This is a genomic window from Klebsiella sp. G-Nf4, from assembly GCF_002810615.1.
GTDB lineage: Bacteria > Pseudomonadota > Gammaproteobacteria > Enterobacterales > Enterobacteriaceae > Klebsiella > Klebsiella variicola.
Window position 1 is genome coordinate 286,572 of the sequence record NZ_PION01000006.1, and the last position, 48,389, is coordinate 334,960.

The 48,389-nt window shown below is 57.1% G+C and carries 43 protein-coding genes, 2 rRNA genes and 1 riboswitch (1 of these 46 only partly in view); of the genes, 21 read left to right on the forward strand and 24 right to left on the reverse strand.

Annotated features, from left to right (window positions below):
- Positions 1-898 carry the 5' portion of a replicative DNA helicase gene (gene dnaB, locus CWM57_RS14830; protein ID WP_008807299.1) on the reverse strand. The gene continues 518 nt to the left of window position 1, outside the view, so 898 of the gene's 1,416 nt are visible here — the first part of the coding sequence; its start codon is at positions 896-898; its stop codon lies beyond the left edge, outside the window.
- 169 nt (positions 899-1,067) lie between these two features.
- On the opposite strand from dnaB, the gene CWM57_RS14835 reads away from it, so the two are divergent.
- Entirely contained in the window at positions 1,068-2,051 is a 984-nt protein-coding gene (locus tag CWM57_RS14835) for a quinone oxidoreductase (RefSeq protein ID WP_100676112.1), read from the forward strand.
- 181 nt (positions 2,052-2,232) lie between these two features.
- On the opposite strand, the gene pspG is transcribed toward CWM57_RS14835, so the two are convergent.
- The 3 genes from pspG to CWM57_RS14850 all read right to left on the reverse strand — a co-directional run bounded on the left by pspG (position 2,233) and on the right by CWM57_RS14850 (position 4,201).
- Complete coding sequence (pspG, locus tag CWM57_RS14840; protein WP_012543188.1) at positions 2,233-2,475, reverse strand: envelope stress response protein PspG; 243 nt, start codon at positions 2,473-2,475, stop codon at positions 2,233-2,235.
- 139 nt (positions 2,476-2,614) lie between these two features.
- Positions 2,615-3,613 (reverse strand): tRNA dihydrouridine(20/20a) synthase DusA, encoded by a 999-nt coding sequence (dusA, locus tag CWM57_RS14845; RefSeq protein WP_074387356.1) that lies wholly within the window; start codon positions 3,611-3,613, stop codon positions 2,615-2,617.
- Positions 3,614-3,712: 99 nt separating this feature from the next.
- Positions 3,713-4,201, reverse strand: coding sequence for a cupin domain-containing protein (locus CWM57_RS14850; RefSeq protein WP_061156123.1), 489 nt, complete (start codon positions 4,199-4,201; stop codon positions 3,713-3,715).
- Positions 4,202-4,450: 249 nt separating this feature from the next.
- Here CWM57_RS14850 and zur point away from each other — a divergent pair, with 249 nt between their 5' ends.
- Positions 4,451-4,966 (forward strand): zinc uptake transcriptional repressor Zur, encoded by a 516-nt coding sequence (gene zur, locus CWM57_RS14855; protein ID WP_061156124.1) that lies wholly within the window; start codon positions 4,451-4,453, stop codon positions 4,964-4,966.
- Between the two features lie 95 nt (positions 4,967-5,061).
- Here the strand turns inward: zur and CWM57_RS14860 are convergent, their stop codons facing one another.
- From CWM57_RS14860 to CWM57_RS14875, 4 genes are all read right to left on the reverse strand, one after another.
- Entirely contained in the window at positions 5,062-5,271 is a 210-nt protein-coding gene (locus CWM57_RS14860; RefSeq protein WP_004206293.1) for a CsbD family protein, read from the reverse strand.
- A 235-nt stretch (positions 5,272-5,506) separates the two neighbouring features.
- The gene (gene dinF, locus CWM57_RS14865) at positions 5,507-6,823 is read right to left on the reverse strand and encodes an MATE family efflux transporter DinF (RefSeq protein WP_100631200.1); all 1,317 of its coding nucleotides are present in this window, start codon (positions 6,821-6,823) and stop codon (positions 5,507-5,509) included.
- 69 nt (positions 6,824-6,892) lie between these two features.
- A complete protein-coding gene (lexA, locus tag CWM57_RS14870) occupies positions 6,893-7,501 on the reverse strand; it encodes a transcriptional repressor LexA (protein WP_016160103.1) in 609 nt (202 codons plus the stop codon).
- 122 nt (positions 7,502-7,623) lie between these two features.
- A complete protein-coding gene (locus tag CWM57_RS14875; RefSeq protein ID WP_004206290.1) occupies positions 7,624-7,992 on the reverse strand; it encodes a diacylglycerol kinase in 369 nt (122 codons plus the stop codon).
- Positions 7,993-8,120: 128 nt separating this feature from the next.
- Between CWM57_RS14875 and plsB the strand changes: the two genes are divergently transcribed.
- Positions 8,121-10,544, forward strand: a complete 2,424-nt coding sequence (gene plsB, locus CWM57_RS14880) for a glycerol-3-phosphate 1-O-acyltransferase PlsB (protein ID WP_074387358.1) — start codon at positions 8,121-8,123, stop codon at positions 10,542-10,544.
- Positions 10,545-10,600: 56 nt separating this feature from the next.
- Here plsB and ubiA read toward each other — a convergent pair whose 3' ends face one another.
- The 5 genes from ubiA to malK all read right to left on the reverse strand — a co-directional run bounded on the left by ubiA (position 10,601) and on the right by malK (position 15,693).
- On the reverse strand, positions 10,601-11,467 hold the full coding sequence (ubiA, locus tag CWM57_RS14885; protein WP_023287012.1) for a 4-hydroxybenzoate octaprenyltransferase: 867 nt from the start codon (positions 11,465-11,467) through the stop codon (positions 10,601-10,603).
- A gap of 12 nt (positions 11,468-11,479) precedes the next feature.
- Complete coding sequence (gene ubiC / locus CWM57_RS14890) at positions 11,480-11,977, reverse strand: chorismate lyase (RefSeq protein ID WP_008807309.1); 498 nt, start codon at positions 11,975-11,977, stop codon at positions 11,480-11,482.
- Positions 11,978-12,164: 187 nt separating this feature from the next.
- Entirely contained in the window at positions 12,165-13,094 is a 930-nt protein-coding gene (malM, locus tag CWM57_RS14895) for a maltose operon protein MalM (protein ID WP_008807310.1), read from the reverse strand.
- A gap of 114 nt (positions 13,095-13,208) precedes the next feature.
- Positions 13,209-14,498, reverse strand: coding sequence for a maltoporin (locus CWM57_RS14900; RefSeq protein ID WP_074387359.1), 1,290 nt, complete (start codon positions 14,496-14,498; stop codon positions 13,209-13,211).
- A gap of 85 nt (positions 14,499-14,583) precedes the next feature.
- Positions 14,584-15,693 carry a maltose/maltodextrin ABC transporter ATP-binding protein MalK gene (malK, locus tag CWM57_RS14905; RefSeq protein ID WP_061156127.1) on the reverse strand — a complete coding sequence of 370 codons (1,110 nt, stop codon included), beginning with the start codon at positions 15,691-15,693 and terminating at the stop codon, positions 14,584-14,586.
- A gap of 370 nt (positions 15,694-16,063) precedes the next feature.
- Here malK and malE point away from each other — a divergent pair, with 370 nt between their 5' ends.
- The 3 genes from malE (at position 16,064) to malG (ending at position 19,821) form a co-directional block, all read left to right on the forward strand.
- Entirely contained in the window at positions 16,064-17,254 is a 1,191-nt protein-coding gene (gene malE, locus CWM57_RS14915; protein WP_061156128.1) for a maltose/maltodextrin ABC transporter substrate-binding protein MalE, read from the forward strand.
- Between the two features lie 117 nt (positions 17,255-17,371).
- Entirely contained in the window at positions 17,372-18,916 is a 1,545-nt protein-coding gene (malF, locus tag CWM57_RS14920) for a maltose ABC transporter permease MalF (protein WP_100631198.1), read from the forward strand.
- Between the two features lie 14 nt (positions 18,917-18,930).
- The gene (gene malG, locus CWM57_RS14925; protein ID WP_002884725.1) at positions 18,931-19,821 is read left to right on the forward strand and encodes a maltose ABC transporter permease MalG; all 891 of its coding nucleotides are present in this window, start codon (positions 18,931-18,933) and stop codon (positions 19,819-19,821) included.
- 192 nt (positions 19,822-20,013) lie between these two features.
- Here the strand turns inward: malG and psiE are convergent, their stop codons facing one another.
- Positions 20,014-20,424, reverse strand: coding sequence for a phosphate-starvation-inducible protein PsiE (psiE, locus tag CWM57_RS14930; protein ID WP_025713351.1), 411 nt, complete (start codon positions 20,422-20,424; stop codon positions 20,014-20,016).
- A gap of 144 nt (positions 20,425-20,568) precedes the next feature.
- Here psiE and CWM57_RS14935 point away from each other — a divergent pair, with 144 nt between their 5' ends.
- Together CWM57_RS14935 and CWM57_RS14940 are read left to right on the forward strand one after the other, a co-directional pair.
- The gene (locus tag CWM57_RS14935) at positions 20,569-21,078 is read left to right on the forward strand and encodes a GNAT family N-acetyltransferase (RefSeq protein ID WP_100631197.1); all 510 of its coding nucleotides are present in this window, start codon (positions 20,569-20,571) and stop codon (positions 21,076-21,078) included.
- 8 nt (positions 21,079-21,086) lie between these two features.
- Positions 21,087-21,542, forward strand: coding sequence for an acyltransferase (locus tag CWM57_RS14940; RefSeq protein WP_032701144.1), 456 nt, complete (start codon positions 21,087-21,089; stop codon positions 21,540-21,542).
- Between the two features lie 47 nt (positions 21,543-21,589).
- Here CWM57_RS14940 and pgi read toward each other — a convergent pair whose 3' ends face one another.
- The gene (pgi, locus tag CWM57_RS14945; RefSeq protein ID WP_064142939.1) at positions 21,590-23,239 is read right to left on the reverse strand and encodes a glucose-6-phosphate isomerase; all 1,650 of its coding nucleotides are present in this window, start codon (positions 23,237-23,239) and stop codon (positions 21,590-21,592) included.
- 349 nt (positions 23,240-23,588) lie between these two features.
- A riboswitch (Lysine riboswitch) is annotated at positions 23,589-23,824 on the forward strand.
- 179 nt (positions 23,825-24,003) lie between these two features.
- On the opposite strand from pgi, the gene lysC reads away from it, so the two are divergent.
- From lysC to CWM57_RS14970, 3 genes are all read left to right on the forward strand, one after another.
- Complete coding sequence (gene lysC, locus CWM57_RS14960; protein ID WP_074387365.1) at positions 24,004-25,353, forward strand: lysine-sensitive aspartokinase 3; 1,350 nt, start codon at positions 24,004-24,006, stop codon at positions 25,351-25,353.
- A 139-nt stretch (positions 25,354-25,492) separates the two neighbouring features.
- Positions 25,493-26,422 carry a ketopantoate/pantoate/pantothenate transporter PanS gene (panS, locus tag CWM57_RS14965; RefSeq protein WP_100676111.1) on the forward strand — a complete coding sequence of 310 codons (930 nt, stop codon included), beginning with the start codon at positions 25,493-25,495 and terminating at the stop codon, positions 26,420-26,422.
- A 116-nt stretch (positions 26,423-26,538) separates the two neighbouring features.
- A complete protein-coding gene (locus CWM57_RS14970; RefSeq protein WP_012969166.1) occupies positions 26,539-26,811 on the forward strand; it encodes a DUF3811 domain-containing protein in 273 nt (90 codons plus the stop codon).
- Here CWM57_RS14970 and rluF read toward each other — a convergent pair.
- Positions 26,808-27,683, reverse strand: a complete 876-nt coding sequence (gene rluF / locus CWM57_RS14975) for a 23S rRNA pseudouridine(2604) synthase RluF (RefSeq protein WP_100676110.1) — start codon at positions 27,681-27,683, stop codon at positions 26,808-26,810. The genes CWM57_RS14970 and rluF overlap by 4 nt on opposite strands.
- 349 nt (positions 27,684-28,032) lie before the next feature.
- Between rluF and CWM57_RS14980 the strand changes: the two genes are divergently transcribed.
- The 8 genes from CWM57_RS14980 (at position 28,033) to CWM57_RS15015 (ending at position 34,574) form a co-directional block, all read left to right on the forward strand.
- The gene (locus tag CWM57_RS14980; protein WP_002884616.1) at positions 28,033-28,980 is read left to right on the forward strand and encodes a sugar-binding transcriptional regulator; all 948 of its coding nucleotides are present in this window, start codon (positions 28,033-28,035) and stop codon (positions 28,978-28,980) included.
- Positions 28,981-29,050: 70 nt separating this feature from the next.
- Positions 29,051-29,854, forward strand: a complete 804-nt coding sequence (locus CWM57_RS14985; RefSeq protein WP_025713358.1) for an SDR family oxidoreductase — start codon at positions 29,051-29,053, stop codon at positions 29,852-29,854.
- A 9-nt stretch (positions 29,855-29,863) separates the two neighbouring features.
- Positions 29,864-30,271: a mannose/fructose/sorbose PTS transporter subunit IIA gene (locus CWM57_RS14990; RefSeq protein WP_016530854.1), complete on the forward strand. Its 408-nt coding sequence runs from the start codon at positions 29,864-29,866 to the stop codon at positions 30,269-30,271.
- Positions 30,271-30,765, forward strand: a complete 495-nt coding sequence (locus CWM57_RS14995) for a mannose/fructose/sorbose PTS transporter subunit IIB (RefSeq protein ID WP_004151751.1) — start codon at positions 30,271-30,273, stop codon at positions 30,763-30,765. Before CWM57_RS14990 ends, CWM57_RS14995 begins: the two co-directional genes overlap by 1 nt.
- Positions 30,766-30,830: 65 nt before the next feature.
- A complete protein-coding gene (locus CWM57_RS15000; RefSeq protein ID WP_002884608.1) occupies positions 30,831-31,631 on the forward strand; it encodes a PTS mannose/fructose/sorbose transporter subunit IIC in 801 nt (266 codons plus the stop codon).
- Positions 31,632-31,642: 11 nt separating this feature from the next.
- Entirely contained in the window at positions 31,643-32,467 is an 825-nt protein-coding gene (locus tag CWM57_RS15005; RefSeq protein ID WP_002884590.1) for a PTS system mannose/fructose/sorbose family transporter subunit IID, read from the forward strand.
- 72 nt (positions 32,468-32,539) lie between these two features.
- Entirely contained in the window at positions 32,540-33,772 is a 1,233-nt protein-coding gene (gene sorE / locus CWM57_RS15010; protein ID WP_100676109.1) for an L-sorbose 1-phosphate reductase, read from the forward strand.
- Complete coding sequence (locus CWM57_RS15015; RefSeq protein ID WP_061156139.1) at positions 33,765-34,574, forward strand: shikimate 5-dehydrogenase; 810 nt, start codon at positions 33,765-33,767, stop codon at positions 34,572-34,574. Before sorE ends, CWM57_RS15015 begins: the two co-directional genes overlap by 8 nt.
- Positions 34,575-34,662: 88 nt before the next feature.
- Here CWM57_RS15015 and CWM57_RS15020 read toward each other — a convergent pair whose 3' ends face one another.
- Together CWM57_RS15020 and metH are read right to left on the reverse strand one after the other, a co-directional pair.
- Positions 34,663-36,294 carry a Na/Pi cotransporter family protein gene (locus CWM57_RS15020; protein ID WP_100676108.1) on the reverse strand — a complete coding sequence of 544 codons (1,632 nt, stop codon included), beginning with the start codon at positions 36,292-36,294 and terminating at the stop codon, positions 34,663-34,665.
- 130 nt (positions 36,295-36,424) lie between these two features.
- A complete protein-coding gene (metH, locus tag CWM57_RS15025) occupies positions 36,425-40,108 on the reverse strand; it encodes a methionine synthase (RefSeq protein ID WP_074387369.1) in 3,684 nt (1,227 codons plus the stop codon).
- A 194-nt stretch (positions 40,109-40,302) separates the two neighbouring features.
- On the opposite strand from metH, the gene iclR reads away from it, so the two are divergent.
- Positions 40,303-41,133, forward strand: a complete 831-nt coding sequence (gene iclR / locus CWM57_RS15030) for a glyoxylate bypass operon transcriptional repressor IclR (RefSeq protein ID WP_061156434.1) — start codon at positions 40,303-40,305, stop codon at positions 41,131-41,133.
- An 87-nt stretch (positions 41,134-41,220) separates the two neighbouring features.
- Here iclR and aceK read toward each other — a convergent pair whose 3' ends face one another.
- The 4 genes from aceK to metA form a co-directional block, all read right to left on the reverse strand.
- Positions 41,221-42,945 (reverse strand): bifunctional isocitrate dehydrogenase kinase/phosphatase, encoded by a 1,725-nt coding sequence (gene aceK, locus CWM57_RS15035; protein ID WP_074387370.1) that lies wholly within the window; start codon positions 42,943-42,945, stop codon positions 41,221-41,223.
- 102 nt (positions 42,946-43,047) lie between these two features.
- Positions 43,048-44,352, reverse strand: a complete 1,305-nt coding sequence (gene aceA / locus CWM57_RS15040; protein WP_032701149.1) for an isocitrate lyase — start codon at positions 44,350-44,352, stop codon at positions 43,048-43,050.
- Between the two features lie 79 nt (positions 44,353-44,431).
- On the reverse strand, positions 44,432-46,033 hold the full coding sequence (aceB, locus tag CWM57_RS15045; protein ID WP_074387371.1) for a malate synthase A: 1,602 nt from the start codon (positions 46,031-46,033) through the stop codon (positions 44,432-44,434).
- A 260-nt stretch (positions 46,034-46,293) separates the two neighbouring features.
- Positions 46,294-47,223 (reverse strand): homoserine O-acetyltransferase MetA, encoded by a 930-nt coding sequence (gene metA / locus CWM57_RS15050; protein ID WP_074387372.1) that lies wholly within the window; start codon positions 47,221-47,223, stop codon positions 46,294-46,296.
- 156 nt (positions 47,224-47,379) lie between these two features.
- Here metA and CWM57_RS15055 point away from each other — a divergent pair, with 156 nt between their 5' ends.
- Positions 47,380-47,841, forward strand: coding sequence for an acetyltransferase (locus CWM57_RS15055; RefSeq protein WP_061156145.1), 462 nt, complete (start codon positions 47,380-47,382; stop codon positions 47,839-47,841).
- A 220-nt stretch (positions 47,842-48,061) separates the two neighbouring features.
- Here CWM57_RS15055 and rrf read toward each other — a convergent pair.
- Together rrf and CWM57_RS15065 are read right to left on the reverse strand one after the other, a co-directional pair.
- Positions 48,062-48,177, reverse strand: a 5S ribosomal RNA gene (gene rrf / locus CWM57_RS15060).
- Between the two features lie 97 nt (positions 48,178-48,274).
- A 23S ribosomal RNA gene (locus CWM57_RS15065) occupies positions 48,275-48,389 on the reverse strand; the annotation flags it as partial.

Sequence of the window (48,389 nt, forward strand, 5' to 3'; positions counted from 1 at the left end):
TGCCGGAGATCCGCGCCCAGTCTTCGTCGTCCAGTTGACCGGTACGAATGCGGGTCTGATCGACGCGCGACAGCGAGGCCAGAGAACGCATCATGATCTGTTCCGAGGGCATCTCGAGACTGAAGATTAATACCGGCTTATCCTGCAGCATTGCCGCGTTTTCCACGAGGTTCATCGCGAAGGTCGTTTTACCCATCGACGGACGGGCGGCGACGATAATCAGATCCGACGGCTGCAGGCCAGCGGTCTTTTTGTTGAGGTCGTCGTAGCCGGTATTCACCCCGGTGACGCCGTCATGCGGCTGCTGGAACAGCTGTTCGATACGGGCGACGGTGGCATCGAGCACATCGGCGATGTTTTTCGGCCCTTCGTCTTTATTGGCCCGGCTTTCGGCGATTTTGAAAACCCGGGACTCGGCGAGATCGAGCAAATCTTCGCTGGTTCGCCCCTGCGGGTCGAAGCCGGCTTCGGCGATCTCGTTGGCCACCGAAATCATCTCGCGCACCACCGCGCGTTCGCGCACGATGTCAGCATAGGCGCTGATGTTCGCCGCGCTGGGCGTGTTTTTAGACAGTTCAGCCAGGTAGGCGAAGCCGCCGACGCTGTCCAGCTGCCCCTGACGCTCCAGCGACTCCGCAAGGGTGATCAGGTCAATCGGGCTACCTGACTCCTGCAGACGCGCCATCTCGGTAAAGATATGACGATGCGGACGAGTATAGAAATCTTCCGACACCACGCGTTCGGCGACGTCGTCCCAGCGCTCGTTATCCAGCATTAAACCGCCCAACACCGACTGCTCCGCTTCAATCGAGTGCGGCGGGACTTTCAGCCCGGCGAGCTGCGGATCGCGTTCGCGGGTTTCTGTCTGTGGTTTGTTGAAGGGTTTATTTCCTGCCATAGCCTAACATTTCACCGATACGGAAAAGAGCGTGACAGTATAGCGAGAAAGCCATTGCCGCTAAAGAACCCATTAAGCGTGGCAGGCCTGAGGCGGATAAGAAAATCCGTCACCGCCGCCGCAGGCTGTTAAGCTTACTGGATAATCTCAGAACAACACAGGAGCGAACATGGCAACACGCATCGAATTTTCAAAACACGGCGGGCCGGAGGTGCTTCAGGCGGTTGAGTTCACGCCCCGCGATCCCGCAGAGCATGAAATTCAGGTCGAAAATAAAGCCATCGGTATCAACTATATCGACACCTATGTTCGTAGCGGCCTCTATCCGCCGCCGTCGCTGCCGAGCGGTCTGGGCACCGAGGCAGCCGGCATCGTCAGTAAAGTCGGCCACGGGGTGACGCACATTAAGGTAGGCGATCGGGTGGTGTACGCCCAGTCGGCGCTCGGCGCCTACAGCACGGTACACAATGTGCTGGCCGACAAAGCCGCGGTTCTGCCGGACGCCATCTCTTTCGAACAGGCCGCGGCATCGTTCCTGAAAGGATTGACGGTCTGGTATCTGCTGCGCAAAACCTATGAAATTAAGCCTAATGAAGTGTTCCTGTTTCACGCGGCCGCCGGCGGCGTGGGGCTGATTGCCTGTCAGTGGGCGAAAGCGCTGGGCGCGAAACTTATCGGCACCGTCGGCAGCGCGCAGAAAGCGCAGCGTGCCAAAGAGGCTGGTGCCTGGCAGGTGATTAACTATCGCGAAGAGCAAATCGTGGAGCGACTCAAGGCGCTTACCGACGGTAAGAAAGTGGCCGTGGTCTACGACTCGGTGGGGAAAGATACCTGGGAAGCCTCTCTGGACTGCCTGCAGCGACGCGGTCTGATGGTCAGCTTTGGCAACTCCTCCGGCCCGGTGACCGGCGTCAATCTGGGGATCCTGAATCAGAAAGGTTCTCTGTATGTCACCCGACCATCTCTGCAGGGCTATATCACCAACCGGGAAGAGCTGGAGGAAGCCTGCAGTGAACTGTTTTCGCTGATCGCCAGTGGGGTAATTAAAGTGGACGTGCCTGAGGGTCAGACCTATCCGCTGACCGAGGCCCGTCGGGCGCATGAAGTTCTGGAAAGCCGGGTAACTCAGGGGTCGAGTCTGCTGCTGCCGTAAGCGGACAAAGGGACAAAAGTTTAGGGCTTCCACCTGGGAAGCCCTTACTTTTTTTTAGTTCGGCTGTATGTAGGGTACAGCGCGATGAATTCGTTAACGCGCTAATAGTGACAGATTTGCTCAGTAATGCCTACGCGGTTGTCTGCAAAATTGTTCAGGTTGTGACAGACCCCTCAATACCTTAGTAACGCCAACGGTTATTGTCGCGAAAAGCGTTTCCGTTCGGGGATTTCAGCGCCCGAATAATCCACACCACCACCACGGCCAGCAGCAACCACGGCAGTAATTTGATCATCAAGGCAAACAACCCGCCGACGAACATCAGCGCGGTAGCGACCACGATAGCCGCGATAATCCCCAGCAGCGATACGCCGGTCACCAACAGCATGACAAAAAATCCAATGACAAATAGCAGTTCCAGCATGGTTCTCTCCCCAACGAATGAATACTTCACTCTGCAGGTATTACAAAAAGCATGCCAAACATAAGCATTTGACTTTAAAAGAAAACGCCCCGCGTCAGTGCGCGAGGCGTGGTCAATTTCACCAAGTTTTCGTCAGAAATTAACGTTTATCGGCCACCAGCTGCAGAGCATGCTCCAGCACCGCAATATCGGCGCCGGCTTTATGCGCGTTCTCGCTCAGATAGCGACGCCACTGGCGAGCGCCGGGGATCCCCTGAAATAGCCCCAGCATATGGCGGGTGATATGGCCCAGATAGGTGCCATTGCTGAGCTCGCGCTCAATATACGGGTACATGGCTCGCACCACCGCCACCGGATCGGCATCCGCGCCTGCGATGCCGAAAATTTCGCGGTCGACCGAGGCCAGAATGCCCGGGTTCTGGTAGGCCTCACGCCCGACCATTACCCCATCCATATGTTCAAGCTGCAGTCTGGCTTCGTCCAGCGATTTGATCCCGCCGTTGATCGCCATCGTCAGATGGGGGAAGTCGCGCTTCAGCTGCCAGACGCGGGGGTAATCCAGCGGCGGGATCTCGCGGTTCTCTTTTGGGCTCAGGCCGGAGAGCCAGGCTTTGCGGGCGTGAATAATAAACATCTCACACTCGCCCTTGCCGGAGACCGTCTCAATGAAATCGCACAGAAACTCATAGCTATCCTGATCGTCAATCCCGATACGGGTTTTCACCGTGACCGGAATCGACACCACATCGCGCATCGCCTTGATACAGTCGGCCACCAGTGGCGCATTGCCCATCAGGCAGGCGCCAAACATCCCGTTCTGCACGCGATCGGAGGGGCAACCGACGTTGAGATTGATCTCATCGTAGCCGCGCGCTTCAGCCAGCTTCGCGCACTGCGCCAGGGCCTGCGGATCGCTGCCGCCAAGCTGCAGAGCAACCGGGTGCTCTTCTTCGCTATAGGCCAGATAGTCACCTTTGCCGTGAATAATCGCCCCGGTGGTCACCATTTCGGTATACAGCAGCGTATGCCGCGACAGCAGCCGCAGGAAATAGCGGCAGTGTCGGTCAGTCCAGTCGAGCATCGGCGCGATGGAGAAGCGGTGAGCAGGGAAAACAGGTGACGTTGATTCAGGCATCATGGCGAATAAATAAGCATCCGGGTAAAAAGGGGCGCTACTATAGCATAAAGATAAACCACTGGCGCATAGTGCGGCGAGCGTCACCCTCCCCCAGGTCGATTACTTTTTCCGCGGTTTGCCGTCGTGTGGACCAAAGAACTGCGGCGGATGGTCAACCCAGCGATCCTGGCGCGTCGCGGCATAGCCGGGATTAAGCGGGTAATAGATGCGGTTGTATTTTTTGTTGGACTCACCCACCACCAGCAGACGAACCTCCTGCTCGGTGTTATTGAGAAAAGTGTGGCAGATGCCGGTACCCGCGGGAAAACCCACGCTGTCGCCCGGCTCCAGCTTCCAGAGATAGCCGTTTATCCATACCTCCGGATAGCCCTCCAGCACATAGATGAACTCTTCCTCATCGCTCTCGGCGTGCGGGTACGAGGTGCGTCGTCCCGGAGGCAGTCGCTCGTGATGGATCCCCAGCCGGTTGAGCCGTAAACCGCGCCCCAGCGGCGCGCCAATCGAAAAACGCTCCGGGCTGTCGGGATAAGTGGCATCGTCGGGCCCTTCCAGTTCGCGCCAGTGGCGAATGCAATCAGGTCGTTTCATCGTTTTCTCCCGAAAATGAGACACTTCAGATATAGCATACCCTGGGTCAGGCGTGTTGCGATTAAATCGGGCAGGACGGTTTTAGCGATCGACTAAGGCGTGGTCTGTACGAAAGTCAGCGGCCAGCACCCGGAGCTGGCGCAGGTGCCGACAATCTGAAGTATGACCCGTATCACCCGCCGGCTCTCGGTGTTTTCTGAGGAACGTGATAAAGTAACAGATTCAAATTCACGCAACCCGAGGATGCTCATGGATAAGACCCCTTCGCAAGAGATGTTAGCGCATGCTGAAAAGCTATGTGCGCAGCGCGGCGTACGCCTGACCCCACAGCGTCTGGAGGTGTTGCGCCTGATGAGCCTGCAACAAGGGGCGATCAGCGCCTACGACCTGCTGGATCTCCTGCGTGACAAAGAGCCGCAGGCTAAACCACCGACGGTTTACCGTGCGCTGGAGTTTTTACTCGAGCAGGGTTTTGTTCACAAGGTGGAGTCAACCAACAGCTATGTGCTGTGCCATCTCTTTGACCAGCCGACCCATAGCTCAGCCATGTTTATCTGTGACCGCTGTGGCGTGGTGAAGGAAGAAGCGGCGGAAGGGGTGGAAGATATCATGCATACGTTAGCGGCCAGAATGGGCTTTGCCCTGCGCCATAACGTGATTGAAGCCCACGGCCTTTGTGCAGACTGCGTTGAAGTCGAAGCCTGCAGCACACCGGGACACTGCCAGCACGACCATACGATTCAGCTGAAAAAGAAAGCCCGCTGAGCGTCAGCCGCAGCGGGAAACAGGGTTAACGGCGCGTCCTTACGCCATTCAGACAGGCACTAACACAAATGTTTTATTCTTTGAGCCACGGAACGCTACCAGCGGTAGTCGTTCTTATGCTCCCAGTCTGAGACTTCTTTCTCAGCCTGATCCTTCGCATAGCCGTACCGTTCCTGAATTTTACCGACCAGCTGATCGCGCTTACCTTCGATCACGGTCATATCATCATCGGTAAGTTTGCCCCACTGTTCCTTGGCTTTACCTTTCAACTGTTTCCAGTTACCGCCGATTTCGTCTTTATTCATGATAACGTCCTCATCATTCGGTGGGTTTACAGCCCGTTTTGTACCGGACATGGTATTAACTATAGATGAGAATGCTGGCACCGATTCGTTATTCGGAATTTTTAACCATCATACCGATGGGTAAGGCTGAGGCGATTTTCCCGGCTTGCGCTGCGCTGAGCCGGGCTACTGAGCTGCCCCGGTAAGCGGTGCGCAACCGTGGGAATTCATGGATGGCCGTGATGAACGGCAATGACTAGCTAAACCAGGTGCCGTGTCGCCAGTGGCGACGCCAGATCAGCGCCAGCGACAGGCCGCGCAGGGCGAGGAACACCGCCAGCGCCAGCCACAGTCCGTGGTTGCCGAGCACCGGGACCGAAAGCAGCGTCACGGCAAACCCCGCCGCGGCGACCGCCATGCTGTTACGCATCTCCGCGCCGCGCGTCGCGCCGATGAACATGCCGTCCAGCAGGTAGCACCAGACGCCCACCACCGGCAGGATGGTCTGCCAGATCAGATAGCGATCGGCCAGCTGCTGCAGGGAAGGTAGCGAGGTTAACAACGCGATGATGTACTCCCCCGCCAGGCTGTAAATCAGGGCAAATGCCAGCGCCACCATGCCAGACTGGCGGCAGGCCGCCCGCCAGATTTCAAGAAGCTGGCTGCCGTCGCGCGCGCCGTAGGCCTGGCCGGAGTGGGCCTCCACGGCATAGGCAAAGCCATCCAGCGCGTAGGCGGTAAAGGTCAGCATAGTCATCAGTACCGCATTGACCGCCACAATGTCGCTGCCCAGACGCGCGCCGTACACGGTCAGCGCGCCAAAGCACAGCTGCAGCAGCAGGGAACGCAGCATGATGTCCCGATTCAACGCCAGCAGACGGCGCAGATCCCCGCGCCAGGCGTTTTTCAACATGCTCAGCGACACGCCGCGCAGCGTCAGCACCCGCTTCGCCATCATCAGGCCGATAATCAAGGTTGCGTACTCCGCGGTAACCGTGGCCAGCGCCGCCCCCTGGACGTTCATCCGCAGGCCCATCACCAGCCACAGGTCGAGCACAATATTGAGCAGATTGCCGACCACCAGCAGAATCACCGGCGCCCGGGCGTACTGAACCCCCAGCAACCAGCCGAGCAGCACCAGGTTGGCCAGCGAAGCGGGAGCGCTGAGCCAGCGAATTTCAAGGAACCGCCGTGCCTGCTCAAGCACCGCCTCACTGCCGCCGACAATATGCAGAGCGAGATTAATCAGCGGCAGGCGAAACAGGATGATGAGAACCCCGGCGCCCAGCGCCAGGGCCAGCGGCTGCACCAGCGCGCGCGCAAGACGCAGCGGATCTTTGGCACCCCAGGCCTGAGCGGTGAGCCCGGTGGTGCTCATGCGCAAAAACAGCAGCAACATGAAAAGAAAACTGGTGGCCGTCGCCCCGACCGCGACGCCGCCGAGGTATACCGGGCTGTCAAGGTGGCCGATCACCGCCGTATCTACCAGCCCCAGCAGCGGGACGGTGATGTTGGAGAAGATCATCGGGATAGCAAGGCGCCACAGCGCTTTATCGGCAGCGTTGAGCAGCATGATGGGGGACCTGATTGAGGAAAAACGTCGCAGCGTCATGCATCCGATGACGCTGCGCAGGGGCAGGCGCTACAGCCATTCTCCGTTACGGATCACGCCAACGGCCAGACCCTCAATGGTAAAACTCTGCTGGCGCAGATCGACAACGATAGGGGAAAACTCGCTGTTTTCCGGCAACAGCTCGACGACGTTGCCCTGCTTTTTCAGGCGCTTCACCGTCACTTCGTCGTCAATGCGCGCCACGACCACCTGGCCGTTACGCACGTCCTGGGTTTTGTGTACCGCCAGCAGATCGCCATCAAGGATACCGATGTCTTTCATCGACATGCCGCTGACGCGCAGCAGGAAATCCGCGTTGGGTTTAAACATCGACGGGTCGACCTGATAGTGGCCCTCAATGTGCTGCTGCGCCAGCAGCGGCTCGCCAGCGGCGACGCGGCCGATCAGCGGCAGGCCGTGTTCTTCTTCCGTCAGCAGGCGGATACCGCGAGATGCGCCGGAGACGATCTCGATCGCGCCTTTACGCGCCAGCGCTTTCAGGTGTTCTTCCGCCGCGTTTGGGGAACGGAACCCCAAGCGCTGAGCAATTTCCGCACGCGTCGGCGGCATGCCCGTCTGGCTGATATGATCCCGAATGAGATCAAACACCTCTTGCTGCCTGGTCGTTAACGCTTTCATTCCGCCCCCTGGGTGTATATACAGTTATGCTGTGAGTATATACAGCTAACGGTGATTTTGGAACCACATGGCACACAAAAATCGGTAGATTGTTTATATTTTGCGAGGCTTAGCGAAGAACGTTAGTGATAATGGCTCCACAGCAGCGTTCCCCAGGTGATCAGCGCGATGATAATCGCCAGCAGGACCGCTGCCGACCCCATGTCTTTGGCGCGCCCTGAAAGCTCATGATAATCCGAGCCTATACGGTCCACGACCGCCTCAATCGCGCTGTTGAGAATTTCGACTATCATCACTAGCAGGACCGACCCGATCAGCAATACGCGGGTGATGGCGTCGACGTCCAGCCAGCAGGCTATCGCGACGGCCACGATGGCGGCGACGCCTTCCTGACGAAACGCGGCCTCGTTGATCCACGCCGCGCGAAATCCTTTCCAGGAGTAACCTGCCGCCTTAATGATTCGGGTTAACCCGGTGGTATTATTGGCCATCACAAAACCTTTTTACGTAAATGACGTCGATGAGTGTACGCGTTTGCCGCGTGGTAACGGAAATTTTGCCCACTTTCTGTTATTCTTGCCGCGCATTTGCATGATTAACCAGAGGCTTCACATCGTTTATGTCCGGCTGGCAACGAATTTACTATAAATTACTGAATTTACCATTACGGGTGCTGGTAAAAAGCAAGTCTATTCCGGCAGAGCCTGCTCAGGAATTAGGACTCGATACCTCGCGTCCGGTCATGTACGTCCTGCCCTATAACTCCAAGGCGGACCTGCTGACGCTGCGCGCCCAATGCCTGGCGCATGATTTACCCGATCCGCTTGAACCGCTGGAGATCGACGGCGCGCTGCTGCCGCGTTACGTATTCATCCACGGTGGGCCGCGCGTATTTACCTATTACACGCCAAAAGAAGAGTCCATCAAGCTGTTCCACGACTACCTCGATCTGCACCGCAACCATCCGGATCTCGATGTGCAAATGGTGCCGGTCTCGGTGATGTTCGGCCGCTCGCCGGGCCGTGAGAAAGGGGAAGTCAATCCACCGCTGCGGATGCTTAACGGTATCCAGAAATTTTTCGCCGTCTCCTGGCTCGGCCGCGACAGCTTTGTGCGCTTTTCGCCTTCCGTGTCGCTGCGCCGCATGGCGGATGAACACGGCACCGATAAGATCATCGCGCAGAAGCTGGCTCGCGTCGCCCGGATGCACTTTGCCCGCCAGCGCCTGGCCGCCGTCGGCCCGCGTCTGCCGGCCCGTCAGGATCTGTTTAATAAACTGCTGGCCTCGAAAGCGATTGCCCGCGCGGTGGAAGACGAAGCGCGCAGCAAGAAAATTTCTCACGAGAAGGCTCAGCAGAACGCTATCGCGCTGATGGAAGAGATTGCCGCGAACTTCTCGTACGAGATGATCCGCCTGACCGACCGCATTCTCGGCTTCACCTGGAACCGCCTGTACCAGGGGATCAACGTGCATAACGCCGAGCGCGTTCGTCAGCTGGCTCACGACGGCCATGAGATTGTCTATGTCCCCTGCCACCGCAGCCACATGGACTATCTGCTGCTCTCCTACGTTCTGTATCATCAGGGCCTGGTGCCACCGCATATCGCGGCGGGCATCAACCTCAACTTCTGGCCAGCCGGGCCAATCTTCCGCCGCCTGGGCGCGTTCTTTATTCGCCGCACCTTTAAGGGCAACAAGCTCTATTCCACGGTGTTCCGCGAATATCTTGGCGAACTGTTCAGCCGCGGCTATTCCGTCGAGTATTTCGTCGAAGGCGGCCGCTCCCGTACCGGCCGTCTGCTCGATCCGAAGACCGGTACGCTGTCGATGACCATCCAGGCGATGCTGCGTGGCGGTACCCGGCCTATCACTCTGGTGCCTATCTACATCGGCTATGAGCACGTGATGGAAGTAGGAACCTACGCCAAAGAGCTGCGCGGCGCCACCAAAGAGAAAGAGAGCCTGCCGCAGATGGTGCGCGGCTTGAGTAAGCTGCGCAACCTTGGCCAGGGCTATGTCAACTTCGGCGAACCGTTGCCGCTGATGACCTACCTCAACCACCATGTGCCGGAGTGGCGGGAAGCCATCGACCCAATCGAAGCCATCCGCCCTTCCTGGCTGACGCCAACGGTGAATAACATCGCCGCAGACCTGATGGTGCGCATCAACAACGCCGGCGCGGCCAACGCCATGAACCTGTGCTGCACGGCGCTGCTGGCCTCGCGCCAGCGTTCGCTCACCCGTGAGCAGCTGACCCAACAGCTGGAGTGCTACCTCGCACTGCTGCGCAATGTGCCCTATTCGCCAGATGCGACCGCCCCTTCCGCTTCGGCCAGCGAGCTTATCGACCACGCGCTGCAGATGAACAAGTTCGAAGTGGAGAAGGACACCATCGGCGATATCATCATCCTGCCGCGCGAGCAGGCGGTGCTGATGACCTACTATCGCAACAACATCGCCCATATGCTGGTGATTCCGTCGCTGTTAGCCGCCCTGGTGACTCAGCATCGTCAACTCAGCCGCACCGAAGTGCTGCGCCATGTCGAAACGCTGTATCCGTTCCTCAAGGCCGAGCTGTTCCTGCGCTGGGAGAAAGCAGAGCTGGCCGGGGTGGTGGATGCGTTGATTGCCGAGATGCTGCGTCAGGAGCTGATCGTCGTTGATGGCGATGTGATGAGCCTCAATCCGTCGCACTCTCGCTCCCTGCAACTGCTGGCCGCTGGCGCGCGCGAGACGCTGCAGCGCTATGCCATTACCTTCTGGCTGCTGAGCGCCAACCCGTCGATCAACCGCAGTTCGCTGGAAAAAGAGAGTCGTACCGTGGCCCAGCGTCTGTCGGTGCTGCATGGCATTAACGCGCCGGAGTTCTTCGACAAAGCGGTGTTCAGTACCCTGGTGCTGACCCTGCGCGACGAAGGCTACATTAGCGATACCGGCGATGCCGAGCCGGAAGAGACGCTGAAGGTTTATCGGATGCTGGCGGAATTGATTACGTCGGATGTGCGGCTGACGATTGAAAGCGTCACGCAGGACGACGCGTAACGCGGTGTTTTCTGCCCTCACTTCCCCCCGGTATGCCGGGGGGAAGCGGACAGGGGTTACAGGTAGCTCATCGCCAGGCCCAGGAACAGCACCAGCCCGACGTAGTTATTGTTCATAAACGCTTTGAAGCAGTTATCGCGGTCGCGATTGAAGATAAGCTTCTGCTGCCAGCCAAACAGACCCGCCGCGACAAATAACGACCAGTAGTATTCCCAGCCCAGCCCATTCAGCCAGCCCACCGCGCCCATCAGCACCAGTACGGCCACCTGCAGAATACCGATAATCAGACGATCGTTTTCGCCGAACAGGATCGCCGTCGACTTGATGCCGATCTTAACGTCGTCATCACGATCCACCATCGCATACTGCGTATCGTAGGCTACGGCCCACAGAATGTTGGCGAGGAACATCAGCCAGCAGCTCAGCGGCAGCGATTCACTGACGGCCGAGAAGGCCATCGGGATTGACCAGCCAAAGGCCGCCCCCAGCACCACCTGCGGCAGATGAGTGTAGCGCTTCATAAACGGATAGACCCATGCCAGGGCCAGCGCCGCGACCGACAGCAGAATGGTCATGGTGTTGAGGGTGAGCACCAGCAGGAAGGAGAGCAGCACCAGAACGATAAACAGCGTTCGCGCCTCTTTCTCGGTGACATCGCCGCTCGGTAGCGGACGACGGGCGGTACGCTTAACGTGACCATCAAATTTTCGATCGGCATAGTCATTCACCACGCAGCCGGCGGCGCGCATCAGCCAGACGCCGGCGACGAATACCGCCAGGATCCACAGCGGTGGTACGCCCGGCGAGGCTACCCACAGCGCCCACAACGTCGGCCACAGCAGCAGCAAGGCGCCGATCGGTTTGTCAGTGCGCATCAGGCGATGAAACGCCAACAGCTTATTCTGCGACAGACTCCACTCCATTTTTTCTTCCTCTTAGTACAACGGCGACGCAGGCAAAAACAGCTCGGTCAGCAGCAAGGGTTTGCCGCTCAGCCGCAGACGGGAACGACGCCCCCACAGCGCTGCATCGCGACCAATTTCAATAAAATCGCGGGTTAATGTCGACGACGTGAACAGGTATCGGCCCAGCGGGATCTGCCCGAGCTGCTGTAGCGCCAGCTCCGGACCACACAGCGTCGACTCCGGCACCACCGTGCGCCCAGCCAGCCAGGGCTCGCCATCGGCGTTGAGTATAATCTCCCGCAGCCAGTAGCGCGGCTCGTCAGGTAGCAGCGCCGCTTCGTCAGTCAGCGCCTCACGCTCAATATACCCTTCGTTAATCAGGGTCACGGTGACCTGCTTTCCTTGTTGCTCAAAGCGCTGGGTCATTGAGTCCTCCAGCAGCAGCCAGTCACTCAGGGGCGGCGCCAGGGATGGCATAACGGCAAAATAGCGCAGCGCACGCAGTCGCGTAAGCGCAGGATGGGACATGCCTGATTCTCCGGTACATAACGTGAGAGCATTGTATCGCAGAATAGGCGGTTGGTGGCGGGCAAACGTCAATATACGATCATTCACGCAACAGCCATGCAACAGGCTGCCGCGCGTGCAAAAAAAGGTGCATCCCGGAGGATGCACCTAAAGGCTGTGCCTAAACATCAGCATTGTGGGGAGACGATTACCCCTTGCCTTTTACACTGCTGATAAAGGTGGAACGAGCGGATTTCGAGCCGAGGCGCTCAGCTTCGTTCATCAATTTCAGGGCTTTGTCGATGTCACCTTGTTTCACCGCCTGCTTAATACCGTTGTTGAAGTAGGTTTCGGTATCGCTGAGCATCGGTTCGCTTTTGGCTGCCGGCGCCGCAGCGGCTGCGGCGGCTGGCGCGGCTACCGGCGCGGCCGTATTGCCGACGGTCACCGGTCCCGGGCCGGAAGAGCCGAACAGCGGGCCCACCAGCACGCTGGAGGTGCTATTGGTTTTCACTTTCAGCTTCAGCACGCCATCGGTGGTATGTTTAGCGATCGGATCCGGGATATCCGGGGCCGCATTTCCGGCGCCTTTGGCATAGGCTTTCGCCGGATCCAGCAGGGTCGTGGTCTGCTGAAGATCTTTTTCAGTGGTAAATACCAGCACATAGAGCTTCTGCTGGCCCAACGCCGGAGTCAGGCGCATCACGCCGCCCAGGCGATCGGCGGTCATCACGCCCGGCTGCTGATAGGTAAAGTAGTTGCTGGGGAAGAACGCCGCTGGCGTCATATTCTGATCCAGAATCAGCACGTTCGGCGCAAAAATCTGCTTATGTTTGTTCAGTTCGCTGTCGAGCGTCAGGGTCAGCTCGCCGATATTGGCCGGTACGCTCCAGGCGGCGACCGGTCCGACGATCCCCGGGACATCCAGGCGTTGACCGCCGGTGGTTAAATCAACGCTCTGCGTCTTTGATTGATCGGCAGGCGTCCAGATCAGCTGTTGCAGCGCGCTGGCTGGAATAGACGGCGCGGCGCTGGTGTTCTGCGGTACAAAGTTAACATCGGCAAGGCTCATCCCCGGCACGCATGCCAACATCCCTGCGGATAAACACAGAGCGACGAGAGTTTTCTTCATTTTCATTCTTCTCACCTTGGATAGCATCGGTTTAGCGGTAGCCAGGCAATAGCGCGCTAACCTTGAATAGTCAGGAGGGGCCGATGCCCCTCCCAGGTTACAACCGTCTTACAGGCGGTATTACCACCACACTTCCATCTGGGCACCGAAGGTAACTTCGCTGTCGTCACCGCGGCTGGAGGTGTACATGCCGCTTCCGCTGCTGTCTTTGGTCTGCAGACCAGAGGCGTTGCTGTAACCCCAGTTTTCATCCCACTTCGCGTAGGTTGCGAAGATACGGATAGCCGGACGAGACCAGACGCTGTTGCCTGCCTGCCACTGTTGAGCCAGAGTAATTTTGTACTGGTTGTTGTTTTCGCTGGTACGCTGGGATTTCACGTTGTCGTAACCGATTTCCAGCTGGGTGCTCATGATCGGCGTCCATTTGTACATCGGACGGACACCCACGGTGTACCAGGTAGAACCGTTTTTGCTGTCCAGGTCCACGTCCTGGTACATCGCCACGTACATCAGGCCCCAATCATCGTTGAAGTCCATCGCACCGTGATCCAGAACGCGGATCATGCTGCCGTTGTTATCGATGCTGGTCCCTTGAGAGTGGCCGCTGTTCCAGGAGGTCATCGCGTCAGTCGCGTACTGAACTACGAACTTGTTGAAGCCGCCCCAGATAGACTGGGTATGTTCACCAGTCCACAACCAGCCGTCTTTCGACGCGCCGTCTTCCAGACGATAATCATCCTGCGGGTTCGCACGACCGTAATCGACACCTAACTCCAGCACGCCGCCCGGGTTAGTTTCCAGGCCCGCCAGACGGACGTCAAAGACGTCGTTTGCGGTTTTCGCTGCGTATTTTTTGGTGTCATCGCTGGAGAAAGTGTAAGAGCCGCCGCTTTCTGAGTTGCGGGTAGCGGCCAGAGAGAGCTTGCCGAAGCCAAGGTCAACGTTTTCCAGACCTGCACCCGGGCCGGAGATATCCCAGTAGTAGAAGTCGATCATGTGAACGTCATGACGCTGATAGAAGCGTTTACCTGCCCACAGCGTGGAGCCCGGCAGCCAGTCGATCAGGTTTTTACCCTGGATGTTGGCTTCACGGAACGCCGGAGAGGTGCTTTCCCAGTCATCTTCCTGATTCACGGAATAGGCAACGTTAGTATCGAAATAAAAACTCTTATCCCCTTCTTTCCACAGTTCCTGGCCCAGCTTCAGTTCCGCATAGGTTTCACATTCGTTACCAAGACGGTACTTACTTTGTGCGCCTGTCGCTTTGAAACACTCTTGCTGGCCGCCGCTGCCGGTCCAGCCAATGCCGGAACGCGCGTAACCATGGAAATCGACAGCCAGCGCCTGAGCAGACATAACGCCTGCTGCGACGGCGACCGCCAGAGGAAGTTTGCGCAGAGTAATCATCATTCTATCTCCTGAGATCATTGCTTTTCTTTGAACGCTTCGCCGGTGTACCGCCAGCCGGGTTCGCGCTTTTTTTTAATGGGAAGCCTTACACGCCCGGCTCTTTATGCAGCCGACGACAAGCGGTGCCATCCTCACGGAATAAGTGGCAACGTTCTGGCGGCAAACCGATGGCGAATGTGGCTCCCTCTTCTACCAACACCACGTCATTCTGGCGGTAAACCAGGTTCTGACGGATGGCGGGGATCTGGATATGAATTTGCGTCTCGTGACCGAGCTGTTCGACGACCTGAACCTCACCTTCGAGGGTCACATCGGCGATATCGCTGGGCAGTAAATGCTCGGGGCGGATACCTAATGACATGTTGGCGCCAACCTGAACGTTGGCGCTGTCTACCGGCAGCCAGATTTGCTGGCGGTTCGGCAGTTCTACTTGCACCTGATCGATAGCCGTCGCGGTGACTTTCACCGGCAGGAAGTTCATCTTCGGTGAACCGATAAAGCCGGCAACGAAGCGGTCAGCCGGATAGTGATAGAGCTCCAGCGGTTTCCCGACCTGTGCCACACGGCCGGCGTCCAGAACCACAATCTTGTCCGCGAGGGTCATCGCTTCCACCTGATCGTGGGTAACATAAATCATGGTGCGGGCCAGCCGCTTATGCAGACGGGAGATCTCGATACGCATCTGGACACGCAGGGCGGCATCCAGGTTAGAGAGCGGTTCATCCAGCAGGAAGACGCTTGGCTCTGCCACCAGCGTACGGCCGATCGCTACACGCTGGCGCTGACCACCGGAAAGCGCTTTCGGTTTACGCTCCAGGAGATGCGCCAGCTGTAAGACCTCAGCCACCTGAGTCACTCGCTGGTTAATGACCTCTTTTTTCGCGCCGGCCAGCTTCAGGCCGAAAGACATATTTTCGGCAACGGAAAGATGGGGATAAAGCGCATATGACTGGAATACCATGCCGATGCCGCGCTCAGCGGGCGGCACGTCGTTCATCCGGGTATCGCCAATGAACAGATCGCCGCTGGTGACTGTTTCCAGTCCGGCAATCATACGCAGCAGAGTGGATTTGCCGCAGCCCGACGGTCCAACAAACACGACGAACTCCCCATCCTGGATCTCGAGATTGATATCTTTAGATACCACCACGTCGCCCCAGGCTTTCGTTACATTTCGTAGCTGTACGCTCGCCATGCCCTTCTCCCTTCGTTACAACCTGTCACTTAAAGACACATTCAAGATGGGTCGACTATGCGGCATTCCTTAAGCTGGCAAATCCTCCACCCCCCGGCTTTTTTATGGGGGAGGAGATGGGAGGATGAGAGATTGCCTCTCGCCGCGGGGGATGGCGGACGAAGCGTGATTTCGTGATGGGGACGACAAAATTGGGCACTTTTTTCTGTGCTCCAGGACGCAATACGGCCGTTTTTGCAATGGAGATCACACAACCAGCGGGTGGGGCGTAGACCAGGGGAGGATGGAAAGGGGTTGTTAAAAAAGGAAACTCATCATCGTTAAGCCACCGAAGTGTATCCACGAGTACATCACCAAATAGGACGGGTATATGAAAATCAAAACTGGCGCTCGCATCCTCGCGCTGTCAGCACTGACCACGATGATGTTTTCCGCCTCTGCCCTCGCGAAAATTGAAGAAGGTAAGCTGGTTATCTGGATTAATGGCGACAAAGGCTATAACGGCCTCGCTGAAGTGGGTAAAAAGTTTGAAAAAGACACCGGCATTAAAGTTTCCGTAGAACATCCGGACAAGCTGGAAGAGAAGTTCCCGCAGGTTGCGGCGACTGGCGACGGCCCGGACATCATCTTCTGGGCGCATGACCGTTTCGGCGGCTACGCACAGTCCGGCCTGCTGGCTGAAATCACCCCGGACAAAGCGTTCCAGGACAAACTCTACCCATTCACCTGGGATGCCGTGCGCTTTAACGGCAAACTGATCGCCTATCCGGTGGCGGTTGAAGCCCTGTCCCTGATTTATAACAAGGACCTGGTACCGAACCCGCCGAAAACCTGGGAAGAGATCCCGGCGCTGGATAAAGCACTGAAAGCGAAAGGTAAGAGCGCGCTGATGTTCAACCTGCAGGAACCGTACTTCACCTGGCCGCTGATCGCTGCCGACGGCGGGTACGCCTTCAAGTTTGAAAACGGCAAATATGACGTGAAAAACGTCGGCGTAGACAGCGCAGGCGCGAAAGCGGGTCTCACCTTCCTGGTTGACCTGATCAAGAACAAGCACATGAATGCCGACACGGATTACTCCATCGCGGAAGCCGCCTTCAACAAAGGCGAAACCGCCATGACCATCAACGGTCCGTGGGCGTGGTCTAACATTGATAAGAGCAAGGTTAACTACGGCGTCACCCTGCTGCCGACCTTTAAAGGCAAACCATCGAAACCGTTCGTTGGCGTACTGAGCGCGGGTATCAACGCCGCCAGCCCGAACAAAGAGCTGGCGAAAGAGTTCCTCGAAAACTACCTGATGACCGATCAGGGTCTGGAATCGGTTAACAACGACAAACCGCTGGGTGCTGTCGCGCTGAAATCCTTCCAGGAGAAACTGGAAAAAGATCCGCGCATCGCCGCCACCATGGCGAACGCCCAGAATGGCGAAATCATGCCTAACATCCCGCAGATGTCTGCCTTCTGGTATGCCGTTCGTACCGCGGTTATCAACGCCGCCAGCGGTCGCCAGACTGTCGATGCTGCACTGAAGGATGCACAGAGTCGTATCACTAAGTAAGAAAACGGCGGGTAGCGCTTGCGCTTACCCGCCCTACCACTGCGGCTCGGACCGTAGGTTAGGTAAGCGAAGCGCCACCTGACAAATAAGTTTTCACCGCTGTAGAGGATGATCCCCATGGATGCCGTTAAAAAGAAACACTGGTGGCAAAGTCCGCAACTCACATGGTCTGTGATTGGCTTACTGTGCCTGCTGGTGGGTTACCTTGTTGTTTTGATGTACGCCCAGGGGGAGTACCTGTTCGCCATCATGACGCTGATTTTAAGCTCAGTTGGCCTGTATATTTTCGCTAATCGCAAGGCTTATGCCTGGCGCTATGTCTATCCCGGCCTCGCCGGCATGGGCCTGTTCGTCCTGTTTCCGCTGGTCTGTACCATTGCCATCGCCTTCACGAACTACAGCAGCACCAACCAGCTGACCTTTGAACGTGCGCAGCAGGTGCTGATGGATCGCTCTTTCCAGGCTGGCAAAGCCTATAACTTCACGCTGATCCCGGCGGGGGACGAGTGGAAACTGGCCCTGACCGACGGCGAGAGCGGTAAAAACTACCTTTCCGACGCTTTTAAATTCGGCGGTGAGCAGAAGCTGGCGTTAAAAGAAACCGACGCCCTGCCGGAAGGCGAGCGCGTCAGCCTGCGCGTCATTACCCAGAACCGCACCGCGCTGAACCAACTGACCGCCGTGCTGCCGGATGACAGCAAAGTGATCATGAGCTCGCTGCGTCAGTTCTCCGGCACTCAACCGCTGTATACGCTTAGCGAAGATGGGGTGCTGACCAACAATCAGACCCACGTCAAATACCGCCCGAACAATGACGTAGGCTTCTACCAGGCGATTAACGCCGACGGCAGCTGGGGCACTGAGAAGCTGAGCCCGGGCTACACCGTGACGATCGGCTGGGATAACTTCACTCGCGTCTTCCAGGACGAAGGTATCCAGAAACCGTTCTTCGCTATTTTCGTCTGGACCGTGGTGTTCTCGGTGCTGACGGTGATTTTGACCGTGGCCGTGGGAATGGTGCTGGCTTGTCTGGTGCAGTGGGAAGCGCTGAAAGGCAAAGCAATTTACCGCGTCCTGTTGATTCTGCCGTATGCCGTACCGTCGTTTATTTCGATTCTGATTTTCAAAGGGCTGTTCAACCAGAGCTTTGGTGAAATCAATATGATGCTCAGCGCGCTGTTCGGCATTAAGCCGGCCTGGTTTAGCGACCCGACCACCGCGCGTACCATGATCATCATCGTCAATACCTGGCTGGGCTATCCGTACATGATGATCCTGTGCATGGGGTTGCTGAAGGCGATTCCGGACGATCTGTACGAAGCGTCGGCGATGGATGGCGCCGGTCCGTTCCAGAACTTCTTTAAAATTACGCTGCCGCTGCTGATCAAACCGCTGACACCGCTGATGATCGCCAGCTTCGCCTTTAACTTTAACAACTTCGTGCTGATTCAGCTGTTGACCAACGGTGGTCCGGACCGTCTCGGCACCACCACCCCGGCCGGTTATACCGACCTGCTGGTGAGCTACACCTATCGCATCGCCTTTGAAGGCGGCGGCGGTCAGGACTTCGGCCTGGCGGCGGCTATCGCAACGCTTATCTTCCTGCTGGTTGGCGCGTTAGCGATTGTGAATCTGAAAGCCACACGCATGAAGTTTGATTAAGGGAGATAACGATAATGGCTATGGTCCAACCCAAATCTCAGAAACTGCGTCTCTTTACGACACACCTGTTACTGCTGATTTTTATCGCCGCGATTATGTTTCCGCTGCTGATGGTTATCGCTATCTCGCTGCGCGAAGGCAACTTCGCCACCGGCAGCCTGATCCCGGATACCATCTCCTGGGAACACTGGCGTCTGGCGTTAGGCTTCAGCGTCGAACACGCCGATGGCCGCGTCACGCCGCCGCCGTTCCCGGTCCTGCTGTGGCTGTGGAACTCGATTAAGGTCGCCGGCATTACCGCGATCGGTATCGTCGCCCTTTCCACCACCTGCGCCTACGCTTTTGCCCGTATGCGCTTCCCGGGGAAAGCGACCCTGCTGAAAGGGATGCTGATTTTCCAGATGTTCCCGGCGGTGCTGTCGCTGGTGGCCCTGTATGCGTTGTTTGACCGCCTGGGCCAGTACATCCCGTTCGTCGGCCTCAACACCCACGGCGGCGTGATCTTCGCTTATATGGGCGGTATCGCGCTGCACGTCTGGACGATTAAAGGCTACTTCGAAACCATCGATGGTTCGCTGGAAGAAGCGGCGGCGCTGGATGGCGCGACCCCATGGCAGGCTTTCCGCCTCGTGCTGCTGCCGCTGTCGGTGCCGATTCTGGCGGTGGTGTTTATTCTGTCGTTCATCGCGGCCATCACAGAAGTGCCCGTCGCCTCGCTGCTGCTGCGCGATGTGAACAGCTATACCCTGGCGGTAGGTATGCAACAGTATCTCAACCCGCAGAACTATCTGTGGGGCGACTTCGCCGCCGCGGCGGTGCTCTCCGCCATCCCGATCACGGTCGTCTTCCTGCTGGCGCAGCGCTGGCTGGTTAACGGCCTGACGGCGGGTGGGGTGAAAGGTTAAGTTTTTTTGTAACACCGGCCCCAAATTTCAGATGAGGGCCGACGGTCTAGCCGCAATACACGACCCCAACCGGGTATTGTCGCCGTCGCCCTCAGCTGAAAAAGTAAGGCCAATGCCACTGCTATCCTCAACTGGACCCTACATAAATTTTATTTGTGACTGTTGGTCAGCGGCCCTGGAGGCCGCTTTTTTTTATTCGCGTTTCAGGCGATTGGAGTTACACAGCCAGAGCGTAATCACCAGGATCAGGATCGCGGCGGAGTAAATCAGCACTGCCAGCGGCGACTCATGGTCGATGATAATCAGGCGCACAATCGCGGTGATGCCGATATAGACGAAATAGCGCAGCGGGAAGTGGAACCCCGACTGAAAATACTTGACGATCAGCGCGATAAACTCGAAGTAGAGGAAGTAGACCACCAGACCTTCCACCAGCCGGTACTTACTGGTCGGCTCCGGGGTAAAGAGGACATCGGCCAGATGCAGCGTCTCTTTCCCGAGGAAGACGATCAAAATAATCCCCAGGCACAGCAGCCCAAGATTCAAAACCGTTTGCATCGCGGTGGCGATAAAATTCACCAGCGGACGATAAACCGACGACATAAATACCCCTCATCATTATGCTTCTTTGAGACCTGTATAACGCAAAAATGTGATCCAGATCGACATTATTCGCTAACTTTTTGCCACCACCGGCGAAGATGTAACAATCACAGCCCAGACGGACGGGTTAAAAAGGAAACAACCATGCTGAAGATTCGTACCGCACGCGCAGAGGATGCGGCTTTACTCAATGAAATGGGCAATGCCAGCTATCGCCATCACTTTGCTCACCTCTGGCATAACGCCGACGAGCTGGCGTGCTACCTGCAACAAGAGTATTCCCTGGCTTCGCTGCAACGTAGCCTGACCGATTCCCAGTGCTGTTGGTTGATTGCTGAAGCCCCCCACCCTGTCGGCTTTGCGAAATACGCCTGTCGTCAGGCGATTAGTCCTGAAGGTCCGTCCGGTACGCTGTTGCATAAGCTCTATCTGCTGCCTGACACAACGGGCCGCCGCTACGGTGAGCAGATATTTCGCGCCGTCGAGGCGAGAGCAAAAGCGGCCAGTGAAAGCTGGCTGTGGCTGGAAGTGCTCGCCGATAACCCCGCTGCGCGCCGTTTTTACGAACGTCAGGGGATGCAGCACGTGAAAGATGTCGCATTTCATTCCGCCAGCCAGCAAAGCACCTTACATATTCTGGCCAAACCGATCTGAGAGGCACTATGCATACCCTTCGGGAAACGGCGATCCGCAACGTCACCAGCGGTGAGAACGTGGTGATATACCAGCCCGCCAACCTGTACGACTGTGTCCTTGGCGATAACGTCTTCGTCGGGCCGTTCGTTGAGATCCAGGGCAATACCCGCATTGGCGCGAACAGTAAAATTCAGTCCCATACTTTTATCTGCGAGTACGTCACCATTGGCCAGCGCTGCTTTATCGGTCACGGCGTGATGTTTGCCAACGACCTGTTTCGCGACGGCAAACCGAATGCCGACCGCGCCAGCTGGGGGCGGATTGAGATTGGCGATGACGTGTCGATCGGCAGCGGCGCCACGATTCTGGCCGTCAGCATCTGCGACGGCGTGGTGATTGGCGCGGGCAGCGTGGTGACGAAGTCCATTACCGAGAAAGGGGTGTGGGCGGGAAATCCAGCCCGCCTGCTGCGGCGGCTGTAAAAAAAATGCCGACCTAAAGGTCGGCATTGCGTCTTAGCTGCGCAAGATTATGCGCGCCAGGCTTTATAACGGTTAATCAGGCCGTTAGTTGAGCTGTCGTGGCTGCTAACTTCGCTGCCGTCTTTCAGCTCCGGCAGGATGCGGTTAGCCAGCTGTTTGCCCAGTTCAACGCCCCACTGGTCGAAGGTGAAGATGTTGAGGATCGCGCCCTGGGTGAAGATTTTGTGCTCGTACAGGGCAATCAGCGCCCCCAGGCTGAACGGGGTGATTTCACGCAGCAGGATGGAGTTCGTCGGGCGGTTGCCTTCAAACACTTTGAACGGCACCACGTGCTCCAGAGTTGCCGGATCTTTACCCTGATCGCGATATTCCTGCTCGACCACTTCACGGGATTTACCGAAGGCCAGGGCCTCGGTCTGGGCGAAGAAGTTGGACAGCAGCTTCGGATGATGGTCAGACAGCGGGTTGTGAGTGATAGCCGGGGCGATGAAATCGCACGGTACCATTTTGGTGCCCTGGTGGATCAGCTGGTAGAACGCATGCTGACCGTTAGTGCCCGGCTCACCCCAGATGATCGGGCCAGTCTGGTAGTCTACCGCGTGGCCGTTACGGTCAACATACTTACCGTTGGACTCCATGTTGCCCTGCTGGAAGTAGGCGGCAAAGCGGTGCATGTACTGGTCGTACGGCAGAATCGCTTCGGTTTCTGCTCCGAAGAAGTTGTTGTACCAGATACCGATCAGCGCCAGCAGCACCGGCAGGTTTTTCTCCGCCGGGGTGGTGGAGAAGTGTTTATCCATCGCATGCGCGCCGGACAGCAGTTCAACGAAGTTGTCGAAGCCCACGGAGAGAATGATGGACAGGCCAATCGCTGACCACAGAGAGTAACGGCCGCCAACCCAATCCCAGAATTCGAACATGTTGGCGGTGTCGATACCAAATTCGCCAACCGCTTTACCATTGGTAGAGAGCGCGGCGAAGTGTTTGGCCACGTGCTTGTCGTCGCCCGCGGTCGCCAGGAACCAGTCGCGCGCGCTATGGGCGTTGGTCATGGTTTCCTGAGTGGTGAAGGTCTTGGACGCCACCAGGAACAGGGTCGTTTCCGGATTGACGTTCTTCAGCACTTCAGCGATGTGGGTGCCATCGACGTTGGAGACAAAGTGCATGTTGAGGTGGTTTTTGTACGGACGCAGCGCTTCGGTCACCATGAATGGACCGAGGTCGGAGCCGCCGATACCGATATTCACCACGTCGGTGATCGGTTTGCCGGTATAGCCTTTCCAGCTACCGGAGATAATCGCTTCGGAGAAGGTTTTCATCTTCTCCAGCACGGCGTTCACTTCCGGCATCACATCTTTGCCATCAACCACAATCGGCGTATTGCTGCGGTTGCGCAGCGCGACGTGCAGAACCGCGCGGTCTTCGGTACGGTTGATCTTTTCGCCGGAGAACATCGACTTAATGGCGCCTGCCAGATCGGTCTCTTTCGCCAGATCCTGCAGTTTAGCCAGCGTCTCTTCGGTGATGCGGTTTTTGGAGAAGTCCACCAGCATCAGATCGTCGAACGTCGCGGAAAACTTAGAAAAACGGTCGCTATCTTTGGCGAACAGCTCGCTGATAGTGACATCTTTCATTTCGTCGAAGTGTTTCTGTAATGCCTGCCAGGCAGAGGTCTGCGTTGGGTTGATGTTTTTCATTAGCAATACTCTTCTGATTTGAGATTGTGACTTCGGTCGATTGTAGCGCCGGTGACGGAAAATTGTGATGATTTTTGTGACTTGTCCCTGACGCCGGTCAGGAATCGGGTCAAAACGAAGTAAAAAGCCCCATTAGTATAGCTATCATAAGGCTTTTTTCTGTTAGCCGCAGGGGCATGAAAAATCCGCATAACCGCAGCGTTGACATAGCTGGTGTTAAGCCTTTATATATCCGCAGTGCTTACGTATTGGTAGGTATCTATTGCTCGCGCATTTCACGCTACAGCGAAAGGGTATTCGCGGGGGATATAATGTCTCAAATCCCCCGGCCTGGTGAAAGACGTCGGTAATTGCCAGAAGAGGTGCGTTGCCCAGGTAACCGTATTGGAGGAACCAGTCCGGGGAAAATACGTGAGGGGGAGCAACGCCGAGGTGAAAGAGCGTCTGGTCACGCTCCTCACCGGCCACAGGGGCTGAATCCCCTGGGTTGTCACCAGAAACGTTCGCAGTCGGGCGTTTCATACCCGAACACCTCAGCGCCCAGAGCGGTGAGTCGGGTCTACAAGGTGGAGCACTTCTGGGTGACATCGTAGTTGTTTATCACTCTGCGCCACCCTGTTTATCGCTCTTCCCTTGTGCCATGGCTGAATAATTTGGCCTGGCTTATTAAGACATTTTGTTGCGATCCGGCGGCGTCCAGCCCCTGCCACGATCGGTGTTCAGGAATCGTTTTAATAAGTCAGGCCCCCTGACACGAGGTTGTTATGACAGATCTAGTCGTCGCCAAATTTGGCGGCACCAGCGTTGCCGATTTTGACGCCATGAACCGCAGCATCGATGTGGCGTTGCTCGATGCTAACACCCGTATTGTTGTGCTCTCCGCCTCTGCTGGCGTGACCAACATTCTGGTGGCCTTAGCGGGAGGGCTGGAACCCACCGAACGTTTTACCCAGTTGGACGCTCTGCGCCAGATCCAGTCCAATATTCTGGAGCGTTTGCGCTATCCCAATGTGATCCGCGAAGAGATTGAGCGCCTGCTGGAAAACATCACGACGCTCGCGGAAGCCGCCGCGCTCGCCTCCTCGACCGCCCTGACCGACGAACTGGTCAGCCATGGCGAACTGATGTCCACCCTGCTGTTTGTGGAAATCCTGCGTGAGCGCGGCATTCAGGCGCAGTGGTTTGACGCCCGTAAAGTGCTGCGCACTAACGATCGCTTTGGCCGCGCCGAACCGGACATCGCCGCTGTCGCCGAACTGACCCAGCAGCAGCTGGCGCCGCGTCTGGCGGAAGGCCTGGTGGTGACCCAGGGCTTTATCGGCAGCGAAGCGAAAGGCCGCACCACCACCCTCGGCCGCGGCGGCAGCGATTATACCGCCGCTCTGCTCGGCGAAGCGCTGAATGCCACCCGCGTCGATATCTGGACCGATGTCCCGGGGATTTATACTACCGATCCTCGCGTGGCGCCGGCGGCGAAACGCATCGACGTCATCGCCTTTGAAGAGGCCGCGGAAATGGCCACCTTTGGCGCCAAAGTGCTGCACCCGGCGACCCTGCTGCCTGCCGTGCGCAGCGATATTCCGGTGTTTGTCGGCTCGAGTAAAGAGCCTAAAGCGGGCGGTACGCTGGTGTGTAAAACCACCGAGAACCCACCGCTGTTCCGCGCCCTGGCCCTGCGTCGCCGTCAGACGCTGCTGACACTGCATAGCCTGAATATGCTGCACTCCCGCGGCTTCCTCGCCGAAGTGTTCGGCATTCTGGCGCGCCATAACATCTCCGTCGATTTGATCACCACCTCCGAAGTGAGTGTGGCCCTGACCATGGATACCACCGGCTCAACCTCTGCAGGCGATACCCTGCTGACCCAGGCGCTGCTGACTGAACTCTCCTCGCTGTGCCGCGTGGAAGTGGAGGAAGACCTGGCGCTGGTGGCCCTGATTGGCAATGAGCTGTCGAAAGCCTGCGGCGTCGGTAAAGAGGTCTTTGGCGTCCTCGAGCCGTTTAACATCCGCATGATTTGCTATGGCGCCTCCAGTCATAACCTCTGCTTCCTGGTGCCTGGCCCCGATGCGGAGAAGGTAGTGCAGAAGCTGCATCATAATTTGTTTGAATAAAACTCCTTAGCACGATAAACAATACCTATAGCCGGGCTCGAACCCGGCTTTTTTATAACAACATCAACACAACCAGCTAACCTGCTCGCCGCCCCATCGGGATGGCGCGGCCCGGTTCGCGTATCGCAAGGAACACAACATGCTCGCAACTCTGACGCGGCTGTTCCCGTTATGGGCACTGCTGCTCTCCGTTCTGGCCTATTACACTCCCACCACCTTCACCCCGATTGGCCCGTGGGTCACCACTCTGCTGATGCTGATCATGTTCGGTATGGGCGTGCATCTGAAGCTGGAAGATTTTAAGCGCGTCCTGTCGCGCCCGGCGCCGGTCGCCGCGGGGATCTTTCTCCATTATCTGGTGATGCCGCTCGCCGCCTGGCTGCTGGCGCTGCTGTTTCATATGCCACCCGAGCTCTCCGCCGGGATGGTACTGGTCGGTAGCGTCGCCAGCGGAACCGCCTCCAACGTGATGATCTTTCTCGCCAAGGGGGATGTTGCACTGTCGGTAACCATCTCCTCGGTCTCCACCCTCGTCGGCGTCGTGGCGACACCGCTGCTCACCCGTCTGTACGTCGACGCGCACATTCAGGTCGACATCATGGGGATGTTGCTCAGCATTCTGCAGATTGTGGTCATTCCCATCACGCTGGGGCTGATTGTCCATCATCTACTGCCGAAGGTGGTGAAAGCGGTAGAGCCGTTCTTACCTGCCTTCTCGATGGTGTGCATTCTGGCGATCATCAGCGCGGTGGTGGCGGGTTCCGCCGCCCATATCGCCTCCGTCGGCCTGGTGGTGATTATCGCGGTGATCCTGCATAACACTATTGGCCTGCTTGGCGGGTACTGGGGCGGACGTCTGTTTGGTTTTGATGAATCCACCTGTCGTACGCTGGCGATCGAGGTGGGGATGCAGAACTCCGGCCTGGCGGCCGCGCTGGGTAAAATTTACTTCGGCCCGCTGGCGGCGCTGCCAGGCGCGCTGTTCTCCGTCTGGCATAACCTGTCCGGTTCGCTGCTGGCCGGATACTGGTCAGGAAAGCCCATCGCCAAAAAAGCCGACAAGCGCTGAGCGTGATACGTCCGGGCGCAGGCCCGGGCGTGTGCCTGCTTTAGTTGCCATACAGGCTATCAGTAAAATATTCATTGCCGTACACTGGGTGCTCTGGTCTGACTGAGGGCACCACCATGGCACTCCCCCGTATTACACAAAAAGAGATGACCGAGCGCGAACAGCGCGAATTGAAAACGCTGCTTGACCGCGCGCGCATTGCGCATGGCCGCCCGCTGAGCAATGCGGAAACGAACAGCGTGAAAAAGGAATATATCGATAAGCTGATGGCACAGCGTGAAGCGGATGCGAAGAAAGCCCGCCAGGTGAAAAAACAGCAGGCTTATAAAACGGATAAAGAAGCGACCTTTTCCTGGTCGGCGAATACGCCGACCCGCGGCAGGCGTTAACGACCTTTCTTTTTACGTCCCGGCTGGGTGAAACGTTTCCCGTTAGCAGCCGGGCGGCCTTTATCGTTGCTATTTTCCATCTTCACCACCGGGCGCTTGATCCCGGGGGTCGCCGCTTTGGCCTTCGGCCTGGCTTTCGGCTTCGCTTCGGAAGAGGAGTTTTCAATCAGCTTGAACAGGTCGATCAACTCGTCATCGGTTAGATCACGCCATTCACCCAAGGGGATCCCCGTCAGGCTCACGTTCATAATCCGCGTACGCTCAAGCTTCATCACTTCATAGCCAAAGTGCTCGCACATACGACGGATCTGGCGATTCAGCCCCTGCACCAGAGTGATGCGGAAAACGAACGGCGCTTCTTTCTTCACCTTACATTTTTTCGTCACGGTCCCGAGAATCGGCACACCCGCGCCCATGCCGCGAATGAACTCATCGGTCACCGGCTTATCGACCGTCACCAGATACTCTTTTTCATGGTCGTTGCCGGCGCGCAGGATCTTGTTCACCAGATCGCCATGGTTGGTGAGGAAGATCAGCCCCTGAGAGTCTTTATCCAGACGGCCGATAGGGAAGATTCGCTTGCTGTGGTTGACGAAATCGACAATGTTGTCGCGCTCGCCGTCTTCCGTGGTGCTCACAATGCCGACCGGCTTATTCAGCGCAATCAGCACCAGATCATCCGCTTCACGCGGCTCAATCAACTGTCCGTTCACTTTGACTAAATCGCCAGGCTTCACCTGATCGCCAATGGTGGCGCGCTTGCCATTGATAAAGACGTTGCCTTGTTCAATAAAGCGGTCCGCTTCGCGACGCGAGCAGATGCCGCTTTCGCTGATGTATTTATTTAATCGGGTTGATGAGTCGGGCAGCATAGATTCTCCTGTAAAAGCGAAATATACCCTACCTTGCGGGCGAGAAAAAAGATGTGCCTTTGCGCCCTCCGGCGCAAGGTGTGATCGACTACGCCTTTTTTCACAAAAGTGTCCCGCTCAACGCCTGGCAACTTTGCATGATGAAATATCACAGAATCAGCGATTTAGCGTGCAATGCACAAAGGTGCCAACAACCAGCTATTGATAACGCAAATGTGCAAGATTATTCGCCAGATTAGGGTGATGAAATAAAAGAAAATCGCTTTAAACGGTGGCTCTAATAGGGTTATATCAGATCAACAGCACAAACCCGCGATTTGCACAAATGTGCAGGAGCCTGCAGATGACCATGGAAAACAGTGACGATATCCGGCTGATTGTCAAAATCGCCCAGCTCTATTACGAGCAGGATATGACTCAGGCGCAAATAGCTCGTGAGCTGGGGATCTATCGCACCACCATTAGTCGCCTGCTGAAGCGCGGCCGCGAGCAGGGCATTGTCACCATCGCCATCAACTATGACTACAACGAGAACCTGTGGCTCGAGCAACAGCTCAAGCAAAAATTTGGTCTGAAAGAGGCGGTGGTTGCCAGCAGCGATGGGCTGCTGGAAGAAGAACAGCTGAGTGCGATGGGCCAGCATGGCGCCCTGCTTGTCGACCGGTTGCTGGAGCCCGGCGATATCATCGGTTTTTCATGGGGCCGCGCCGTGCGTTCGCTGGTGGAGAACCTGCCGCAGGCCAGCCAGTCACGCCAGGTGATCTGCGTCCCCATCATCGGCGGACCTTCCGGTAAACTGGAGAGCCGCTACCATGTGAACACGTTAACCTACGGCGCGGCAGCCAGACTGAAAGCGGAATCCCACCTTGCCGATTTTCCAGCCCTGCTGGATAACCCGCTGATCCGCAACGGCATCATGCAGTCCCAGCACTTTAAAACCATCTCATCCTACTGGGACAGCCTGGATGTGGCGCTGGTGGGTATTGGTTCACCGGCCATTCGCGACGGCGCAAACTGGCACGCCTTCTACGGCAGCGAAGAGAGCGACGATCTGAACGCCCGCCACGTCGCCGGGGATATCTGTTCGCGTTTCTACGATATTAACGGCGGGTTAGTCGATACCAATATGAGCGAAAAAACCCTGTCGATCGAAATGGCGAAGCTGCGCCAGGCTCGCTATTCCATCGGCATCGCCATGGGGGAAGAGAAATACTCTGGCATTCTTGGCGCATTGCACGGACGCTATATTAATTGTCTGGTGACAAACAGAGAAACGGCTGAATTATTACTTAAATAACACACAGGATATGATTTCACGCAGCACGCGCTGCGGGGGATCCCTTTATCTAAAGAAATAGGAGTGAATAATGAATACATGGTTAAATTTAAAAGATAACGTCATTATCGTGACCGGCGGCGCCTCGGGAATTGGGCTGGCCATTGTCGATGAATTATTATCACAAGGTGCTCATGTCCAGATGATTGATATTCATGGCGGCGATCGTCATCACAATGGCGATAATTATCACTTCTGGCCGACGGATATTTCCAGCGCGACAGAGGTGCAACAGACTATCGATGCCATTATTCAGCGCTGGTCGCGTATTGATGGTTTGGTCAATAACGCTGGTGTGAATTTCCCGCGTTTATTAGTCGATGAAAAAGCACCGGCCGGCCGCTATGAATTAAACGAAGCCGCTTTTGAAAAAATGGTCAATATCAACCAGAAAGGGGTGTTTTTCATGTCGCAGGCGGTGGCGCGTCAAATGGTCAAACAGCGCGCCGGTGTGATTGTCAATGTCTCTTCGGAGAGCGGCCTGGAAGGTTCTGAAGGTCAAAGCTGCTACGCCGCGACCAAGGCCGCGCTCAACAGCTTTACCCGCTCCTGGTCCAAAGAATTGGGTAAATATGGGATCCGCGTAGTCGGCGTTGCGCCGGGGATCCTCGAAAAAACCGGCCTGCGGACGCCGGAATATGAAGAGGCGCTGGCCTGGACGCGCAATATCACCGTCGAGCAACTTCGCGAGGGATATACCAAAAACGCCATTCCTATCGGGCGGGCAGGAAAGCTCTCAGAAGTCGCTGATTTTGTTTGCTATCTCTTGTCATCACGCGCCAGCTACATCACCGGAGTCACCACTAACATTGCCGGCGGAAAAACGCGCGGTTAAGGAGGAAGTATGGTTCACGCTATCTTCTGCGCCCACGGCCAGCTGGCCGGGGCCATGCTTGATTCGGTACGCATGGTCTACGGCGAGGTTAACGTCAGCGCCGTCGCGTTTGTTCCCGGTGAAAACGCGGCGGATATCGCCATTAACCTGGAAAAGTTAGTAAGCGCCCACACTGATGAGGAGTGGGTAATTGCGGTAGATTTGCAGTGCGGAAGCCCATGGAATGCCGCCGCCGGGCTGGCAATGCGTCACCCGCAGATCCGGGTGATTAGCGGCCTGTCGTTGCCGCTGGCGCTCGAGCTGGTGGATAACCAGCATACCCTGAGCGCCGATGACTTATGCCAGCATCTGCAGGCCATCGCCAGTCAGTGCTGTGTGGTCTGGCAGCAGCCAGAAACCGTTGAGGAGGAGTTCTGATGCAAATTACCCTCGCCCGTATTGATGACCGACTGATTCATGGCCAGGTCACCACCGTGTGGTCAAAAGTCGCCAACGCCCAGCGGATAATTATCTGCAATGACGATGTATTTAACGATGAGGTTCGCCGGACCCTGTTGCGCCAGGCGGCCCCGCCAGGCATGAAGGTAAACGTTGTCAGTCTGGAAAAAGCGGTTGCGGTCTATCATAACCCGCAATATCAGGATGAGACCGTCTTTTATTTATTTACCAATCCACACGATGTTTTAACGATGGTGCGCCAGGGTGTGCAGATCGCCACGTTAAATATTGGTGGCATGGCCTGGCGCCCCGGAAAAAAACAGCTAACCAAAGCCGTTTCTTTGGATCCGCAGGATATTCAGGCATTCCGTGAACTCGATAAACTGGGAGTAAAACTCGATTTACGCGTGGTCGCATCAGATCCGTCAGTCAATATTCTCGACAAAATTAACGAAACAGCTTTCTGCGAATAAAAAATAGCGCCTGTTGTGATATGCCGTAGCAGGCAGGATGACTCACACCTTAAAGGTCATAAATTATGGAAATTAGTACCCTACAGATAATAGCCATATTTATTTTTTCCTGTATTGCCGGAATGGGCAGTGTGCTGGATGAATTTCAGACCCATCGGCCCCTTATCGCCTGTACCGTGATTGGCCTCATCCTGGGCGATTTAAAAACCGGGGTTATGCTCGGCGGTACGCTGGAGCTGATCGCCCTCGGCTGGATGAACGTGGGGGCAGCGCAGTCGCCCGATTCGGCGCTGGCCAGCATTATCTCCGCCATTCTGGTGATTGTGGGCCACCAGAGCATTGCCACCGGCATTGCCATTGCCCTGCCGGTGGCCGCCGCCGGGCAGGTGCTGACCGTTTTCGCCCGTACCATTACCGTGGTGTTCCAGCACGCCGCGGACAAAGCGGCCGAGGAGGCGCGCTTTCGCACCATCGACCTGCTGCATGTCTCCGCGCTGGGGGTGCAGGCACTGCGCGTGGCAATCCCGGCGCTGGTGGTCTCACTGTTCGTTAGTGCGGACATGGTCAGCAGTATGCTCAGCGCGATCCCGGAATTCGTCACCCGCGGTCTGCAGATTGCCGGTGGTTTCATTGTCGTCGTGGGCTACGCGATGGTGCTGCGAATGATGGGCGTGAAGTACCTGATGCCCTTCTTTTTCCTCGGTTTTCTCGCCGGGGGTTATCTCGACTTCAGCCTGCTGGCCTTCGGCGGCGTGGGCGTCATTATTGCGCTGATCTACATCCAGCTCAATCCGCAGTGGCGTAAGGCTGAACCCGCCGCCTCCACCGCCCCCTCTGCACCCGCCCTTGACCAGCTTGACGACTAACGGAGCCGAAAATGGAACAGAAAAAAATCACGCAAGGCGACCTGGTGAGCATGTTTCTTCGCTCCAACCTCCAGCAGGCCTCCTTTAACTTCGAACGTATTCATGGCCTGGGATTTTGCTACGACATGATCCCGGCGATCAAACGCCTGTATCCGCTCAAAGCCGATCAGGTCGCGGCGCTGAAGCGTCATCTGGTGTTCTTTAATACCACGCCGGCGGTGTGTGGCCCGGTGATCGGCGTCACCGCCGCCATGGAGGAGGCCCGGGCTAACGGCGCGGCCATTGACGATGGCGCTATCAACGGCATCAAAGTGGGTCTGATGGGCCCGCTGGCCGGCGTCGGCGACCCGCTGGTCTGGGGCACGCTGCGGCCGATTACCGCGGCCCTTGGCGCCTCGCTGGCCCTCTCCGGCAATATTCTGGGACCTTTGTTATTTTTCTTTATTTTCAATGCAGTGCGGCTGGCAATGAAGTGGTACGGCCTGCAACTGGGCTTCCGTAAAGGGGTCAATATCGTCAGCGATATGGGCGGTAACCTGCTGCAGAAGCTGACCGAAGGCGCCTCCATTCTCGGCCTGTTTGTCATGGGGGTGCTGGTGACTAAATGGACCACCATCAATGTGCCGCTGGTGGTGTCCCAAACGCCCGGTGCAGACGGCGCCACCGTCACGATGACCGTCCAGAACATCCTCGATCAGCTCTGCCCCGGCCTGCTGGCGCTGGGCCTGACGCTACTGATGGTGCGTCTGCTGAACAAGAAAGTGAATCCGGTCTGGCTGATTTTCGCCCTTTTCGGCTTAGGCATTATCGGCAACGCCCTCGGCTTTCTGTCCTGATTATTCCACCCCGGCGATGCCGGGGTGACGTCAACAACATAGCCCCGAAAGATGAAGGGGATGAGGTGGTTTATGCAAACAACAACGGCCCTGCGCCTGTATGGCAAACGAGACCTGCGCCTGGAAACCTTTACCCTCCCGGCGATGCAGGACGATGAGATCCTCGCCCGGGTGGTCACTGACAGCCTGTGTCTTTCCTCATGGAAAGAGGCCAATCAGGGTGCCGATCATAAAAAGGTGCCAGATGATGTGGCCACCAGGCCCATTATTATCGGCCATGAATTCTGCGGCGAAATCCTCGCCGTCGGTAAAAAGTGGCAGCATAAGTTTCAGCCGGGGCAACGCTACGTGATCCAGGCCAACCTGCAGTTGCCCGACCGACCCGACTGCCCCGGCTACTCATTCCCATGGATCGGTGGCGAAGCCACCCATGTGGTGATCCCCAATGAGGTGATGGCGCAGGATTGCCTGCTCACCTGGGAGGGGGATACCTGGTTTGAAGGATCGCTGGTGGAGCCGCTCTCCTGCGTCATTGGCGCCTTCAACGCCAACTATCATCTGCAGGAGGGGAGTTACAACCACGTGATGGGGATCCGTCCACAGGGACGCACCCTGATCCTGGGCGGGACGGGGCCGATGGGGCTGCTGGCCATCGACTATGCGCTGCACGGCCCCATCAATCCTTCACTACTGGTAGTGACCGATACCAATAAGCCGAAGCTCAGCTACGCCCGCCGTCATTACCCCTCTGAACCGCAGACGCTGATCCACTACCTCGACGGCCATGAGGCCAGTCGCTATACGCTGCTGGCGCTCAGCGGCGGCCATGGCTTCGACGATATCTTCGTGTTTGTGCCAAACGAACAGCTGATCACCCTGGCCTCCTCGTTGCTGGCCCCGGACGGCTGCCTGAATTTCTTTGCTGGCCCCCAGGATAAGCAATTCAGCGCCCCGATCAACTTCTACGACGTGCACTACGCCTTTACCCACTACGTCGGCACCTCCGGCGGTAATACTGACGATATGCGCGCCGCGGTGGCGCTGATGCAGGCGAAAAAGGTCCAGACGGCGAAAGTGGTCACCCATATTCTCGGCCTGAACGCCGCGGGCGAAACCACCCTCGATCTGCCTGCCGTCGGCGGGGGAAAAAAGCTGGTGTATACCGGAAAAGCCTTCCCGCTCACGCCGCTGGGCGAGATCGCCGATCCCGAACTGGCAGCGATTGTGGCGCGTCACCATGGGATCTGGTCCCAGGAGGCTGAAGCGTATCTGCTGGCCCACGCGGAGGATATTACGCATGATTAACCGCGATACGCTGTTGTGCATCTCCCTGGCGGGTCGCCCCGGCAACTTCGGCACCCGCTTTCATAACTATCTGTATGACAAGCTGGGATTGAACTACCTCTACAAAGCCTTTACGACTAAGGATATTGAGGCGGCGGTAAAAGGGGTTCGCGCATTGGGTATCCGCGGCTGTGCGGTCTCCATGCCGTTTAAAGAGAGCTGCATACCGTTTCTTGACGCTATCGATCCGTCAGCAAAAGTCATCGATTCCGTCAACACCATCGTCAATGACGACGGGAAGTTAACCGGGCTAAACACCGATTACATCGCGGTCAAAAGCCTGATCGCCAGCCATCGGCTCGATACCAACGCCAGAGTGATGATTCAGGGTAGCGGCGGCATGGGGAAAGCCGTCATTGCCGCCTTCCGTGATGCCGGTTTCCGCGACGTGATCATTGCGGCCCGCAATCGCCAGCGCGGCCTGGCGCTGGCAAAACAGTATGGCTTTCAGTGGCAGCCCCTACCGGAAGGGATCGCAGCCGAGATTCTGGTCAATGTCACACCGCTGGGCATGGCGGGGGGAGCGGAAAGCACCACGCTGGCGTTCAGCGAGGCCATGGTGGCCCAGGCCAGCGTCGTGTTTGACGTGGTCGCATTGCCGGCGGAAACCCCGCTGATCCGCCTGGCGCAACAACGCGGTAAGCAAACCATCAGCGGTGCGGAAGTCATTGCCCTGCAAGCCGTCGAGCAGTTCGTCCTTTATACCGGCGTACGGCCGGATAGCGCGCTGGTGGCAGAGGCCTCGGCGTTTGCCAGAAGTTAGGATGTCCCTCCCGGGAAAGGCGTCAGCCACGTCCCGGGAGGGCTATCTCGCCAGAAAAGAAGCGACATAAACGGAAAAATAATCCGTCTCAGTAGTCATCCCGTTCGTCGTCTTCATCCGGCTGCTCCATCACGCTGTAGGCCACCGAACAGAACAGGCTATTCAGACGCTTCATATCCCCCAGCAGCGCCAGGTGCAACGTACTGGTTTCGATACTCTGCACGTTCTGCTGATGCAGACGGTCAACGTGCGCATGCGAGTAACGGCGGTTAAGAATGCGGAACCGGTGTTTGCTGCGCCGCAGACGGCGGGCGCTGGGTACATCGCTGGAGAAGAAGACCGACATCGCCAGCTGCAGATTGCTGAGCAGCAGATCGTACAGCGCATCCAGCTCCTTTAATCCTTCCACCGAGAAGGCGCGCCGCGCCGCCAGCGATTTATCGGCGATCTCGCTGCCCATCCGCTCGACGATATCGGACGCCTGCTCGAGGTTTAGCGACATCTCAATAATTTCCGCCCAACGCCGGGACTCCTCCTCCGCCAGCTCATCCTTTGGCATTCGCGCCAGATAGAGCTTAATGGCGGTGTACAGCACGTTGATATCGTCCGCCATACGACGTAGCTCTTTTTCCTGACGCGGTTCGCCATGCATTACCTTGCGCAGGCTCTCCAGCATCTGCTCCATCGCATCACCAATGCGCAGGGTCTCGCGCGCAGCATTGGCCAGCGCCAGCGCCGGCGTATCCAGCGCCGACGGGTCGAGATGCTTGGGTTTCAGCTGGTTATCCAGCTCGGGCTCATCGCGGATCATACGCTGGCACAGCTTTGCCATCGGTCCGGCAAAGGGGACCATCGCGATGCAGCGCAGCAGGTTGTAAAAGACGTGAAAGTAGATAACCAGCTCGGACTCCGCCAATGGCAGCTTGTGCATCGCCGCAGCCAGCGGATGGACGAAGGGCAGAATAATCAGGCTACCCACCAGCTTAAACAGCAGGCTACCCAGCGCCACCCGGCGCGCCGCCGCGTTTGCCGCGCTGTTGTTAAGCATCGCCAACAGCCCGGAGCCCAGGTTGGCGCCAATCACCAGGCACAGCGCCACCGGGAAGGAGATCGCTCCCGCCGCGGTCAGCGTCGCCGTCAGCAGCACCGCCGCCAGGCTGGAGTAGCTGATGATCGCGAATACCGCGCCAATTAAGGCATCCAGCATGATATCGCCGGTCAGCGAGGCGAAAATCACCTGCACGCCGTTGGCCTGGGTGATGGGGTGCACGGCCTGCACAATCAGCTCCAGGGCCAGCAGGATCAGCCCCAGACCAATCCCTACCCGCCCCAACTGCCCGGCGCGGGTTTGCTTGCGGCCAAGGAAGAAGATCACCCCGATAAAAATGAGTAGCGGCGACAGCCACGACAGGTCGAAGGTTAGCACCCTCGCCATCAGCGCCGTCCCGACATCGGCCCCCAGCACCATCACCAGCGCTGGCGTCAGGCCCACCAAATCCTGGGCGACAAACGAGGTCACCAGCATGGTAGTGGCATTGCTGCTTTGTACCAGCGCAGTGACGCCAAGACCCGCGCAGAAGGCGAGCGGCTTTTTCTCTACGCTGCTACTGAGAACGGTACGCAGGCGAGCGCCATAGACGCGCATCACCCCGGTACGCACAATATGCGTGCCCCACACCAGCAGAGCAACCGCGGACAACAGGTGTAGCAGAGTTAACACGGAATCAGCTTCTCCTTATCGTTATAGGTTTTCCGACGTTCTGGAACCTCTCTCAGTATAAGGGGTTAACCTCAATAAAGAGACAAGGCGCTCACAGAGCGCCTTGTTTGTTGTAAGGAAAGGTGACGGCTTAGTCAGCATCATAGCCCAGATTAGGCGCTAACCAGCGTTCGACTTCCGCCGGCGTCATCCCTTTACGCAGCGCGTAGTCTTCAACCTGGTCGCGCTGGATCTGCGCCACGGCGAAGTACTTGCTGTCCGGATGGCTGAAATACCAGCCGGAAACCGAGGCGCCCGGCCACATGGCGAACGATTCGGTCAGCTTCATACCGGTATGGGCTTCCACGTCCAGCAGCTGCCAGATGGTGCCTTTTTCGGTATGCTCCGGACAGGCCGGATACCCCGGCGCCGGACGGATCCCCTGGTAATTCTCGCGAATAAGTTCCTCATTGCTGAGGTTCTCATTGGCTGCATACCCCCAGTACACCTTGCGCACTTTCTCGTGCAGATACTCGGCGAAGGCTTCCGCCAGACGATCGGCGATGGCCTTGATCATGATCTTGTTGTAGTCGTCATGCTGCGCTTCATAGGCATCCGCCAGCGCATCCTCTTCCAGGCCGCCGGTCACGGCAAAGGCGCCGATGTAGTCCGCCTTGCCGCTCAGCTTCGGCGCAACAAAGTCGGCGAGACAGTAGTTGGCGAAACCGACTTTTTCCGTCTGCTGACGCAGATGATGACTCACCGTCAGCACGTGGGTGCGAGTTTCATCGCGATAGATTTCCACGTCGTCGCCGACGCGGTTGGCCGGGAACAGCCCCACCACGCCGCGCGGGTTCAGGGTTTTCTCCGCGCTGAGTTTATCCAGTAGCTCGTTGGCGTCTTTGAACAGGCGCTGCGCCTCTTCCCCCACCACTTCATCTTCCAGAATCCGCGGGTATTTGCCTGCCAGCGACCAGGTCATGAAGAACGGCGTCCAGTCGATGTAGTTGCGCAGCGTCTCGATGCTCGCTTCGACCTCGTGGACGCCCAGCCGATGGGCCACCGGCGGGCTATAGCTCTCCCAGTCAAAGGCCAGATCGTTCTCCCGCGCGGCGGCCAGGGTCACTGGCGGCGTACGCGGTTTTTTACGCCCGTGCTGGATACGCACGGTTTCATACTCTTTGCGCGTGCGGGCGACAAAATCATCGCGCTGCGTATCGGAGAGCAGCGAGGCCACCACGCCGACGGTGCGCGAAGCGTTCTGCACGTAGACCGTCGGGCCGCTGTAGTTCTGCTCGATTTTCACCGCCGTGTGCGCTTTCGAGGTGGTCGCCCCCCCGATCAGCAGCGGGATGGTGAAGCCCTGGCGCTCCATCTCTTTCGCCACGTTAACCATCTCGTCCAGCGATGGGGTAATCAGCCCGGAAAGGCCGATCAGATCCGCATTCACCTCTTTGGCGGTTTTAAGGATTTTGTCCGCTGGTACCATCACGCCCAGATCGATAATTTCATAGTTGTTGCACTGCAGCACCACGCCGACGATGTTTTTGCCGATGTCGTGCACATCGCCCTTCACGGTGGCGATCACCATCTTACCGTTGCTGGAGCCTTTTTCTTTGCTGGCTTCGATATAAGGTTCGAGGTAGGCCACAGCTTGTTTCATCACGCGTGCGGATTTCACCACCTGCGGCAGGAACATTTTACCTTCGCCGAACAGGTCGCCGACCACGTTCATGCCGTCCATCAGCGGCCCTTCAATCACCTCGATTGGGCGGGCGGCCAGCTGGCGCGCCTCTTCAGTATCCTGCTCGATAAACTCGGTGATCCCTTTTACCAGCGAGTATTCGAGACGCTTTTTCACGTCCCAGCTGCGCCATTCCGCCTGCTGGGCATTCGCGCCATCGTCCGCTTTGCTGCCGCGATATTTTTCCGCCAGTTCAAGCAGTCTTTCGGTGCTGTCATCGCGGCGGTTGAGGATCACGTCTTCGACCGCGTCGCGCAGCTCGCCCGGCAGATCGTCGTAAATCGCCAGCTGGCCGGCGTTAACGATCCCCATATCCATACCGTTACGGATCGCGTAGTAGAGGAATACGGCGTGGATCGCCTCACGTACCGGGTCATTACCGCGGAAGGAGAACGACACGTTGGAGACGCCGCCGGAGATCAGCGCATGCGGCAGCTCGCGCTTAATGTCTTCACAGGCGCCGATAAAGTCCTGCGCATAGTTGTTGTGCTCTTCGATACCGGTCGCAACGGCGAAGATATTGGGGTCAAAAATGATATCTTCTGGTGGGAAGCCGACCTCTTCGGTGAGGATTTTGTAAGCGCGACGACAAATCTCAATTTTTCGCTCGCGAGTGTCGGCCTGGCCGACTTCGTCAAAGGCCATCACCACTACCGCGGCGCCATAGCGGCGAACCAGCTTCGCATGGTGGATAAAGGGTTCGACACCCTCTTTCATCGAAATCGAGTTAACAATGCCTTTGCCCTGAATGCATTTCAGACCCTTTTCAATGACTTCCCACTTGGAGGAGTCGATCATGATCGGCACGCGGGCAATGTCCGGCTCGCCGGCAATCAGGTTGAGGAAGCGCACCATCGCCGCTTCCGCGTCGAGCATCCCCTCATCCATGTTGATATCGATAATCTGCGCGCCGCTTTCCACCTGCTGACGGGCAACGTCCAGCGCTTCGCTGTACTTCTCTTCTTTGATCAAACGCTTAAATTTCGCCGAGCCGGTGACGTTGGTACGTTCACCGACGTTAACGAACAGGCTGTCGTCGCCGATGTTCAGCGGCTCCAGACCGGCGAGGCGGCAGGCCACCGGCAGTTCCGGCAACTGGCGCGGCGGTAAACCGGCCACCGCCCGGCTCATGGCGGCAATATGTTCCGGAGTCGTACCACAGCAACCGCCGACGATATTGAGGAAACCGGCTTCCGCCCATTCGCGAATTTGCGTCGCCATGGTGTCGGCATCCAGATCGTATTCACCGAAGGCGTTGGGCAGACCGGCGTTCGGGTGCGCGGTGACGTAGCATTCAGCGATGCGCGACAGCTCCTGGACATACTGCCGCAGTTCGTCCGGCCCGAGGGCGCAGTTCAGACCAAACGATAAGGCTTCGGCGTGGCGCAGCGAGTTATAAAAGGCTTCGGTGGTCTGTCCGGAAAGCGTGCGGCCGGAAGCATCGGTGATGGTGCCGGAAATCATCAGCGGCAGGTCAACCCCCAACGCCTCCAGCTCCTCTTTCACCGCATAGATGGCCGCTTTGGCGTTCAGAGTATCAAATACCGTTTCAATCAGGATCAGATCCACACCACCTTCCACCAGCGCCCGGGTGGATTCGCGATAAGCAGCCACCAGCTGGTCAAAGGTAATATTACGGAACGCCGGATCGTTCACATCAGGTGAAATAGAGGCGGTACGGTTGGTCGGGCCAAGCACGCCCGCGACGTAGCGCGGTTTTTCCGGCGTGCGGGCCGTCCAGGCGTCGGCGCTGGCGCGAGCCAGCTTCGCCGCGGCAAAGTTGATCTCTGCCGACAGGGATTCCATCTGGTAATCCGCCATCGCGATGGTCGTCGAGTTAAAGGTATTGGTCTCAATGATATCCGCGCCAGCCTCGAAGTAGGCGTCGTGGATCTCGCGGATCACCTCGGGCTTGCTGAGCACCAGCAGGTCGTTGTTGCCTTTCAGGTCGCACGGCCAGTCAGCAAAGCGCTCACCGCGAAAGTCCTGCTCACTCAGACGATAGCCCTGGATCATGGTGCCCATGCCCCCATCCAGAACCAGAATACGTTCTTTTAACTGCTGATGCAGTTGCTCAACTTTGCTGCTCACACTTGCTCCCGACAACGCTCAACTCAGGCCAAATAGCCAACAAACCATACTGGCATAAACCACCGGAGCGGAAAAGACAACAACAGGCAATATGAGACATGTTCAGCTTCACTCCTCCGATGAGTCCGGTTGTGATTGCATTATCGCCAAATAAAACGAAAATCATTTCCACGATACAGAAAAAGGAGTCCGCGATGGCCACTACCCCCGTTCCCGCGAAACGCGGCAGAAAACCCGCGGCTGCCACCGCCCAGCAGGCTGGCGGTCAGGTTCAGTCGCTGACCCGCGGCCTGAAATTACTCGAATGGATTGCTGAGTCCCACAGCAGCGTCGCGCTGACCGAGCTGGCGCAACAGGCGGGTCTACCCAACTCCACCACACACCGTCTGCTGACCACCATGCAGCAGCTGGGCTTCGTCCGCCAGGTCGGTGAGCTGGGACACTGGGCCGTCGGGGCGCATGCCTTCGTGGTCGGCAGCAGCTTTCTGCAAAGCCGCAATCTGCTGGCCATTGTCCACCCGATCCTGCGCCAGCTGATGGAAGATTCCGGTGAAACGGTGAACCTGGCGGTGCTCGATCAGAGCGACCACCAGGCGATCATTATCGATCAGGTGCAGTGCACCCAGCTGATGCGTATGTCGGCGCCGATCGGCGGTAAACTGCCGATGCACGCCTCTGGCGCCGGGAAGGCGTTTCTCTCGCAATTGAGCGAAGAGCAGGTCACCAGCCTGCTGCACCGTAAAGGGCTGCATGCCTATACGCATGCCACGCTGGTCTCCCCGCTACATCTGAAGGAAGATTTAGCCCAGATCCGCAAGCGGGGTTACTCTTTCGATGACGAGGAGCACGCGCTCGGTCTGCGCTGCGTCGCCGCCTGCATTTACGATGAACATCGCGAACCGTTCGCGGCGATCTCCATCTCCGGACCCATCTCGCGTATGACCGATGATCGGGTAACCGAGCTTGGCGCGCTGGTCATTAAGGCCGCGAAAGAGGTCACGCTGGCATACGGCGGGGTTAAATAAAGAAAGATTAAGTAGCCCGGCCGAGCGAAGCGACGCCGGGGAAGCACGGCACAAAACCCCGGCGTCGCTTCGCTCGGCCGGGCTACATCAGCCATAGCGCACGCTAAAACGCTGCTTACGCCGGTAGGCGTAGACATCTTCCACATGGCCGTTTTTAATCCGCGTCTGCAGTTCGCGCCAGTAGTCCGCGCGCAGCAGGTCGGCATGCATCTCCTCAAACAGCGGCCCAATGCGCGGGTCGGCGCACAGCCAGTGGCGGAACTCCTCCGGAAACACATCCCCCGGCGAGACGCTATACCACGGCTCGCTGGCCAGCTCATCCTCCGGATAGCGCGGCGGCGGGATCTGGCGGAAATTCACCTCCGTCATATAGCAGATTTCATCATAGTCGTAGAACACCACCCGGCCGTGGCGGGTGACGCCGAAGTTTTTAAACAGCATATCGCCGGGAAAGATGTTGGCGGCAGCCAGCTGGCGGATAGCATTGCCATACTCTTCTACCGCATCACGCAATGCCTGGCCATTAACCTGCTCCAGCCACAGGTTGAGCGGCACCATTCGCCGCTCAATATAGAGATGGCTGATGACGATGCGGTCGCCGAGATCGGTGAGTTTGTTCCCCGCTTCCGTCTGCAACAGCGCCAGCAGCGCCGGCGCGATTTGCCGTTTATCCAGCACGAAATTTTCAAACTCCTGGGTATCCGCCATCCGCCCGACGCGGTCATGCTCCTTTACCAACTGATAGCAGGCGCGCACGTGGGCGGCGGTCATCTCTTTCTGCGGCGCGAAGCGGTCTTTGATCACCTTAAACACCCGGTCAAACCCCGGCAAGGTAAACACCAGCATCACCATCCCGCGAATGCCCGGCGCTTCAATAAACTGCTCATCGCAGCGAGTAATGTAGTGCAGATATTCGCGATAGCTTTCGGTTTTGGCGTGCTTCTGACAGCCAATCGCCATGTACAGCTCGGCCGTCGTTTTACCTGGCAGGATCTCACGCAGCCATTCCACCAGAGCGCCGGGCAACGGCGCATAAACCATGAAATAGGAACGCGCAAAGCCAAAAACGATGCTCGCTTCGGCATGGGTGGTCAGGCAGGTATCGACAAACAGCTCGCCCTCATCGCTGCGGTGGATCGGTAGCAAAAAAGGCAGCGTCGCCATCGGCATCACCAGTTTGCCCACCAGCCAGGCGGCTTTATTTCGATAGAACAGCTCGTTGGCGACCTGCAGATGACAGGTGGCGAGCAGTTCCTCCCCCAGCGCCTCCTGCAGACTGGCAATGATATAGCCGATATCCCGCGCTTTGTTCTGCCACGGTAACCGCAGCGGCAAATCGGACAGTACTTTGCCCAGCAGGTGCGACCAGCCGCGTTCCGGAAAAAAATCTTTCGCCAGCGGTCGCGGGAGGGTGCGAAAGGGGCGCTCGGGCTGCGAACTGAAAATAAAGAGCCGCTCGGGGGTCAGCGAGCGGTGGTCAAACAGTCGGCAGTAGACCGAATTGAAAAAGCTCTCGGCAATTTCAAAGCGAGGGTAATCCGGCAAAAGTTGGGTGTACTGCTGTTTCACCCGCAAAAGAAAATCGACGTCGGTACTTTTCCCTTCGGTAATGCAGCGCAGCTGCTCTACCACCAGGCCAACGTGGTGATCGTAGAGATGGATACGCTGCTTCATCGCCTGCTGCACGGCGTGCCAGTCAGCCTGTTCAAAGCGCTGCTGCGCGCCGGAGGTCACCTCGAGGAAACGGCCGTACTGGGCGTCGAATCCCTGTAAAATGGTTTGGGCAATCAGTAGTTCCAGGCCACGCGTCATCGCTTTCCCCCATCCGGCACCACGTCAGGCCGGATGGCGCGCTCGCTTATCCGGCCTGCATCCCTTCCCAGGCCCGGTCAGCGTCGCGCCGCCGGGCATGGCTCAAAACTGATCTTCTTCGGTCGAGCCGGTCAGCGCCGTCACCGATGAGGCGCCGCCCTGGATAATGGTGGTGACTTTGTCGAAGTAGCCAGTGCCCACCTCCTGCTGGTGCGAGACGAAGCTATAGCCTTCCGGCGCGGCAGCGAATTCCGGCTGCTGCACTTTCTCAACATAGTGGCGCATCCCCTCACCCTGAGCGTAGGCATGGGCGAGGTCGAACATGTTGAACCACATGCTGTGGATCCCGGCGAGGGTAATAAACTGGTATTTGTATCCCATGTCCGACAGCTGCTGCTGGAAGCTGGCGATGGTTTTATCGTCGAGATTTTTCTTCCAGTTAAATGACGGCGAGCAGTTATAGGCCAGCAGTTTGCCTGGGAAACGTGCATGAATAGCCTCGGCAAAGCGGCGCGCCTGCTCAAGATCCGGTTTCGACGTTTCGCACCACACCAGATCCGCATACGGCGCATAAGCCAGCCCGCGACTGATCGCCTGCTCGATCCCGGCGTGGGTGCGGAAGAACCCTTCGCTGGTGCGATCCCCGGTAATAAACTCACGATCGTACGGATCGCAGTCTGAGGTAATTAAATCCGCAGCGTCGGCATCGGTACGGGCAATCACCAGCGTCGGGACCCCCATCACGTCGGCTGCCAGACGTGCCGCAACCAGCTTCTGAATCGCCTCCTGAGTCGGGACCAGCACTTTACCGCCCATATGACCGCACTTCTTCACTGACGCCAGCTGATCTTCGAAGTGAACAGCCGCTGCACCGGCTTCAATCATCGATTTCATCAGCTCAAAGGCGTTAAGGACGCCGCCAAAACCGGCCTCCGCATCCGCCACGATCGGCAGGAAGTAGTCGATATAACGCGGATCGTTCGGTTCAATCCCGACCGACCACTGGATCTGATCGGCGCGGCGGAAAGTGTTGTTGATCCGATCCACCACCGCCGGTACCGAGTTGGCCGGATACAGAGATTGATCCGGGTACATGCTGGACGCCAGGTTAGCATCCGCCGCCACCTGCCAACCTGAGAGATAAATGGCTTCGATGCCGGCCTTTGCCTGCTGCAAGGCCTGGCCGCCGGTCAGCGCGCCGAGACTGTTGACGTACCCTTTTTTCGCCTCACCGTGCAGCAGACGCCACATTTTCGCCGCGCCAAGCTGCGCCAGCGTGCATTCCGGATTCACCGAGCCGCGTAACTTCACTACCTCTTCCGCGCTGTACGGGCGGGTAATACCTTCCCAGCGCGGGTTCGTCCACTCTTTGTTTAATTCTTCGATTTGTTGGGTACGGGTTTTCATGTGCAGATGCTCCATATAATTTCCTGGCTCCCCAGGCTCATTGGTGAAGGACTAAATGGCGAACAACACCTTCTGGCGGTTAGGCCAACAGGCGGTAGCCCGGTAATGTCAGAAAATCAATTAGCTCGTCGGAGGTGGTGATCTGCTCCATCAGTCGCGCCGCATCGTCAAAGCGGCCGTGGCTGAAGCGGTGCTCTCCCAGCTCCTCCTGAATCACCATCAGCTCTTCCGCCAGCCACTGGCGGAACAGCGCCTTAGTAACCGGGGTACCATCGTTCAGGGTTTTCTGATGATGGATCCACTGCCAGATAGAGGTGCGCGAGATCTCGGCCGTCGCGGCGTCTTCCATCAGGCCATAAATCGGGACGCAACCGTTGCCAGAGATCCAGGCTTCGATGTACTGCACCGCCACGCGAATGTTGGCGCGCATCCCGGCTTCCGTACGCTCGCCCTCGCAGGGGGCCAGCAGCTGTTCGGCGGTAATTGGCGCATCCTCATTACGGGTCACCGAGAGCTGATTCGGCTTATCGCCCAGCACGCGGTTAAACACCGCCATGGCGGTATCCGCCAGCCCCGGATGAGCGATCCAGGTCCCATCGTGACCGTTGTTCGCCTCCAGCTCTTTATCGGCGGTGACTTTATTCAGCACCTGGCGGTTACGTTCGGCATCTTTGCTTGGGATAAACGCCGCCATGCCGCCCATCGCAAACGCACCACGTTTGTGGCAAGTCTTAATCAACAAACGTGAGTAGGCGCTGAGGAAGGGTTTATCCATCGTCACCACCTGACGGTCAGGCAACACGCGGTCCGGATGGTTTTTCAGCGTTTTGATATAGCTGAAGATGTAGTCCCAACGGCCGCAGTTCAGGCCAACAATATGGTCGCGCAGCGCATGCAGGATCTCATCCATCTGGAACACCGCTGGCAGCGTCTCAATCAGCAGCGTGGCCTTGATGGTGCCGCGCGGCAGGTCAAAGCGATCTTCCGTAAAGCTGAAGACATCGTTCCACCATGCCGCCTCCTGCCAGGCCTGGGTTTTTGGCAGATAGAAGTAGGGACCGCTCCCCTTCGCCAGCAGCGCCTGGTAGTTATGAAAGAAATAGAGCGCAAAATCGAACAGACTGCCGGGGATAGCCTCATTACGCCAGGTGACGTGTTTTTCCGGCAGGTGCAGGCCGCGCACACGGCATACCAGCACGGCGGGATTGGGCTGCAGCTGGTAGATTTTGCCGGCCTCGTTGGTGTAGCTGATGGTCCCGTTCACGGCATCACGCAGGTTAATTTGGCCATCAATGACTTTACGCCAGTCAGGCGCCAGCGAATCCTCAAAGTCCGCCATAAAGACTTTGACGTTGGCATTCATCGCGTTAATGACCATTTTGCGTTCGACGGGGCCGGTGATTTCAACGCGGCGATCCTGCAAATCCGCAGGGATACCGCGAATAGTCCAGCTTCCATTTCTAATGGAAGCGGTTTCCGAAATGAAATCCGGAAGTACACCTTCATCAATGGCCTGCTGCTGCTGCTGACGCGCGGCCAGCAGCTTATTACGCGCCGGCGCAAAGCGGCTCACCAGTTCCGTCAGAAATTCTACCGCCTCAGGCGTTAAGATCTGCTTCTCCTGCTCGCCATAGGGCTGACTAAAGGCCAGTTCATCGGTGATTGTCGCCTGCTGCGTCATTGTGCTGTTCCTCTTGGTTGATCCGCTGGAAGCGAGCGAAAGATCGTTGTGTAGTTTTCGCTCAGCACAATTAAGACTACTCAATTAATTTTCAAAATCAAAAACAATTTCCATTTTAATTTTAAAATACAATTAACATGTTGATAACAATAGAATTAAAGTTATCATTAGCCGTGAAGTGAATTTCGGAAATAAAAAAGGCACCCGAAGGTGCCAGAGGCAAAGTGCTGAAACGCTTTAGGATCGTTTCGTGTAGAGTATTACTCTAACGTAGGATTCATATGTCGCAGATCGTATGGTGTAATCTGGTAGACATAATAGTTAAGCCAGTTAGCGAACAGCAGATTGCCGTGGCTCCGCCAGGTGGCGCGCGGTTTGTTCTGCGGGTCGTTTTGCGGAAAATAGTTGTAAGGCACCTCTGGATCCAAACCGGCTTCCACGTCGCGGAAATATTCGCTTGCCAGGGTATTGGCATCGTACTCCGGATGGCCGGTGACAAAGGCTATACGCTTATCTTTGCTGGCAAACAAATACGCATCGCCCTCTTCCGTCTCCGCGAGGATCTCGAGATCGGTGTAGTCGCGGATAAGCCCCGCCGGAAAATCAGCATAGCGTGAGTGCGGGGCCAGGAAAGAGTCGTCGAAGCCGCGGGTCAGTAAGGCGTGTGGATGCAGAATATGGTGTTCATAGACGCCGGAAATCTTTTCGGCGCGGGTCTGCTTGGGAATGCCGTACAGAATATTCAGCGCGGCCTGAACCGCCCAACAGACGAACAGCGTGGAGGTGACGTGATCCTTCGCCCACTCCAGCACCTGTTTGATCTGTGGCCAGTAAGCAACATCGTTAAACTCAACCAGGCCTAAGGGGGCTCCGGTGACAATCAGGCCATCAAAGTTCTGATCGCAGATCTCATCGAAATTGCAGTAAAAGTTATTCAGATGCTCCGTCGGCGTATTACGCGACTCACGCGCATCAATACGCAACAACTGGATGTCCACCTGCAGCGGAGAGTTCGACAGCAGACGCAGGAACTGATTTTCCGTCTCGATTTTCTTCGGCATCAGGTTGAGGATTAACACCTTCAGGGGGCGAATTTCCTGAGTCGTTGCACGCGTTGCCGTCATCACAAAGACGTTTTCATTGCGCAAGAAATTGACGGCTGGTAGCTCGTCCTGCACCCGAATTGGCATAACTGTATTACCTCATAGCATACGTATAAACGTTTAGACATCCAGATAGCTGAAGATAACCAGGAATCGGGTGAATGTCGAGTCTGCATGTTCACGGTGAGAAAATTTCACGGCGCGCGTTGAGTTAGAATATAAGAATGAAGAAAAGGAGAAAATATGGTTATTAGCATCCGCCGTTCCCGGCCTGATGAAGGGGATAAACTGATTGCGATATGGTGTCGGTCGGTCGACGCCACGCACGATTTTCTGTCAAAAGCGTATCGAAAGGAGCTGGAGGAGATGGTACGCGCATTTTTACCGGAGGCTCCGCTGTGGGTAGCGGTTAACGCCCAGGACGAGCCGATCGCCTTTATGCTGCTTACCGGAGAGCATATGGACGCGCTGTTCGTCGATCCGGATGTCCGCGGCTGTGGCGTGGGGAAATTGCTGATTGAGCATGCGCTGTCGTTAACGCCGAAGTTGACGACGAATGTGAATGAGCAGAATGAACAAGCGGTCGGGTTTTATCAGAGGATGGGTTTTAACGTGACAGGACGTTCTGAGACGGACGATCTGGGGCAACCGTATCCATTATTGAATTTGATACATGAGCCGCAGGCTGAAGCAGACGAAGATTGACGTCGCAACTGCTGACTCTTAGACAGGGGCTTCCCCGGAGGCGGTGCTGCGCACCTTATCCGGGCTACCAGTCGGCCCCGGTTTGTAGCCCCGGTCAGCGCAGCGCCACCGGAGAGATATACCCACACAGCAAAAAACCCCGCACCTTTCGGCACGGGGTTCTTTTTTAACGCAAAACAAAAAGCTCAGTCTTTCGACTGAGCTTTCTGCTTTATTTGATGCCTGGCAGTTCCCTACTCTCACATGGGGAGACCCCACACTACCATCGGCGCTACGGCGTTTCACTTCTGAGTTCGGCATGGGGTCAGGTGGGACCACCGCGCTGTCGCCGCCAGGCAAATTCTGTTTTATCAACACGTCACCCGGACGCATCGATTAATCTGTATCATGCTGAAAATCTTCTCTCAAATCGCCAAAACATCTTCGGCGTTGTAAGGTTAAGCCTCACGGTTCATTAGTACCGGTTAGCTCAACGCATCGCTGCGCTTACACACCCGGCCTATCAACGTCGTCGTCTTCAACGTTCCTTCAGGAGACTTAAAGTCTCA

What these genes read in the sequence shown, in the direction of transcription:
- CWM57_RS14835 (WP_100676112.1), top strand. Translation starts at nt 1,068, where the DNA reads ATGGCAACACGCATCGAATTTTCAAAACACGGCGGGCCGGAGGTGCTT.
- pspG (WP_012543188.1), bottom strand. Translation starts at nt 2,475, where the DNA reads ATGCTGGAACTGCTATTTGTCATTGGATTTTTTGTCATGCTGTTGGTG.
- dusA (WP_074387356.1), bottom strand. Translation starts at nt 3,613, where the DNA reads ATGATGCCTGAATCAACGTCACCTGTTTTCCCTGCTCACCGCTTCTCC.
- CWM57_RS14850 (WP_061156123.1), bottom strand. Translation starts at nt 4,201, where the DNA reads ATGAAACGACCTGATTGCATTCGCCACTGGCGCGAACTGGAAGGGCCC.
- zur (WP_061156124.1), top strand. Translation starts at nt 4,451, where the DNA reads ATGGATAAGACCCCTTCGCAAGAGATGTTAGCGCATGCTGAAAAGCTA.
- CWM57_RS14860 (WP_004206293.1), bottom strand. Translation starts at nt 5,271, where the DNA reads ATGAATAAAGACGAAATCGGCGGTAACTGGAAACAGTTGAAAGGTAAA.
- dinF (WP_100631200.1), bottom strand. Translation starts at nt 6,823, where the DNA reads ATGCTGCTCAACGCTGCCGATAAAGCGCTGTGGCGCCTTGCTATCCCG.
- lexA (WP_016160103.1), bottom strand. Translation starts at nt 7,501, where the DNA reads ATGAAAGCGTTAACGACCAGGCAGCAAGAGGTGTTTGATCTCATTCGG.
- CWM57_RS14875 (WP_004206290.1), bottom strand. Translation starts at nt 7,992, where the DNA reads ATGGCCAATAATACCACCGGGTTAACCCGAATCATTAAGGCGGCAGGT.
- plsB (WP_074387358.1), top strand. Translation starts at nt 8,121, where the DNA reads ATGTCCGGCTGGCAACGAATTTACTATAAATTACTGAATTTACCATTA.
- ubiA (WP_023287012.1), bottom strand. Translation starts at nt 11,467, where the DNA reads ATGGAGTGGAGTCTGTCGCAGAATAAGCTGTTGGCGTTTCATCGCCTG.
- ubiC (WP_008807309.1), bottom strand. Translation starts at nt 11,977, where the DNA reads ATGTCCCATCCTGCGCTTACGCGACTGCGTGCGCTGCGCTATTTTGCC.
- malM (WP_008807310.1), bottom strand. Translation starts at nt 13,094, where the DNA reads ATGAAAATGAAGAAAACTCTCGTCGCTCTGTGTTTATCCGCAGGGATG.
- CWM57_RS14900 (WP_074387359.1), bottom strand. Translation starts at nt 14,498, where the DNA reads ATGATGATTACTCTGCGCAAACTTCCTCTGGCGGTCGCCGTCGCAGCA.
- malK (WP_061156127.1), bottom strand. Translation starts at nt 15,693, where the DNA reads ATGGCGAGCGTACAGCTACGAAATGTAACGAAAGCCTGGGGCGACGTG.
- malE (WP_061156128.1), top strand. Translation starts at nt 16,064, where the DNA reads ATGAAAATCAAAACTGGCGCTCGCATCCTCGCGCTGTCAGCACTGACC.
- malF (WP_100631198.1), top strand. Translation starts at nt 17,372, where the DNA reads ATGGATGCCGTTAAAAAGAAACACTGGTGGCAAAGTCCGCAACTCACA.
- malG (WP_002884725.1), top strand. Translation starts at nt 18,931, where the DNA reads ATGGCTATGGTCCAACCCAAATCTCAGAAACTGCGTCTCTTTACGACA.
- psiE (WP_025713351.1), bottom strand. Translation starts at nt 20,424, where the DNA reads ATGTCGTCGGTTTATCGTCCGCTGGTGAATTTTATCGCCACCGCGATG.
- CWM57_RS14935 (WP_100631197.1), top strand. Translation starts at nt 20,569, where the DNA reads ATGCTGAAGATTCGTACCGCACGCGCAGAGGATGCGGCTTTACTCAAT.
- CWM57_RS14940 (WP_032701144.1), top strand. Translation starts at nt 21,087, where the DNA reads ATGCATACCCTTCGGGAAACGGCGATCCGCAACGTCACCAGCGGTGAG.
- pgi (WP_064142939.1), bottom strand. Translation starts at nt 23,239, where the DNA reads ATGAAAAACATCAACCCAACGCAGACCTCTGCCTGGCAGGCATTACAG.
- lysC (WP_074387365.1), top strand. Translation starts at nt 24,004, where the DNA reads ATGACAGATCTAGTCGTCGCCAAATTTGGCGGCACCAGCGTTGCCGAT.
- panS (WP_100676111.1), top strand. Translation starts at nt 25,493, where the DNA reads ATGCTCGCAACTCTGACGCGGCTGTTCCCGTTATGGGCACTGCTGCTC.
- CWM57_RS14970 (WP_012969166.1), top strand. Translation starts at nt 26,539, where the DNA reads ATGGCACTCCCCCGTATTACACAAAAAGAGATGACCGAGCGCGAACAG.
- rluF (WP_100676110.1), bottom strand. Translation starts at nt 27,683, where the DNA reads ATGCTGCCCGACTCATCAACCCGATTAAATAAATACATCAGCGAAAGC.
- CWM57_RS14980 (WP_002884616.1), top strand. Translation starts at nt 28,033, where the DNA reads ATGGAAAACAGTGACGATATCCGGCTGATTGTCAAAATCGCCCAGCTC.
- CWM57_RS14985 (WP_025713358.1), top strand. Translation starts at nt 29,051, where the DNA reads ATGAATACATGGTTAAATTTAAAAGATAACGTCATTATCGTGACCGGC.
- CWM57_RS14990 (WP_016530854.1), top strand. Translation starts at nt 29,864, where the DNA reads ATGGTTCACGCTATCTTCTGCGCCCACGGCCAGCTGGCCGGGGCCATG.
- CWM57_RS14995 (WP_004151751.1), top strand. Translation starts at nt 30,271, where the DNA reads ATGCAAATTACCCTCGCCCGTATTGATGACCGACTGATTCATGGCCAG.
- CWM57_RS15000 (WP_002884608.1), top strand. Translation starts at nt 30,831, where the DNA reads ATGGAAATTAGTACCCTACAGATAATAGCCATATTTATTTTTTCCTGT.
- CWM57_RS15005 (WP_002884590.1), top strand. Translation starts at nt 31,643, where the DNA reads ATGGAACAGAAAAAAATCACGCAAGGCGACCTGGTGAGCATGTTTCTT.
- sorE (WP_100676109.1), top strand. Translation starts at nt 32,540, where the DNA reads ATGCAAACAACAACGGCCCTGCGCCTGTATGGCAAACGAGACCTGCGC.
- CWM57_RS15015 (WP_061156139.1), top strand. Translation starts at nt 33,765, where the DNA reads ATGATTAACCGCGATACGCTGTTGTGCATCTCCCTGGCGGGTCGCCCC.
- iclR (WP_061156434.1), top strand. Translation starts at nt 40,303, where the DNA reads ATGGCCACTACCCCCGTTCCCGCGAAACGCGGCAGAAAACCCGCGGCT.
- aceK (WP_074387370.1), bottom strand. Translation starts at nt 42,945, where the DNA reads ATGACGCGTGGCCTGGAACTACTGATTGCCCAAACCATTTTACAGGGA.
- aceA (WP_032701149.1), bottom strand. Translation starts at nt 44,352, where the DNA reads ATGAAAACCCGTACCCAACAAATCGAAGAATTAAACAAAGAGTGGACG.
- aceB (WP_074387371.1), bottom strand. Translation starts at nt 46,033, where the DNA reads ATGACGCAGCAGGCGACAATCACCGATGAACTGGCCTTTAGTCAGCCC.
- metA (WP_074387372.1), bottom strand. Translation starts at nt 47,223, where the DNA reads ATGCCAATTCGGGTGCAGGACGAGCTACCAGCCGTCAATTTCTTGCGC.
- CWM57_RS15055 (WP_061156145.1), top strand. Translation starts at nt 47,380, where the DNA reads ATGGTTATTAGCATCCGCCGTTCCCGGCCTGATGAAGGGGATAAACTG.